Source organism: Xanthomonas sp. DAR33341 (assembly GCF_003992815.1).
Taxonomy (GTDB): domain Bacteria; phylum Pseudomonadota; class Gammaproteobacteria; order Xanthomonadales; family Xanthomonadaceae; genus Xanthomonas; species Xanthomonas cissicola.
The window spans coordinates 113336-171006 of sequence record NZ_QEYV01000016.1 but is presented as its reverse complement, the minus strand read 5'-3'; the positions used below and the strand labels follow the sequence as shown (position 1 = coordinate 171006).

Genomic DNA, 57671 nt, shown 5'->3' with positions numbered 1-57671 from the left:
CAATTCGACGGTGGTGTACTGCGTCATACGATGTCCTGTCCTTTGGTCATGCCGTGGTGGTGGTGCAGCGAATCTCCTGCAGCGACCGGACATACTACAGACTGCCCGTGACCGGCAGAAAGGGCCGAAAGTCAGCTGGTCAGGCGCGCGGCAGGCGAGCAAACCGCCCGTTCAGCTGGCTGGCGTGTCGCCCCATGCCGGGCGGCTGCCTCACGGATACAGCATCCGCTTGCTCCAATGGCTGGCCGCGTCGGCCTCGTAGCGCCAGCGCTCGTGCAGACGGAACTTGGCGCCGTACCAGAACTCGAACGCCTGCGGCACCACCCGGAACCCGCCCCAGCCATCCGGGCGCGGCACCTCGCGCCCTGCGAACGTGGCTTCGACCTTGGCAATGGCCGCATCGAACTCTTCGCGCGAGCCCAGCGCCTGCGACTGCCGCGAGGCCCACGCGCCGATCTGGCTCATGCGCGGGCGCGAGGCGAAGTACGCATCGGATTCGTCCGCGCTCACCAGCTGCACGCCGCCTTCGATGCGCACCTGGATGCCGGCTTCGCGCAGGCTGCGCCACAGGAACAGCAGCGCCGCCTGCGGGTGGGTCTGCAGGTCGCGGCCCTTTGCGCTGTCCAGATGGGTGTAGAACACGAACCCGCGCGCGTCGAAGGCCTTGAGCAACACGGTGCGCGCGCTCGGCCGGCCATCCACGTTGGCGGTGGCCACGGTCATCGCGCTGGCTTCCAGTTCGGCGCTGTTCTGCGCCTCGGCATACAGCGCGGCGAAGGTGGCAAGGGCTTCTGCGTACAGATCGGTCATGACGGTGCGTGGCAGCCAGATGGACGCCTATTGTGGGCGCATCGCCCGCGCTTCGCCTATGCAGCGCGATCGAATCGCCGGACCGGCACGCGGTTGGCGTGGTTGAGGACAGCCATTGCGCCGTGCCATCGGCCCGGCCCGATGGCGTGAATGCTACGATCCCTGCGCATGAACCCCGCACCCAATCTCGTGATGGTCGGCCCGATGGGCGCCGGAAAAAGCTGCATCGGCCGTCGCCTGGCCGAGCGCTTCGGGCTGGAATTCGTCGATGTGGACCAGGCCATCGTCGAACAGGTGGGCAGCAGCATCCCGGCCATCTTCGAGCAGCATGGCGAAGCCAGGTTTCGGCAGCACGAGGCGGAAACCCTGCAGGCGCTGCTGGAACAGGACAACAAACTGATTTCCACCGGTGGCGGCGCAGTGCTGGATCCGCGCAACCGCGAGCGCATCTGCGCGCGTGGGTTCGTGGTGTACCTGCATGTCAGTGTGCCGGCGCAATTGACACGCCTGGCGCGCGACCGCAATCGCCCGCTGCTGCAACGCGCCGACCGCGAGCAGGTGCTGCATGCGATGGCCGCGCACCGCACGCCGCTGTACCACCAGGTCGCAGATCTCAGCCTGGAAACCGATCATCTTTCCCCCGCCGAAGCCACAGCGCAGCTGGTGCTGCGCCTGGCCGCGCAATGGCGCATGTCGAGTAACCCCGCATGACACTTTCCCGTTCTTCGCGCAGCGTCGATGTCGACGGTGCGCAGCCTTACACCATCACCATCGCCCCGGGCCTGCTGGCCGACGGTGCGCGCCTGGCCAGCCATGTGCGCGGCCGCCACGCGCTGCTGCTCAGCGACTCGCAGGTGGCTCCGCATTACGCGGCCGGCGTACGCGCCGCCTTGTCGCGCGCGCGGCCGGATCTGCAGGTCGGCGAATTGGTGATTGCCGCCGGCGAAGCCTCCAAAACCTTGGAGACCTTTGGTTCTGCGATCACCGCACTGGCCGAACTCGGTGCCACCCGCGACGCCTGCGTGTTCGCGCTGGGCGGCGGCGTGGTCGGCGACCTGGCCGGCTTTGCGGCGGCGTGCTGGATGCGCGGCGTGGATTGCGTGCAACTGCCCACCAGCCTGCTGGCAATGGTGGATTCGTCGGTCGGCGGCAAGACCGCGGTGGACATCCCGCAGGGCAAGAACCTGGTCGGCGCCTTCCATCCGCCGCGCGCGGTGATCGCCGACACCGACACCTTGCGCACCCTGCCCGCACGCGAACTGCGCGCCGGCCTGGCCGAGGTGATCAAGTACGGCGCCATCCGCGACCCGCTGTTCTTCCAGTGGCTGCATGCCGAACGCCGCGCCCTGCTCGATGGCGATGCAGCGGCGCTGGCGCAGGCCATCGCCCGCAGCTGCGAGCACAAGGCCGAGATCGTGGCGCGCGACCCGCTGGAAAAAGGCGAGCGCGCCCTGCTCAACCTGGGCCACACCTTCGGCCACGCCATCGAAACCGAGCAAGGCTACGGCGCACCCGGCAACGACAACCTCAACCATGGCGAGGCCGTCGCGGTGGGCATGGTGCTGGCGGCGCGCCTGTCGGCCGCGCTGGGTATGAGCGACGTGCAGGACACCGAGACGCTACGCGCCTTGCTGCACGACTTCGACCTGCCCACCGAGATCCCGCCCGGCCTGACCCCTCAGGCCCTGCTCGCGCGCATGCGCCTGGACAAGAAGAACATCGCCGGCCGCCTGCGCCTGGTGTTGTGGCGCGGCATCGGCAAGGCCGAGGTGGTGCCGGATGTGGAAGAGGCAGCGGTGCTGGAGATCCTGGCGGGATAAGGCCAGCCGACCGATAAGGCACGGCACGCTGGACGCTCGCACCCAGCTGCCGTCGATCGCCACGACGCTCACTATTTGTGGGAGCGCCCCCGGGCGCGATGGCCTTCCCGATCAATCCCTATCGCGCCCAGGTGCGCTCCTACCACTGCCTGCCTGCCACCGTCTGCACCGGCGGTCGGAACCTCGCTCGGGAGCGCACCGGCAAGCGTGGACGCCCAACGACGCTCCCTTCGCGACCAGAACACCCGGACGCGCCACTGCTCTCAACCTTCAGCAGCGCCCGGCTACAATCGGCCGCATGCGCATCCTTCTACAACACGATCCCGGCGGTAACGCGCCGCTCCGCTACGTCCAGCTGACCCTGCAACCGGATCTGTTCGGTGGCTGGGAATTGCTACGCGAAACCGGCGAGATCGGCGGACGCACGCAACTGCGACGCGACCAGTACCTGCAACAGGATGAAGCGGACCGCGCCTTCGACAAGGCGCGCGACACCCAACTCAAACGCGGTTTCCAACTCATCACCGGCGGCGCCGACGACGCGCCGCGCTGAGGACACACTTCCCCATGCTCAAGAATGATCGCCTGCTGCGCGCGCTCAACCGTCAGCCCGTGGACCGCACCCCTGTGTGGTTGATGCGCCAGGCCGGCCGCTATTTGCCGGAGTACCGCGCCACGCGGGCGCGCGCCGGCAGTTTTTTGGGCATGGCCAAGAATCCGGACATCGCCTGCGAAGTCACCCTGCAGCCGCTGCAGCGCTTCCCGCTGGATGCCGCGATCCTGTTCTCCGACATCCTCACCATTCCCGATGCGATGGGCCTGGAGCTGTATTTCGTCGAAGGCGAAGGCCCCAAGTTCCGCCACCCGGTGCGCGATGCCGCCGCGATCCACCACCTGGGCGTGCCGGACATGGAAACCGAGCTGCGCTACGTGATGGACGCGGTGCGCGTGATCCGCCGCGAACTGGACGGCTCGGTGCCGTTGATCGGTTTCTCCGGCAGCCCGTGGACGCTGGCCTGCTACATGATCGAAGGCGGCGGCAGCAAGGAATACGCACGCATCAAGGCCATGGCCTTCAACGCGCCGGAGCTGCTGCATCACCTGCTCGGCACCGTCACCGACGCGGTGATCGCCTACCTGGCCGCCCAACGCGCTGCAGGCGCGCAGGCGCTGCAGGTGTTCGACACCTGGGGCGGCGTGCTCTCGCCGGCGATGTACCGCGAATTCTCGCTGCCCTACCTCACTCGCATCGCGCGTGAGCTGGAACGTGGCACCGGGGCCGAGCGCACCCCGCTGGTGCTGTTCGGCAAGGGCAATGGGGCCTACGTCAGCGAGCTGGCCGCCAGCGGCGCCGAAGCGGTAGGCGTGGACTGGACCATCGCGCTGGCCGACGCCGCCCAGCGCGCCGCTGGCCGCGTCGCGCTGCAGGGCAACCTGGACCCGGCCACCCTGTACGGCTCGCCCGAAGCGATCCGCGCCGAAGTCGGCAAGACCCTGGACAGCTACGCCCAGGGCAATGGCGGCTCGCGCGAAGGCCATGTCTTCAACCTCGGCCACGGCATGTCGCCGGATATGAATCCCGAGCACGTGGGTGTGCTGGTGGAGGCGGTGCAGAGCTTGAGCAGGCGCTAGGTGCGCCATCGCGCGGGCCGGGTTACACGGGCCCAGCCAATGCCCGTGCCCATGCGCACCTTGGCACTGCTGGGTCACCTATTGCGCAACTGAATCGGCCCGCTGGATCTGCATGTTCGCTCCGCCTGCCGGCATATCGGTGGCGGACGCGTCGTGCCATGGAAACGCATCGCGCGATTCACACCTGCACCCAAGGCCACCGATGCGATAACCCGATGTGGCTGCGCGTGTACCGTCGGCGTTGCGCCTGCATCACGGCGCAGGCTGCCGGGGCAGGCATGCCTGGGGTCGCACACAGCGTTCCGCGCCGTGCACAGCAGGGAAGCGATAATGCAGCGTTCCTCCGGCCAAGCCCCCATGTCTCAACCCGTCCCCACCTCGCGCGCCTACGCCACCATCAAGCCGCTGCTGTGGCTGGTATCGCTGGCCATCTTCATGCAGATGCTGGATGCGACCATCGTCAATACGGCGTTGCCGTCGATGGCGCGCAGCCTGCACGAAAGCCCTCTGCAGATGCAGTCGGTGGTCTTCAGCTATGCGTTGGCGGTGGCGATGTTCATCCCCGCCTCGGGCTGGATTGCCGACCGCTTCGGCACGCGGCGCACCTTCCTGGTGGCGATCATCGTGTTCACGCTGGGCTCGCTGCTGTGCGCGGCCGCGCAACAGCTGCCACAACTGGTGGCCGCGCGCGTGGTGCAGGGCATCGGTGGGGCGATGCTGCTGCCGGTGGGCCGGCTGGCAGTGCTCAAGACCGTGGCGCGCGCCGACTTCCTGCGCGCGATGAGTTTCATCGCGATTCCCGCATTGATCGGCCCACTCGTCGGCCCCACGCTGGGCGGCTGGCTGGTGGAAGTCGCCTCGTGGCATTGGGTGTTCCTGATCAACCTGCCGATTGGCGTGATCGGTTTCATCGCTGCGCTGAAGATCATGCCCGACCACTACGGCGATGCGCGCCAGCGCTTCGATCTGATCGGCTATCTGATGCTGGCGTTCGGCATGGTGGCACTGTCGTTGGCGTTGGACGGCATCTCCGAACTCGGCCTGCGCCACGCCTTCGTCATGCTGCTGGCAATCGGCGGGCTGGCCGCGTTGGCCGGTTACTGGTTGCATGCGGCCAGCACGCCGGCGGCGTTGTTTCCGCTGGCCTTGTTTAAGGTAGCCAGCTATCGCATCGGCATTCTGGGCAACCTGTTCGCACGCGTGGGCAGCGGCTCGATGCCGTTCTTGATTCCGTTGCTGTTGCAGGTGGGCCTGGGCATGAGCCCGATGAATGCCGGGCTGATGATGGTGCCAGTGGCGCTGGCCGGCATGGCCGCCAAACGCGCGGCGGTCAAGCTGGTGGGACGCTTCGGCTATCGGCGCGTACTGATGCTCAACACCGTGCTGGTGGGCCTGGCGATGGCGAGCTTCGCGCTGGTCGATGTCGGCCAGCCGCTATGGCTGCGGCTGGTGCAGCTGGCCTGCTTCGGCGCGGTCAATTCACTGCAATTTACGGTCATGAACACCGTGACCCTGCGCGATCTGGACCGGGACCAAGCCAGCCCCGGCAACAGCCTGCTGTCGATGGTGATGATGCTGGCCACCGGGTTCGGCGCGGCGGCAGCGGGCAGTCTGCTGGCCGCCTTCAACACGCATCTGGGCGACAGCCACGGCGCCACTGCCGCATTGCATGCAACCTTCCTGTGCGTCGGTGGCATCACCTTGTCGTCGACGCTGATCTTCTGGCAGTTGGCCGAGACGCGGCCACATCCCAGGCAGGTGGAAGAAGTCGCCGAATGACGCGGCCGCTGCGCCATCGACCAGCGCCGCGCGCCAGCGCAGCGCCGTGTGCGATTTCAACTGCGGTGCACGGCTCTAGATCTGCTCGCGCGGGCGTTCGCGCCGCAATGCTTCGGCGATGGTGTCGGCCAGCATGTCGCCGGTGAGCGGCTTGCGCAGGAAACTGTCGAACCCGGCTTCCTGCGCGTTCGGTTCGGCGGCTTCGTCCGAGCGTGCGGTCACCGCCACCAGCGGCATGTCGTAACCGAACACGCGCAACTGCCGCGCCAACGCAAAGCCATCCAGCCCGGGCAGGTCCAGATCCAGCAATGCCAGATCGAACGTGTTGTCGGCCGCTTCGGTCAACGCCGCCAGTCCGTGCGGCGCATGCACCACCGAATGCCCCTGCGCGCGCAGCAGGCCGATGATGACCTCGGCGATGGTCGGGTCGTCTTCCACCAGCAGGATGCGCTGCGGATCGACGGGGCTGGCGGCATGCGCCACCTCGCCGTCCAGCGTCGCATTCGACGCCACCCAGCGCAGCGGCAGATCCACCACAAAGCGCGTCCCGGCGCCGAGCCGGCTGATCACCTCGATATGCCCGCCCATCGCCATCGCCAGCTCCTGACAGATCGCCAGGCCCAGACCACTGCCGCCATAGCGTGACGTGGTCTGGGCGCCGTCGCCCTGTTCGAAGCGCTGGAACAATCGCGCTTTCTGTTCGGCATTGATGCCCGGGCCCGTGTCGGCAACCTCGAAGCGCAGGCCTTGATAGGAACCGAGCGTGGTCAGCTTCAGCGCGACCACGCCGCGCTCGGTGAATTTGATCGCGTTATTGAGCAGGTTGAGCAGGATCTGCCGGATCCGGGTGGAATCGCCGCTGGCGGTGATGTCGCCGAGCAGCCCGATTTCCAGGCTGAAACGCAGCCCGCGCTCCTGCGCCAACGGCGCCATCAGCGCTTCGACCTCGGCCACGAGTTGACGCACCGAAAATGGCTGGAAATCCAGTTCAAGCCGGCCCGATTCGATGCGCGCCAGATCCAGCGCATCGTTGACCAGCCGCAACAGATGCGCCCCCGCACGACGGATCGACTCGGTGTAGCTGCGCTGCGTGGGGTCCTGCGTGGTCTTGAGCAGCAATTCGCTCATGCCCAACACACCGGTCATCGGCGTACGCACTTCGTGACCCAGCGTCGCCAGAAAACGCGTCTTGGCCAAAGACGCCTGTTCGGCCAGCTCCTGTTTGTGCACGGCCAGCTGCCAGGCATTCAGGCGCCGCAGCCGACGGCGGTACAACAAGATGGCGGCGGCGACCACGCACACCGTCAGCAAGGCCAGCAGGCTTAAACCCCATGGCGACAGCCACCATGGCGGCAACACCTGAAAACGTAATGTCTGGCTGGCCGACCAGATGCCATCTGCAGTACGCCCCTGCACTTCCAGCGTGTAATGCCCGGAGGGCAGGCGCGAAAACAACCGTTCGCCGGTGGAGCCCACGTCGATCCAGTCCGGATCGTAGCCACTGAGGCGGAAGCGGTAACTGGTGGATTCGGGATTGGTAAACGTGGGCATGCGCGCCACGATATGCAGGTCGCGATCGCCGTCCTGCACTTGCAGCGGCGCCTTGCCGGTGACATCCAGTTCGCGCTCGCCGCGTCGCAGGCTGACACGTTCGATCAACAGCTGCGGTCGGCGCAGATTCGGACGCATCGTGGCCGGATCGAACACCACGATGCCGTCGGATGTGCCGCCCAGGATCTGCCCCGTGCTTGCCTGCACCAGCGTGGCCACCTGCAGGGGCGAACTGGGAAGTCCGTCGTGCACGTCGTACACACGCACCAGCTTGCTGCCGGGGTCGACCCGAATCAGCCCACGATGACTGGAGACCCAGGCCACGCCACCGGCATCGATCACCAGGCCGGTCGGCGAGACCATCGGAAATTCCTGGTCCTTTCCCACCGTATCCAGGTGCGTGAGCTGCTTGCCGTCCCAGAGATAGCGCCGCAATTGTCCGGCCAATCCGATCCAGACGATGCCGCCATCTCCCTGGCGAAACACATAGGTCGGCAGGGACGGCGCACCGCGGACCGGAACGAACTGGTCGGCATGCGGATCCCATCGCCACAGCCCGGCATTGTTGCTCAGCCAGATCTGCCCATCCGGCCCGATCCGCATGTCCAGAACAGTCAACGCCTTCAGCCCATGGCTTCCATAGTCGAGCGTCCTGAGCAGCTGGCCCTCGCTGCTCCACAGCTGCACCCCGTGCGTGAGCAGCGCCACCCAGATGCGGCCTTGTGCATCTTCGGCCATCCTGCCAGGCCTGCCGACATCTTCGAGATCGGCTGCGGACTCCTTGTGCCCGAGCAGTGGCCAACGCCTGACCTCGCCTGTCTGCGGGTTGTATCGAACCAGCCTTTCCTGCACGCCAATCCAGACCGTTCCCCGCCTGCTTTCGATGACGGTATCGGGAATGCGTTCTGGATCGACCGAGGCCAGGCGGGACTCGACGCGGCCGGTGACGGGATCGAAATGCTCAAGGGTTCCACGCGTGCCGACCAGCCAGATCCCGCCCGTGATCGAGGGCGCCGTCGCAACGACCGAGGGGTTGGCGAGCGATTGCGGATCGTCTGCGCGATGCGAAAACAGCGCGAAGGTATCCCAGCGTGGAGGCAGGTGCCACAGCCCGCCCTCCAGGCTGGCAAACCACAGACCTCCTTCGCGGTCCTGGTAGGCGGTGATCCAGTTCCGGTTGACCAGACCGTGCGCTGAAAAACTGTAGACCGGCACGCGTTCGACGCCACCATCGCCGGTACTCATACCCAGGCCGGTGGCGGTATCCAGCCAGTAGCGCCCGAGCCGATCACGGAGCAGGACGCCACGGACCTGCGCGGTGTCTGGAGCGCTTTGCCAGGGGCTGGCTGTGGGCCGCCCGACGGTATTGAACCGGACGGGGTTGCCGTCGAAATCGGCAATCCATAGCGCCTTGCCGTCGGGCTCCTTGTACATTCTGTTGACCGACTGGGACGGGCCCGGAAGCGGCACGCGCTCCAGGCGTCGACCATTCCAGTGCACAAGCCCGCCCCAGGTGCCGATCCACAGGCCGCCGTCGGGCGCAACTTCCAGACCAACGATATTGTCGGACGGCAAGCTGCCGGCATCGCCGGCCTTGGCGGAAAAGTGCTGCATGCGACCGTCGGGCCGGTAACGATAGACGCCCTGCTTGGCGGTGCCGATCCAGATATCGCCGTCCGGCGTTTGCGCCAATGACCACAGGGTGGCGTCGCGCAATTCCGGGAACTGCGGATCTTCCAGTCGTTTGAACGTGCGCGTGTTCGCTTCCAGATAGCCGACGCCGCCGTCCTCGAAACCCATCCACACCCGATCGTTGGCATCGACACAGATGGTCCAGACCACGTTGCTGGTCAGGCCATCTTCCATCCGCCAGATCCGGTAGTTGCGGCCATCGAATCTGGCCAGGCCGTCATCGCTGGCAAGCCACAGATATCCCTGTTTGTCCTCGGCCAGCTGATTGATCGTGTCCGACGGCAGCCCGTCGGCGATCGTCAGCTGGATGGGCACCGGTGTTGCGGGCGTCCGCGCCTGCACCGGAAGCACTGCCAGACACAGGCACACCCAGAGCACAGCGAGCAGCCGATGGGGCAAGCAGGATAGAAAGCGCACCGGATCAACTTCACGACAAGTCGGCGCATAGTGCGGGCCACGCGCGGTGCGGGCAAGCACGCCGCGCGCGTTCTGCGCGTACGCTCAGGCCGCAGGACGCATGTGCGGCAGGGTCATTGGTCAGTCCACTGCACGCGACAGGGTTTGCGGGAAGCGGACCCAACAATGCATCCGCCGAAACCTGCATGCGATGCAACCGCCCGCCGCGCTCCGGTTGGCAGGACACCTGCAACGCCCTTTCGCCTGCCGAGACCATCGCGACCCGCATCGCTGTTCGAGCGCCCAACAGCGGGCGAACGCGCTGCATGACACCTGAGCGTTTGCTCCGGCGACAGGCATCCGCACGGCTTGTTAGCGTTTGCGACGTAACGCTTCGGCAATGCTGTCGGCCAGCATGTCGCCAGTGAGCGGCTTGCGCAGGAAGGTGTCGAAGCCCGCTTCCTGCGCACTCGGTTCGGCGACCTCATCGGCGCGTGCGGTCACCGCGATCAACGGCATGTCGTAGCCGAATACCCGCAGTTGCCGTGCCAACGCAAAGCCATCCAGCCCGGGCAGATCCAGATCAAGCAATGCCAGATCGAACGTGTTGTCGGCCGCTTCGGTCAACGCCGCCAGGCCATGCGGGGCATGCACGACCGAATGCCCCTGCGCGTGCAGCAGGCCGACGATGACCTCGGCGATGGTCGGGTCGTCTTCCACCAGCAGGATGCGCTGTGGTTCGACAGCCGTCTCGGCATGCGCGGTCTGGCCACCAAGTGCGACGTTGGAAGCCACCCAGCGCAGCGGCAGATCCACCACAAAGCGCGTTCCCGCGCCGAGCCGGCTGATCACCTCGATCTGCCCGCCCATGGCGATCGCCAGCTCCTGGCAGATCGCCAGACCTAAGCCACTGCCGCCGTAGCGCGAAGTGGTTCTGGCACCATCGCCTTGCTCGAAGCGTTGGAACAGGCGCGCTTTCTGTTCGGCGTTGATGCCGGGCCCGGTGTCGGCCACTTCAAAGCGCAGGCCTTGATAGGAACCGAGCGTGGTCAACTTCAAACCGACCACGCCGCGCTCGGTGAATTTGATCGCGTTATTGAGCAGATTGAGCAGGATCTGCCGGATACGGGTGCAATCGCCACTGGCGGTGATGTCGCCAAGCAACCCGATTTCCAGGCTGAAGCGCAGGCCACGCTCCTGCGCCAGTGGCGCCATCATCGCCTCGACCTCAGCCACGAGCTGACGCACCGAAAACGGCTCCACATCCAGCTCCAGCCGTCCGGATTCGATGCGCGCAAGGTCCAGCGCATCGTTGACCAGCCGCAACAAATGCGCGCCCGCGCGGCGGATGGACTCGGTGTAACTGCGCTGCTTGATATCCAGCGAGGTCTTGAGCAGCAGCTCACTCATGCCCAAGACCCCAGTCATCGGCGTACGCACTTCGTGGCCCAGCGTCGCCAGAAAACGCGTCTTGGCCAGAGACGCCTGCTCGGCCACTTCCTGTTTGTGCACCGCGAGCTGCCAGGCATTCAAGCGACGCAACCGACGGCGGTACAACAAGATGGCTGCAGCAATCACGCACACCGTCAGCAAGGCCAGCAGGCTTAAACCCCACGGCGACAGCCACCATGGCGGCAACACCTGAAAACGTAATGTCTGGCTGGCCGACCAGATACCGTCTGCAGTACGCCCCTGCACTTCCAGCGTGTAATGGCCCGAAGGCAGACGCGAAAACAGGCGCTCGCCACTGGGCCCGACATCGATCCAGTCCGGGTCGTAGCCGCTCAGGCGGAAGCGGTAGCTGTTAGATTCGGAGTCGGCGAAGCTGAGCAGGCGGGCGACGATATGCAAGTCGCGGTCGCCGTCCTGCATGACCAAAGGCGTGACATGACTCAGATCCAGCCCACTCTCGCCGCGACGTAGACCTACACGTTCGATCACCAACGGCACCCGATGATCATTCGGCTTGAGTTCGGCAGGATCGAAGATCACCAGCCCATCCGGCGTCGCGCCGACGATCATGCCCTTGGACGATTGCACCAAAGAACGCGCAACGAATTGCGGATTAGGCAGGCCGTCATGAACCCCGAACACGCGCACGCCCCGCGTGGCCGGGTCCACGCGAATCAGGCCACGCATACTGGACAACCAGGCAACACCGTCGTGGTCGACCACCAGTCCCTGTGGCGCAAGCGCAGGGAAGTTTTGCTCGGGCCCCACTGTATCAAGATGTTGAAGGGCCCCGTTCTTCCACAAATAGCGATGTAGCTTCCCTAGCCCGGCAAACCAGGCGATCTGGTTGTCGCTGAAGCGAAAAGTGAAGACAGGTTCGTCGGGCGCGCCGGCAATGCGCTCGAAGCGCGCAACCGATGCGTTCCAGCGCTGCAGACCACGATTACCGGCCAGCCATAGCGCTCCATCCGGCCCAGCCTGCAGGTCGTAAACCACCAGATCTGCTGCAAGGCCGTGGGTTCCGCGCAACATGGTGCGCAGTAAGCGGCCTTGTTCGTCCCGCTCTTGTAGCCCCAGCGTGGCGTGGACCCAGATGTGACCATCGGCGGTCTGCTGCAGCGCTTCCAAGGAAGCGTCCAGTGTCGCGTCCTGTGCAGCTGCGCCCGAGCCGCTTGCTGCAGCCTTCCAGTGCTGCACCTGGCCAGTGGCGGAATCAAAGCGCACCAGCTCGGCAAACTGCCCGACCCAGACGTTACCCTTGCGATCCTCCAGCACGCTATTGGACCAGCTGGCAGACCCCAGGCTGGGCAATACACGCTCGATTTTGCCGGTGGCAGGATCTACGCGTTCAAGCACGCCCGAGGTGCCCACCAACCACATCCGACCATCGCGCGATCTTGCAGTGCCCTGGATCGCCAGGTTGCCACCTTGGCCACCATCGTCCATGTAGTTGAAAACTACCGCGAAACGATGCCAGTTCGAGGGGAGATGCCAGAGCCCGCCGTTGGGGCTGGCAAACCATACACCGCCCTCGCGATCCTGATATGCCGATTCCCAGTTGGGACGGATCCGCCCGTGCGCAGACAGACTGTACAGGGGGACATTGCGCACTTCCGCACCAGTCGTATGGCCTAGGCCGGCCAGGGTGTCCAGCCAATAGCTGCCGTCCTGGTCGCGCAACAACACGCCCAACACCGGATATTCTGCAGGTGCCTGCCAACGGTGCGGACTGAGATGACCACTTGGATCGCGCCGAAACAGCTTGTCGTCGCTGGTCCCGATCCAGATGCTGCCATCGGCATCGGCAGTTAGCCGGGTGATGATCTGTGCGGTGCCATCCGGAAATGCCTGCCGCTCGAAGTCCTTACCCGTCCAATGCGCAGCGCCATCGGCGGTACCGATCCAAAGTGTGCCACGGGTATCGACATCGAGCCGATAGATTGCATTGTCGGGCAAGCTGCGCGGATCGTCGGCACGATGTGCGAAATGCTCCAGCGAACCATCCGGCCGCAGCCGGTATAGCCCACTCATTTCAGTGCCGAACCATATGCTGCCGTCGTCGGTGGACTTTATGTTCCAGATCGCAGCGCCGCGAAGTTCCGGATAGCGCGCACCATCATAGAAAGTGAACTGATGGCGTGCGGGGTCCAGCATCGCCAGGCCTGCCATGCCGGTCCCGATCCAGACCCGGTTGCGCTTGTCGACGTGAACCGCCCAGATCTGGTTGTCGCGCAAACCGTCTTCGATGCGCCAGATACGGAAGTTTCGCCCGTCGTAACGCGCTAGCCCATCGCTGCTGGCCAGCCACAAATATCCATTGGCATCCTCATCGAAGCCGTACACCACGTTGGATGGCAGCCCGTCGGCCACGGTCAGCTGCCGCGGCTGCGGCAATACCGGCACGCCGGCCAGCGTAGAACTCGGCCAGACTGACACGACGGCCAGGCAAAGCAGTAATAGAGCCCGCGTCATCAAGGCTTTCAGCGGCATGCGACGACTGGGGGGTTGTGGTGATAGCAGCATGCGCTCGCGTGTCCTTTGCACGCATAGTGCGGACCTTGCCTGATGCTGGCAACACACATAAGCGCGCCAACGATGATCGGTTACAGCAGGCAGGCGTCTTAAGACCGTCTTTACGCGATGCGATGCCCGATGAGCACTGACATCGTCAACGCATCGGGCCCGTGCATCCACGCTAGGTCGTCGCCTGCATGCCGGCGCCCGCGCGCGCAGCCGTAATCGCTTCCACCAGCAGATCGGCAGTGACCGGTTGCGCAGGAATCCGTCGAAGCCCGCGGCCTTCGCCTGGGTCTGCGCAGCGCTGTCAGCCTGTGCCATGACTGCCAGCAGCGGGAAGCGATGGCAAGCTGACGCAGCTGCAATGCCAGGGCGAAGCCGTCCCGTCCGGGGAGATTCAGATCCAGCAGCGCGATGTCGGACCCGCCATCCACCGTTTCCGACAATGCAGCCAGCCCATGCACGGCATGCACCACGCGGTGACCTCGGTTGGTCAACAAGCCGCTGATCGCCTCGGCCACGGTGGGATCGTCTTCCACCAGCAGGATGCGCAGCGGCTCACCTGCAAGCAGCTGAACGTGACCGGCCGCGATGTGCGTGCCGGAGCGGTCGATCGGCAAGGGCAGATCCACGGTGAACCGGGTGCCGACGCCAAGCCGGCTGCGCACGCGGATTTAGCCTTTCATCGCCACGGTGAGTTCCTGACAGATCGCCAGCCCGAGCCCGCTGCCGCCGTCGCGCGAACCGGTGCGCGCACCCTCGCCTTGTTCGAAGCGCTGGAACAATCGCTTCTGCTGTTCCGGCCCGATGCCAGGCCCCCATCGCGCACCGTCAAGCGCAGGGCATCGCCATGCTGGCTGACGGTGAGCGATACCTCGCCGCGGTCGGCAAACTTGATCGCATTGCCAAGCAGGTGGATCAGGATCTGACGCACCCGCGTCGCATCGCCCACGACCACCGCATGCGTGGGGAGCTGATTGCGGCACTCCAAGCGCAGGCCGCGCGCGTCAGCGATGGAGTGCATGAAATCAACCAGCTCCTGAGGGAGCTGTGCGGGATCGAAGGGGCTGCCTGCTCGGCAAGCCGTTGCCGTTGCCGTGCCAGCCCCACTCCTGCTGACGCCGCAGGCGCTTTCGCCAGGCCCAAATACCCAGGTTCTGTCGCGTACTGGTCTGGCTTGCACCTCGACCTACGCGTCGACCGCCACGTTATCGCGCTGGCCATCATCGACATCGGCAAGTACCCGCGCCAATGCCTGTGCCAGCAGTTCGCCCGTGACCGGTTTGCGCAGAAAGCCATTGCAGCCCGCGGCCATCGCCTGCGGTTCGGCATCAGTGTCGGCACGTGCGGTCACGGCCACGATCGGGAAGCGCACCCCGCGCGCGCGCAACTGCGCCACCAGCGCCGCGCCATCGAGGCCGGGCAGATCCAGATCGCACAATCCTGCATCGAAACTGCGCGTACTTACCTCTGCCAGCGCGGCAAGACCATGCAACGCATGCGTGACGTGATGCCCACGCGCCTGCAGCAGGCCCACGATCACCTGCGCCACGGTCGCATCGTCCTCGACCAGCAGCAATTGCAACGGCGCTTGCTCACGCAGCGACGGAGCGCGCACTGCAGGCGGCGTGACCGCAGGCAACGTGGACACCCAGTGCAACGGCAGCTCGACCACAAAACATGCGCCCTGCCCCAATTCACTGGCGACCGTCACCGCGCCGCCCATCGCCGCCGCAAGTTCGCGGCAGATCGCCAGCCCCAGCCCGCTACCGCCATGCCGTGCCAGCGTGAGCGCGCCTTCGGCCTGTTCGAACCGCTGGAATAGTCGTCCGCGCTGCTCGGCGCTCATGCCCGGCCCGGTGTCGCGTACCTCCACGCGCAGCCCCTGCCGGGTGTGCTGCGGCAACGTGGTGACGCGCAGGTGCACGCTACCGCGCTCGGTGAACTTGACCGCATTGAACAGCAGATTCAGCAGGATCTGCTGCACGCGGCTGGCATCGCCATGCAATGCCGGCGGCAGTGCATCGTCGAGCTCGCAGTGGAAGGCCAGCTGCTTCTGCTCGGCACTCGGGCGTACCAGTTCCACCACCTGGCCGACCAACTGGCGCAGGTCGAAATCGCGGTAATCCAGCGGCAATTTGCCCGCTTCGATCCGGGCCAGATCCAGTGCATCGTTGACCAGACGCAGCAGGTGCTTGCCGGCCAGCTGGATCGCGCTTGCATAGCCTTGCTGACGGCCATCCAGTGGGGTCTGCAGCAGCAACTCGCTCATGCCCAGCACCCCGGTCATCGGCGTGCGCACCTCATGACCCAACGTTGCCAGAAAGCGCGTCTTGGCCAGCGACGCCTGCTCGGCCAACTCGCGCTTGTGCTGCGCCAGCTGCCACTGCGCGCGCATGCGGATACGTCGGCGATAGGCGGCGGCCAGCAAGGCGCTCAACAGCAATCCGGAAAAACAGATCAATGCAATCCCGATCTCGCTACGCCACCAGGGCGGCCTGACCGAAAATTGCAGCGAACGCACCTGCGAGCGATTACCCAGCGGGTCGATGCCCTGCAGCGCGAGCTCATAGTTGCCGGCAGGCAGGCTGGCGAATTCGCGGATGCCCGTGTTGCCGATGGTCTGCCAGTCCGTATCGAAGCCTTTCAGGAAGCTGCGATACCGATTGGAAAGCGGGTCGCTGTACGACAGCAAGCGGGTCACGATCTGCAACTGGCGGTCCTCAGGACCCAGCTGGAACGGGCGGTCCATGGGCAGGGCGATGCGTGCGCCATTGCGCAGCACGCTGACATGTTCCAACTGCAGTGCCGGCACGAACGGTGCAACATCCGGCATTGCGGTATCCAGCAGCACGGTAGAGCCATCGCTGGTCGCGCCGATCAAGGTGTCGCCCGACATCAACAGGCAATGCTGGATGAACTCCTGACTGGTGAGGCCATCGCGCGTGCCGATATTGCGGACCCGCGCCGGATGCACCGAGGGATCGATCCGCCAAAGCCCGCGCAGACTGGAAATCCAGACACGGCCACGCGGGTCGATCTGCATGGCAGAGGCATCGAACCCGTTCAGTCCATCCGCTTCGCCGACCTGACGGACGCGCTTCCAGCCGGCCGCAAGCTTTTGCCACTGCTCTGCGCCGGAGGCGCGATACACCCAAAGCGTGTCCGCAGACTGGCTGGCGAATGCCTGGATCGGCGTCCCTTCAAGCCCTGCCACCGGCACGAAGCGGCCTGTCGCGTCGTCCCATGCGAACATGCCGCCCTCGCCGGCCACCCAGACGCGTCCGTCGGGGCCCTGGTCCAGCTGTTGGATGTCGATCGCGCGTAGGCCATGCAGGTCTTGTTGGGTCATCCGCTGCAGGACCTTGCCGGTGCGTAGGTCGCGCTGCTGCACCATGTCGATGAAGGCCATCCAGACGGTGTCGCCATGCTCCATGATCCATTCCGGCGCCGACAACGAAGACGACGGCTCGGGCCCATCGGACGGCCAGTGCACGAAGTCCCCGGTACGCAGATCCATCCGCGAAAGGCCAAAGGTCAGATTCCCCAGCCACACCCGTTGCAGGCGATCCTCCAACGCCGACACCAATTCCATCCCTTTGAGCTGCGGCGACTGCAGGCCTGTCTGGAACGAGTCGCCGGTGCTCGGATCCACGCGCAACAGACGCCCTTGCGCATCGACCTGCCATAAGCCCCCTGAACGCCTGGCGGGCGCCAGGTTGCAATAAATCGCATCGCCCATCGGCACCGCGGGCTTGAGCACGGCACTGCGTTTCCAGTCGGCTGGCAGATACCCCAGCCCGGTGCCATGCATGGGCACCCACAGCCCGCCATCGGCCGCCCCCATCAAGCCGATCACGTTACGACGCGACAACGGCCCCTCGCCGCTCAGGGCGGGCACCGGTGGACGCTCTCCGCGCGTGCGCCACAGGCCACGTCCGCTGCCCAGCCAGAATTCGCCATCCGGCGTCGCGACTGCGCCCCAGAATTCATTGCCGTTGCCGAACATCGTCGACCAGACAAGCGGCTGCCAGTGACCGTCGGCGCGCAGCACGTGCAATCCCGATTCGCTTCCCAGCCATAAACGGTCCCCGGTCCACTGCAGACCGAAAATGGACGATTGCCGGTTTGGCTCGTCCGCGATGTATTGGCGATGCAGTTGCTTGCCGTCGTAATAGGCCAGGCCATTGCTGGTACCGATCCACAGGCGGTGCTGGTTGTCCACCGCCAGGTTCATGACCATGGCTCGATCCAGCGCGCCTTCGATCCCGCCCAGATCCACCGACGACATCCCTCCGCTGGCATCGATGCGCACCAGCGCACCGGTGGTGGTACCGGCCCAGATGCCGCCATCGAATGCGGCGATGCTGAAGATCTCGCCATCCTTCAACAATGGATAGTCTGCAGCGCGATAGTGACGAAAGTGCCCGCGGCCGGCATCCAGGACGCTCAACGTCTTGCCGCAGCCTACCCAGACCCGGTCCAGCGCATCGATATGCAATGCCTGCACCGCGTTGCAGGGCAACGATCCAGGGTCGGCCGGATCGTGGCGCCAGGTCCTGAATCCCGCGCCGTCGTAACGCACCAGACCGTCGAGCGTTCCAAGCCATAAATAGCCGGCGCGATCCTGGCCGATGGCAACCACCATCGTCGAAGGCAATCCTTCGCTGGGTCCCACGATCCGAAAGCGTGGCACTTCCGGAATCTTTGCCGCGCACGGCCAGATCGCCAACAGCACGGCCAGCACCACGATGAGTACACGCATGGGGGAATCCTTTCCTCGTCCAGCCGGCATGCTCGCAACGGATCGTTGCGAGCGCAAGCCAAGCGCGCGTTGCCGGGATATGTCTAGAATCCGCCCATGACAATCCTCGCCCGCCTGCTGGTGTCCTCTGCCCTGGTCGCAACCAGCCTCGCCGCCTCCGCTGCGCCAGCGCGGTACGCGCTGGATCCGGTGCATACCCGGGTACTGTTCGCGGTGGAACATGCCGGCTTTTCCAAGGCATTGGGCACCGTTTCCGGAAGTAGCGGCACCCTGGTCTTCGACCCGGACGACTGGGCCGCCGCCCGGCTGGATGTCACCGTGCCGCTGCACCGCGCAGACCTGGGCGATGCCAAGTGGAATCAGGCCACCCTGGCACGCAACCTACTCGACGCCGAGCGCTTTCCCGACGCGCATTTCGTCTCCACGCACGTCGAGGCCAGCGGCGAAAACCACGCCAAGGTCACCGGCAACCTGACCCTGCACGGGATCACCCGCCCGGTCACCCTGGACGTCACCCTCAACGCGCTCAAACGCCATCCGCTCCCGCCGTTCCGCCGCACCGCCGGTTTCTCCGCCACCGCCACGCTGAGCCGTTCCGAGTTCGGGATTGATGCTTGGAAATCGATGATCGGCGACAGCGTGGAGTTGCGCATCGAAGCCGAAGCCGTGCGCGAGGGCCGCGCCGACGACGAGCCCCCCGAGCCGCAAGCCGCACCCACGCCTGCGGACTCCGCCGCCACCCAGGAATCGGGCACATGAGCATGAAGAACCTCGAACGCTGGGGCGGTGTGAGCCAGACCCTGCACTGGTTGATCGCACTGCTCATTCTGGTATTGGGTATCGTCGGCCTGACCATGGGCGAACTGCCCAGGACGCCGAAGTACTTCTGGGTGTACACCGCGCACAAGTCGGTGGGACTGACCGTCCTGGCCTTGGTGATCGTGCGGCTTGGCTGGCGCATCTATGCCGGCGCACCGCCACCGGTGGCCGGTACGCCGCGCTGGCAGGAGCGCATCGCCGGGTTCACCCACTGGCTGCTGTACGCCATGATCTTCGCCATGCCGCTGTCGGGCTGGTTGTACGACTCTACCAGCGGCCTGCGGCCGTTCCGCTGGTTCGGCCTGTTCGATGTGCCCAAGCTCAGCCCCCCGGACGAACAACTGCGCGCCATTGCGCACTTCATCCACGAATGGGGTTTCTGGTTGCTGATTGCCGTGGTACTGGCGCATGCCGGCGCTGCGTTTTACCACCACCTATTCCAGCGCGACGCCACCCTGGCGCGGATGTTGCCGCGTGGCTGGCTGGCTCCCAAACCATAAGGATTTCCCATGTCGTCCAAGTTGTTTGTCTCTCCGATGCTGGTCGCGGCCTCGCTGGTTGCCACGTTCGCCGCCGCACCGGTGCTGGCCGCCGATTACGTGCAGGCGCCGGGCTCTAGCCTGGTATTCGCCAGCAAGTACGACGGCGAAGTGTTCACCGGCAAGTTCCCCGGCTTCGACACCACGCTGAGTTTCGATCCGGCCAACCTTGCCGGGGCCAAGCTCGACGTGCGCATCCCGCTGGCCAGCGCGGTCAGCGGCAACAACGACCGCGATTCCACCCTGCAGGGTCCGGATTTCTTCAACGTCGCCAAGTTCGCCACTGCCCGCTACCGCGCCGACAAGTTCCGCGCCCTGGGCGGCAACCAATACGCCGCCGATGGCACCTTGGAACTGCGCGGTGTCAGCAAGCCGGTGACGCTGACCTTTACCTGGACGCCCGGCGCGCAGCCGGTGCTGGCCGGCAAGGCTGTCGTCAAGCGACTGGACTTTGGCGTGGGCGGCGGCGACTGGGCCGACACCAAGACCATTCCCAACGAAACCGCGATCAGCACCAAGGTCGTGTTGAAGGCGAAGTAACGCCACAGGCTGCAACCGGACGCAGCCACTGAGCGGCGGACTACTCGTCGGGTCCGCCGCTTTTTTATGCCCACATGGCGTGGGATAGCGAGCGTTCATGGGCACCTTCAGGGCGTGGCCGGTGTGCGCACCCCGTCCCTTGATCGGCTGCACTACAGATCGCGGCGTCGGCGCGTTGTCGTGCCGCCCCTACCGCTCGGCGACGTCGTCGTCCAGCCACGCGCGCAAGCGCACGCGATCGAATGGCCACTCCAGCTCGCGCCCACGCGCATCGCGTAGCACCGGCACACGCGCGCCGTAAACGGCCTCAAGCGCCGCGTCGTCGTCGATAAACACGCTGTCGAAATCGCCCGCACGCGCCTGCGCCAGCACTTCCACGGCTTGGTCGCACAGGTGGCAATCGTCGCGCTGGTACAGGGTCAAGGGCATCCGCCGGGCTCTCATGCTGCGCTGCAGCCGTGCCGCAACCGCCGAACGACTAGAATAGCCGCCTTTACGCTCACCTCTTCGGCACGCATGGCTGTCAGCACGTTCGACCTGTTCAAGATCGGTATCGGCCCGAGTTCCTCCCACACCGTGGGGCCGATGCGCGCCGCCGAGCGCTTCGTGCACCGCTGGCTGCTCGATGCCGGGCGCCTGCAGGATGTGGTGCGCATCCGCGCCGAAGTGTTCGGTTCGCTCGCCCTGACCGGCCGCGGCCATGGCACCGACAAAGCCGTGCTGCTGGGGCTGGAGGGCCATCGCCCCAACGTGATCGACCCGGACATCATCCCTGCCACGCTGGAGCGCATTCGCGCCAGCAAGCGCATCGCCTTGATGGGCCAGCACGCCATCGTCTTCGACGAAAAGCGCGACTTGCCGATGAACAAGCGGCAGAAGCTGCCGTACCACACCAACGGCATGCGCTTTACGGCCTATGACGCCGATGAAGCGGTCATCGCCACACGCGATTACTATTCGGTCGGTGGCGGCTTTGTCGTCAACCAGGACGACGCGGCCGACGATCGCATCGTGGCCGACGAAACGCCGCTGCCCTACCCGTTCCTCAGCGGCGACGAACTGCTGGCGCAGTGCGCGCGCAGCGGCCTGAGCATTGCCGCACTCATGTTCGAAAACGAGAAAAGCTGGCGCAGCGAAGACGAGATCCGTGCTGGTCTGCGCGAACTGTGGAATGCGATGCAGTCCTGCGTGACGCGCGGCATCCGCGAAGAAGGCACGCTACCGGGCGGCCTGAATGTCTCCCGCCGCGCACCTGCGCTGTATCGCGAACTCTCCTCCAAGCCCGAAGCGGCCATGCGCGACCCGTTGACCACGCTGGATTGGGTCAACCTGTACGCCCTGGCAGTGAACGAAGAAAACGCCGCCGGCGGCCGGGTGGTCACCGCGCCGACCAATGGCGCGGCCGGCATCATTCCCGCGGTGCTGCATTATTTCGACCGTTTCTGCGCGGGCGCCTCCGAGCAACGCATCTTCGACTTCCTGCTCACTGCTGCCGCCATCGGCATCCTCTACAAGGAGAACGCCTCGATTTCCGGCGCCGAAGTCGGCTGCCAGGGCGAAGTGGGCGTGGCCTGTTCGATGGCCGCAGGCGGCCTGGTTGCCGCGCTTGGCGGCAACCCGGGGCAGATCGAAAACGCCGCGGAGATCGGCATGGAGCACAACCTCGGCCTGACCTGCGACCCGATCGGCGGGCTGGTACAGATTCCGTGCATCGAACGCAACGCCATGGGCGCAGTGAAAGCCATCAACGCCAGCCGCATGGCCATGCGCGGCGACGGCAAGCACAAGGTCTCGCTGGACAAGGTCATCAAGACCATGCGCGACACTGGTCGCGACATGCAGGACAAGTACAAGGAAACCAGCCGCGGCGGCCTGGCGGTGAACGTCATCGAATGCTGAGCCACTCGTAGGCGGGGTGCTGATCAACCCAGCGCGCGCAGCGACGAAGAACCCGCTCCACAGATGCATGCCCTTGCACTGCCGTTCTCGTGCACGCGGGAGAAGAGGGGCGAATGCCGATGAGGGAACGCACCAGCCGCGGGGAACGCTCTGCCCTTCTTCCGCACGCGGGAGAAGGTGCGCCAAGCGCGGACGAGGGCAACAGACGTCGGCGCACGCATTTGAGCCTGGTCGCCAGCCATCGTCAGCAACGCGCCTGCAGCGCCCGCTAACCGTCGCCCGGCTGTACGTTCCCACCACATCTGCCGTTGTACCGTCAGCGCCTGGATTTGGATGGAGATCACCATGCGAAAGCGCGTTTGCACCCTCATGCTCGCCCTGGCCAGTAGTCCGCTACTGGCGCAGGAAGCCAGTTATGGCCCGCGCCTGGAAGGCTTCGACTACCCACATCCAGTCAAGACTTATGCGTTCACCTCGCAACAGCAGCCGCTGGAAATGGCCTACCTGGATGTTGCGCCAACCGGCACGCCCAATGGCCACACTGCGGTGCTGTTGCATGGCAAGAATTTCTGCGCCGCCACCTGGGAAGACAGCATCGCAGCGCTAAGCAAGGCCGGCTACCGCGTCATCGCGCCAGACCAGATCGGTTTCTGCAAATCCAGCAAGCCGGCCGCCTATCAGTTTTCGTTCGCGCAACTGGCAGACAATACGCATGCGTTGTTGAAGACGCTCGGCATCGAACGTGCGGTGGTGGTCGGCCATTCGATGGGCGGCATGCTAGCCATTCGCTACGCGCTGATGTACCCGCAAGCCACCGAGCATCTGGCGCTGGTGGACCCCATCGGGCTGGAAGACTGGAAGGCCGAAGGCATCCCCTGGCGCAGCGTGGATGCGTGGTACGACAACGAGCTGAACATCAGCTTCGAACGAATCAAGAAGTACCAGATGGACGTGTACTACGCCGGCCAATGGAAGCCGGAATTCGAACGCTGGGCGCGCATGCAGGCCGGCATGTCGCTGGGCAAGGGCAAGCAGGCCGTGGCGTGGAATCAGGCGCTGACCTACGACATGGTCTTCAACCAGCCGGTGGTCTACGAGCTACCCAGACTTGCGGTGCCGACCACGCTGTTCATCGGCCTCAAGGACCGCACCGCCATCGGCAAGGACACCGCATCGCCGCAGGTCAAGGCACGCGTGGGCGATTACACCAAGCTGGGCAAGCGCGCGGCGGCCGCGATTCCGAATGCTAAACTGATCGAGTTTGCCGACCTGGGCCATTCGCCGCAGGTGCAGGACCCGGCGCGTTTCAATGCTGCGCTGTTGAAGGCCATTGCGCAGTAATGCTGTGGGTGGATGAGAGGGCAAGGATTGGACGCCCTCTCATCTTCACTGCGGCCGGTCGAAGCCGGCTGCAGCCAGCACCGATGGACAGACGGCGCCGGCACGGCAGTCAACGTGCCGGCAGCCGGAAACCCGCGCGCGCCAGCTTTCATCCATCACGCACCCATCCGGCATCCGATCATCTTGCGACCACGCCTGGATCCAACGATCGGCCGCCTGGAGCCCGCACATCCGAGGTTCCAGCGCGTCTGCACGCGCAGCGTCGATCGCGCACGGCAACGCACCGGAGTCAGCTCGGTCGCGTCATCAGCCGGCCACAATCCGCAGCACATCATCCAGCAGCGCCGCTGCAGTCACTTCGGCTCCGGCGCCTGGTCCCTGGATCAGCAGCGGCTGCGCGCGATAGCGGTCGCTGCTGATCGCCACCCGATTATCGGTCCCGGCACCGCCTGCCAACGGGTGATCCAGCGCCAGTTCGCGCAAGCCCACGCTCGCTCCATGCGCGTCCACACGGCCGACAAAGCGCAGGCAACGCCCTGCCGCACGCGCCTGTTGCCAACGCGTCCCCACCACCGCATCCAGCGCGCCCAACTGCGCATCCAGCTCAGCAAGCGGCAGCCTGGCAACAGTGGCAGGCACCAGCGATTCCACATGCACCTGCTCGGCCTCCAGCTGCCACCCCGCGGCACGCGCCAGGATCAGCAGCTTGCGCCGCACATCCTCTCCAGAGAGATCGATGCGTGGATCCGGCTCGGTATAACCAGCCGCCATCGCTTCCCGCACGCAGGCGGAAAACGCGCCACTGCCGTCGTAACGATGAAACAGCCACGCCAACGATCCGGACAACACGCCTTCGATCGAATGAATGCGGTCCCCACCGGCGACCAAGGCGCGCACGCTGCTCAGCACCGGCAGTCCCGCGCCCACAGTGGCGCTATCGCCATAATACGCGCCGCTGGCATGGCGGGCCGCGTGCAGCGCCTGTGCACGCGACAACGCGGTGCCCTGGCCCAGTTTGTTGGCGGTCACCACATGCACGCCGCGCTGCAACCATTCGACATGCCAATCGGCAACGACATCGCTGGCAGTCGCATCCACCAGCACATCGCCGGCACGCAGCGCGGTGGTTTCTACCCACGGCTGCAAGACCGTCTGCCCGCGCGGCGCCGCATTGGCGTGCTGCAGGGCCTGCTCGGCGCTGACGCCACAATCCTGCGCAACACGTGAATTGGCCAGCCAATCGAAGCGCGGCAAGCGTAGTTGGCGCTGCTGCAGCGCGGTGTAGCGCGTCACGAAAGCGCGCCCCACGGTGCCGGTCCCCAGCAAGGCCAGCCGCGGCGTCGGCGTCACTGCAGCGACCGGAGCGCGGCGCGAAACGGGCAGGACATTGCTCACGCGTCGACCTGTTTGCGGCTGGCGTTAGTCAGGGTCGCTTCGGCACGGGCCAGACCGGCGCGCAGATCGGCCAGCAGATCTTCGGCCGATTCGATCCCGATCGACAAGCGCAGCAAGCCATCGGAAATGCCGGCTGCCGCACGCGCTTCGGCGGTCATTGCCGCGTGCGTCATCGAGGCCGGATGCGCGATCAGGCTTTCCACGCCGCCCAACGATTCGGCCAGGGTGAAGTAACGCAAGCCATCGACGAACGCACGCACGGCCGCTTCGCCGCCTTCCAGTTCGAAACTCATCATCGCCCCGAAGCCCTTCTGCTGGCGCGCGGCCAGTGCGTGGCCCGGATGCGAGGCCAGACCCGGGAAATACACCTGATTCACCGCCGCATGTCCATCCAGCAGCGCGGCGATCGCATCGGCGTTTTCCTGATGCACGCGCAGCCGGGCATCAAGCGTGCGCAGACCGCGCAAGGTGAGGAAGGCATCGAACGGCGAGCCGGTCAGGCCCAACGCATTGGCCCACCACACCAGTTGCTGATGCAGCTGGGCATCGCGTGCCACCACCGCACCGCCCACCACATCGCTATGGCCGTTGATGTATTTGGTGGTGGAATGCAGGACCAGATCGGCACCGAAATCCAGCGGCTTCTGCAATGCCGGCGACAAGAAGGTGTTGTCCACCACCGTCAGTGCGCCGACCTTCTTTGCAGCTTCGATGACGAAGCGCAGATCGGTGATGCGCAGCAGCGGGTTGGACGGTGTTTCGATCAGCACCAGTTTGGGCGACTGCGCCAATGCATCGGCCAGCGAGCGCGGATCGGTCAAGTCAGCGGTGACCAGCGCGAAGTGGCCCTTCTTGGCCAACGCATTGAACAGGCGCCAGCTGCCGCCGTACGCATCGTGCGGCACCACCAGCGTATCGCCGGGCTGCAGCACTGCGTTGAGCACCAGATTGATCGCACCCATGCCGGTGGAGGTGATCACGCCGCCCGCGCCGCCTTCCAGTTCGGCCAGCGCTTCGCCTAACAGGTCGCGGGTCGGATTACCGCTGCGGGTGTAGTCGTACTGGCGCTTGTTGCCGAAACCATCGAACGAGAAATTCGACGACAGCACGATCGGCGGGGTCACCGCACCGTAGGCGGTGTCGCGATCGATACCGGCACGCACGGCGGCAGTGGCAGCAGTACAGGGGGTGTCGGCGGGGTCACGAAAGCTCATGGGGTTTCTCCGGTGCTGCGAAGGGCGGTAGTGAGGATTGCGTCGATGCGATCGATTTCTTTCAGGAAGGCGTCGTGCCCGTACGGCGAGCGCAACACGCGCAGGCTGCCGCGCGGGCCAAGACCTTCGACCAGGCTGACCATGTCGGCCAGCGGCACCAGGCGGTCGCCCTCCACCGCCACCACGACGGTAGGCACGCGCACTTGCGCGGGGTCGATGCGATGCAGGTCGATGGATTCGGACAGGCGCAGATATGCGTTCACCGGCGTGCGCGCCACATACTGCGCGCCAGCGGCGTCCAGATAGTCTTCAGCGGCCACACGCACCCGGCCATTGATCACTTCCGGGGGCGCATCGAAGCGCTCGCTGAATTCTTCCGGCGTGCGGTAGCTGAGCATGGCGAACTGACGCGCCAGCGCCAGGCCATGCTGCTCCGCGCACTGCAGCTGGCCCAGCGCCACCGCGCGACGTTGCAGGGCACGCCAGGCCGCGGCGTACGGGTGCGCGCGGTGTGCGCCGCTCACCGCGACCAGGGTGCCGACACGGGCCTCGTGGCGAATTGCGAATTGCAAGCCCACCAACGCACCGTAGGAATAGCCGACAAAACCGTGCAAGCGCCCGATGCCCAGCGCATCCAGCAAGGCGGCAATCGCATCGGCCTGATCGGCGGTATCGATCGGCGCGTCCAGGATGCCGTCGGCACCGAGAAAATCGAATGCCAGCAGGCGGCGCGATGCCGGATCCAGCGCGCGGCCACTGCCCACCAGCCCATCCACCCAGCCCTTCTCGGGGAACAGGTTGCTGGCGGCCAGATGGCGGTGTGCGGAAATCCCGCCGGCCACGAACACCACCGGCGCATTGGCGGCGCCGATCAGTTCATAGCGCAGCCGCAGCTCGCGCATGCCGGCATGGCGCATCGGCAGGGCGATGACAAGTTCGCCGCGCACGGCAGTGATGCCGTCGTCGCTGCTGGCGGGGGTGTCAACGAAATCGTTGGTAGACGGCGATGCAGTATTCACGAGGCTCATGGCGGTATCCAGGGTGGATCGGCCATCGAGCTTCGCGGAGCTCGCGTTCGACGTGCGCAAGGCACGATTCGAACCATCTTTCGGCGGACGCGGAGGTCCCCGCAGGATTTGGCACCAAACGCGGACGCTTGCGCGCTCCGCTGGCTGCCCCGGCATCAAAGGGCCTGTCCCTCCGCCGGTCTCGATGGTGAGACTAAGATGCCACCGGATTTTTGCGATGTCAATCTCTTCATGCGGATGGAAAGATATATTTTCATCCGATACCACTGCGGTCGATGCGGGGCCGCATACTTGCGCCCCCTTGCTCGAGTCGATGGCGTGCCCTACCAAGTGTCTCGCACGGCCCTGCCCACCCTGATCGCGGCATGCGTTTTGCTGCCGGCCTGGGTCCCTGCGGTACACGCGCAGCAGCGTTGGCAGTGGCCTGCCGCCGCAACGCCTTCGTCCCAGACACCTGGCGCACCGTCGGCGATGGCAGCCTCAGGCAGTGGCGCCTCGCTGCAACTGGAGTGGCAGGCACCGGTGTACCTGGCCTGGGTCACCAATCCGCTGGCCGGGCCTGCGCAACTGCGCCTGAGCGCGCCGCCCAGCGAGGATTACCGCGCCGTGCCGCAGTTACCGCTGACGCTTGAGTTGGCCGCACATGAGCGCCGCCTTGTGACCCGGCTGTATCCGGCCAGCAACCAGCGCACCCTGGGCGGTTTCGGGCTCACGCTCGAGGTGGTGCCGGGCAATCCGGGGGCCGCCCCGCAGCCGGTGCGTTATCAATTGCCATTCCACAACGTGCCGGTGCAGGTGGCGCAGGGCTTTGGCGGGCAGTTCAGCCATGCCGACCCGCCCAACTGGTATGCGGTGGACTTCGCCATGCCGCAGGGCACGCCGGTGCTCGCAGCGCGCGAGGGCGTGGTCATGCAAGTGCAGCGCGATGTCCTCGGCAGCACCCCGAACGACCCCACCGCTGGCGGCGGCAACCTGGTGCGCGTCCTGCATGCCGACGGCAGCATGGCCCTGTACGCCCACTTGGCGCCCAATGGCGTGGCCGTGCGACCGGGCCAGGCGGTGCGCACCGGCGAGCGGCTTGGCACCTCAGGCAATACCGGCTTCAGCACCGCGCCGCACCTGCATTTCGCGATCCAGCGCAATGCCGGCATGCAGTTGCTCTCGCTGCCGTTCCGCATGCTCGGCCCGCAGGGCGAACTGCATTTTCCTTCGCCGGCGCCTTGACCGTCGCCGGGCCGACAGACGTGCGCCGCCCGAATCGCACGGCGCCCGCGCCTTCCACAAAAGCGTGCCGCAGCGAAGCCGCTATAATCGTCGGCTTCCTCAGTTTCCGCAGGCGTCCGACCGGGCGCGCCCCGCCCATGTCCGAAGTCTCCAACGAAGCCGCGCGCCGCCGCACCTTCGCCATCATTTCCCACCCCGATGCCGGCAAGACCACGCTGACCGAAAAACTGTTGCTGTTCGGCGGCGCGATCCAGATGGCCGGCTCGGTGAAGGGCCGCAAGGCCGCACGCCATGCCACATCGGACTGGATGGCGCTGGAAAAAGAGCGCGGCATCTCGGTGACCTCCTCGGTCATGCAGTTTCCGTACGAGGGCAAGATCGTCAACCTGCTCGACACGCCCGGCCACGCCGACTTCGGCGAGGACACCTATCGCGTGCTCACCGCGGTGGACTCGGCGCTGATGGTCATCGACGTGGCCAAGGGCGTGGAAGAACGCACCATCAAACTGATGGAAGTCTGCCGGCTGCGCGACACCCCCATCATGACCTTCATCAACAAGCTCGATCGCGAAGGCAAGAACCCGATCGATCTGTTGGATGAAGTGGAAACCGTGCTCGGCATCCAGTGCGCGCCGGTCACCTGGCCGATCGGCATGGGCCAGCGCCTCAAGGGCGTGGTGCACCTGATCTCCGGCGAAGTGCATCTGTACGAACAGGGGCGCAATTTCACCCGTCAGGATTCCACCATCTTCCCCTCGCTGGATGCGCCCGGCCTGGTCGAAAAGATCGGCGAGCAGATGCTGGCCGAGCTGCGCGAGGAGCTGGAACTGGTGCAAGGTGCCAGCAACCCGTTCGATCTTGACGCGTACCGCGCGGGCCAACAGACCCCGGTGTTCTTCGGTTCGGGTGTCAACAATTTCGGCGTGCAACCGTTGCTGGATTTCTTCGTCGAACACGCACCGCCGCCGCAGACGCGTGAGACCACCGGCCGCCGCGTGGAGCCGACCGAAGCCAAACTGAGCGGCTTCGTTTTCAAGATCCAGGCCAACATGGATCCGCAGCATCGCGACCGCGTGGCCTTCATGCGCGTTTGCTCTGGCAAGTTCACTGCCGGCATGAAGACGCTGCATGTGCGCAGCGGCAAGGACGTCAAATTGGCCAACGCACTGACCTTCATGGCGTCCGATCGCGAGATCGCCGCAGAAGCGTGGCCGGGCGATGTCATCGGCATCCACAACCACGGCACCATTTCCATCGGCGACACCTTCACCGAAGGCGAATCGCTGTCGTTCACCGGCATTCCCAACTTCGCGCCGGAACTGTTCCGCCGCGCGCGCCTGCGCGATCCGCTCAAACTCAAGCAATTGCAGAAGGGTCTTGCGCAGCTGTCCGAAGAAGGCGCCACGCAATTCTTCCGCCCGTTGATGAGCAACGACCTGATCCTGGGCGCGGTCGGTGTACTGCAGTTCGACGTGGTCGCGTATCGGCTCAAGGACGAATACGGCGTGGATGCGATCTTCGAGCCGGTGAGCGTCACCACTGCACGCTGGGTGCACTGCGACAACCCCAAGAAGCTGGAAGAATTCCGCGAGAAAAATGCCGGCAACCTGGGCATCGACGCGGCCGGCGAGCTGGTGTACCTGGCACCGACCCGCGTGAATCTGCAGCTGGCGCAGGAACGCGCGCCGGATGTGCGCTTCTCGGCCACCCGCGAACATGCGCATGTCAAGGCGGTCGATTGACCTGCGCGTGACCTGCAGCAAGCGTGCGGGACCGCTGGCGATGCGAATTGCTCGCAATTGCGGTACCTTTTTGGCATGAACGCAGACGCCTCCCCCTCGACCGACCTGCGCGACGAAATCGCCAGCGCCGTCACGCACGGCCTGGGGGCGATTGCCGCACTGGCCGGTGGTTCGGTGCTGATCACGCTGGCCGCCATCTATGGCGATGGCTGGCAACTGGCCACCGCCATCGTGTTCAGTGCCACGCTGGTATTGCTCTACGTCGCCTCCACGCTGTTCCATGCCATTCCGCATCCGGGCGCCAAGGCGCGCCTGCAGGTGCTCGATCATTGCGCGATCTATCTGCTGATCGCCGGCACCTACACACCGTTTACGTTGATCAATCTACGCGGCCCGTGGGGCTGGGGATTGTTCGCCGCCATCTGGACGATCGCCGCCGCCGGGGTGATCTTCAAACTGTTTTTTACAGGTCGCTTTCGATTGCTCTCGACGGTGCTGTATCTGGCGATGGGCTGGCTGATCATCGTGGCCATCGAGCCGCTGCTGCGCTCTGTCGACACCTGGTCGCTGTGCTGGCTGCTGGCTGGCGGGCTCTTCTACACCTTGGGCACGTATTTCTATCAACGCGATACCCAGCGTTACTTCCACGCCATCTGGCATCTGTTCGTGCTCGCCGGTAGCGCTTGCCACTTCGTTGCGGTGATTGCGCAGGTGATGTGATCTGTGACCGACAGCGCGTTCGCGCGCCGTGCACGAGCCATCGCCAACCATTGCGCACGTGAATAACGTGCCCTCCTCTCCCGCTGCTTCGCCCGCCCGCGTATCGCGCCGTCGCCGCTGGTGGATCGGGCTCGGCATCGTTGCTGCGCTCGTGGCGATCTTCGTCCTGCTGTTCGACTGGAACTGGTTACGCGGGCCGGTCGAACGCGCAGTCAGTGCGAAGACCGGGCGCGAATTTCATCTCGGTCATCTGGATGTCGATCTGGGCCGCATCACCACGGTGCGTGGCGAGCGATTGAGCCTGGGCAATGCATCATGGTCCAAGCGCGGCGCAATGGCAGAACTGAATGCGGCAGAGATCGATGTCGAATTCTGGCCACTGCTGGGCGGCAAGCTGCGGTTGCCGGAGATCCGGCTGGAGCACCCCACGCTGTTGCTGGAAGCCGGCAACGACAGCCATCCCGGTAACTGGGTCTTCGACCAGAGCGATGGCGACGGCAGCATGCCGCGCCTGGGCCGCCTGTTGGTTACCAACGGGCGGCTGCAATATATCGACGATGCCACCCGCTCGGATGTGGATGTGGCCATCAACAGCCTGGCACCGCCCAGCAGCGACCAGCGCGCCGCACCGATCGGCATCGACGGTGAGGGCCGCTGGAAAGGCTATCCATTCTCGCTCAAGGGCAACACCGCCTCGCCGCTGGAATTGAGCCAAAGCGAACATCCTTTCCGCATCGATCTGCGCGGCAGCGCGGGCGCCACGCGGACGCATGTGCGCGGCACGTTGACCAATCCATTTCAGTTCCGGGTGTTCGACCTGCAGATGGCGCTCAGCGGCCAGGATATGGAAGACCTCTATCCGCTGATCGGCGTTGCGATGCCATCTACGCCCCCTTACAAGCTGGACGGCCGCTTGCGCCGCGATGGCGATGTCTGGCGCTATGAAAAGTTCACCGGCACTGCCGGCGACAGCGATCTTTCCGGCACTGCAGAAATCGACCTGCGCAACAAGCGCCCGTTCCTGCGCGCAGACCTGGCTTCCAAACGACTGGATTTCGACGACCTGGGCGGTTTCGTTGGCGCGCCGCCCAAGACCGGAAACAACGAATCGGCAAACGCCGAGCAGAAAAAGCAGGCAGCGCAGCTTGCCGCCAGTGCGCGCATTCTGCCGACAACGCCGTACGACCTGTCCAAATTGCGCGCAATGGACGCGCAGGTGCGTTGGCGCGCGCAGCGCATCAACGCACCGTCCTGGCCACTGGACGACATGGACGCCTCGTTGACGTTGAAGGAGGGCCTGCTGCGGCTGGATCCATTGAACTTCGGCGTCGCCGGCGGCGACATTCGCTCCACCATCGGCATGGACGCGCGCAAAGCAGTCATCACCACCCAACTGAAGGCGAGCATTCGCGGCATTCGTCTGGATCAGCTGTTTCCCGATGCCACGCTCGCCAAGCAGGCCTCGGGGGCGATCGGCGGCGAGCTGGATCTGCGTGGCCGCGGCAACTCCATCGCCGCGATGCTCGGCAGCGCCGATGGCAGCATCGGCGTCGGCATGGGCCGCGGCCATGTCGGCAACCTGATCATGGAGCTGGCCGGCCTGGACATCGCCGAATCGCTGAAATACCTGCTCACCAAGGACCGCCAGATTCCCGTGCGCTGCATCTTCGGCGACTTCGGCGTACAGGACGGGCTGATGCAGTCGCGAGCACTGGCTTTCGATAGCACCGACACGATCATCGTCGGCGAAGGCAACATCAGCCTCAAGAACGAAACACTCGATCTGCTGCTGCGCCCGCGCCCGAAAGATCGCAGCATCCTCAGCCTGCGCTCGCCGTTGCGGATCGGCGGCACTTTTAAGGACCCAAGCTTCCGCCCCGACTTCAAGGCGCTAGGCGTGCGCGGCGCGATCGCGGTCGCACTCGGCAGCATCGCACCACCGGCTGCCCTGCTGGCGACCTTCGAACCGGGCCCGGGCAAAGACAGCGATTGCGGCGGCAAATACGCGCAGTAATGCAGCGCAGCGTCAGCTGGCGATGTAGCGCTGCAGCTGGTCGATATCTTGTTGCTGCGCTTCGATCACTGCCTTGACCAGGTCGCCAATCGAAATCACGCCTTGCACGCGGCCGTTCTCGACCACCGGCAGATGGCGAAAGCGTCCGTCGGTCATCAGTTGCATGCAGCGCTCCACCGTCTCCGACGGCGACACTGTCACCACCTCGGCGCTCATGATCTGCGCGACGCTGGTCGTGGAAGACGAGCGATCGCGCAGTACCACCTTGCGCGCGTAATCGCGCTCGGAGACGATGCCGACCAAGCGCGGCCCTTCCATCACCAAGACCGCGCCGATGGCCTTCTCGGCCATCAGGCGAATCGCCTCGATCACCGCGGCATCGGCGGCAACGGCAAATACCTCAACCTGCTTGGTCCCCAACAGCTGTCGTACGGTCTGCATGGCCCGCTCCGCGCTTGCTCTGGTGATCGCAGCCTACTCCTACCGCGCCGCGGTGGGTATCGACCAGATACAACGGGCGCTGCTTGGCCTCGTCGTACAAGCGGCCCAGGTATTCGCCAATCAGGCCCAGAGCAATCAGCTGAACGCCGCCCAGAAACAGGATCACCGACATCAGCGTCGGCCAACCGGCCACGGGGTCGCCCACCAGCGCAGCCTTGATGACGACCCAGGCACCGAACAGGAATGCCAGCAGCGCGGTAAGCAGGCCCAGATACGTGGCCGCGCGCAGCGGCACCGTGGAAAAACTGGTAATGCCATCGAGTGCGAAATTCCACAGCCGCCAGACCGTGAACTTGCTGTGTCCGGACAGACGCGGCTCACGCCGATACGGCAGCGCCACCTGGCGAAACCCGACCCAACCGAAGAGCCCCTTCATGAAACGGTGGCGTTCGCGCAGCTGCTGCAAGGCTTGCACGACACGTGGCGACAGCAAGCGGAAATCACCGGTATCGGCAGGAATCGGGGTGCGCGACAAGCGCCTTATCACACGATAAAACGCATGCGCAGCGCTACGTTTGAGCCAACTCTCGCCCTCGCGAATGACCCGCGTACCGAAGATGTTGTCGTAGCCGCCACGCCACAACGCAACGAATTCCGGGATCAGTTCCGGTGGATCCTGGCCATCGGCATCGAGCAACACCACAGCCCCCGGCAGCACATGGTCCAGTCCGGCAGAAATCGCCACTTCCTTGCCGAAATTACGCGACAGCCGCACCGCACTCACCTGCGCATCCGCCTCGGTCAGCGCATGCAACACCTCCCAGGTGCCATCGGTGCTGCCGTCGTCGACATACAGCACGTGCGTCTGCAGTGCAGGCAGCTGCGCCAACACCGCGCACAGGCGCGGATGCAGCAGGGGGATGCTGGTTTCTTCATTGAAGGCCGCGATGAGCACCGTCAGGCGTTCGGACGCAACCGGCACCTGGGCAGTGTCGATGGCGCTCACCGTCAGGGCGCCTGCAGATAGGCAGGGCCGCCCAACTGGCGCGCCTGCCGCTGGATCCACCCCGCACGTCGCTGCACGAATGCGCCCGGACGACGCGCGTCATAGCGCCGTGGAGATGGCAACACCGCCGCCAGGCGTGCCGATTCGTTCGGCGACAAGCCTGCCGCATCCTTGCTCCAGAACTGCTGCGCAGCCGCTTGCGCGCCATACACCCCGTCGCCGAATTCGGCCACGTTGAGATACATCTCCAGGATGCGTTGCTTCGGCCAGAACAGCTCGATCAACACCGTGTACCAGGCTTCCAGGCCCTTGCGCACCCAGCTGCGCCCCTGCCACAGGAACACATTCTTGGCGACCTGCTGGCTGATGGTGCTGGCGCCGCGCACGCGTCCACCGCGGGCATTGTGATCGCGCGCCTTCTCGATCGCCTGTAGATCGAAACCATGGTGCATCGGAAACTGCTGATCCTCCGCGGCCACCACCGAAATCGGCAGGCTTGCGGCGATCTTGTCGTAATCACGCCACTGCCGATGCAGCGAAAAGCTCCAGTCGCCCTCGCCCCAGGCTTCCAGGTAACGCCCCGCCATCATGCTGCTGATCGGCGGATCGACCACCCGCAAGATCAGCACCTGCAGCACGCTCGCCGCTGCAAACAGCAGCGGTGCCGCCATCAGCCAGCGCAACCAGCGCCGCGCGCGCCGCGGTGGCGCCGCCTGCTTGCCATCCCATGCATCCGTCCCCATTGTTCGCTACGACCTTCAATCCCGATGCCTGCCGCATTATCCGGCAACCAGCGTCCCTTACGCCCGATGTTTCCATGACCGATCACGATCAGCTTTCCCGTTTCCTGCTGCCCGCCGCTGGCGTGCGCGGCGTCCATGTGCGCCTGACCAGGGCCTGGCACGACATCCAGGGTGCCGCCGAGTATCCGCCCGCCGCGCGCCAACTGCTCGGCGAAGCTGCGGTGGCCGCTGCACTGTTCACCGGCCACACCAAGGTCGACGGGCGCCTGTCGGTGCAACTGCGCGGCAACGACATCCTGCGCACCCTGTTTGCCGAATGCACCGCGGCCGGCACCTTGCGCGGCATCGTGCAGTTGGCCGAGGGCGCGGATGCGCCGACCGACCTGCGCGAACTGGGCGAGGCCGCGCTGCTGGCGATCACCATCGAGAACCCCGGCCTGGATCCGCGCGAGCCGCAGCGCTACCAGAGTCTGGTCGGCATGCAGGCACCAGACCTGGCCGAAGCGTTCGAAACCTATTTCCAGCAGTCCGAACAGTTGCCGACGCGCTTGCTGCTGGCCGCTGGCCCGGATCAGGCCGCCGGCCTGCTGTTGCAGAAGCTCCCCGGCGACGAAGGCGACACCGATGGCTGGACCCGGATTGGCGCCCTGTTCGACACCCTGGGCGCACCGGAGCTGCTCTCGGTCGCCGGCCAGGACCTGCTGCACCGTCTGTTCCACGAGGAAGAGCCGCAGTTGCTCGGCAGCAAACCGCTCAGCTTCGGCTGCTCCTGTTCGCGCGAGCGGGTCGCCTCGATGCTGCAATCGCTAGGCGAGGAAGAGGCGCGCGCGGCCGCCGAGGCAACGGGCGAAGTCGAGGTGCGTTGCGAATTCTGCGGCCGTGAGTATCACTTTCCGTTGACCGCGCTGGACGTACTTTTCAACGCGGCGCAGCCCTCGCAGGAAGCGCCAGAAAGGTTGCAATAGATAGGATGACGGTTGCGTTCTTGGGGGGACGCGACCACTTGTTAAATAATCATAAACACCCTAGCATCCTACTTGCCCGCTCTCGGGAACTTAACAACTGCCCCTGGGTCTGACCTCTGGTATGCGATATCTACTGCGCCTCCCGCTAGCTTTGATGGTTGCCCTTGCGGCGGCCACAGGCGTGCACGCGCAGTCGGCGCAGCAGTTGCGCGAAAGCACCATCCTGCCGGTGTGGAACAAGGGCAGCGGCAAGGTGGAAGCCTTTCTGTACCTGGAGCCGACCGGCGAGCAGAAAGCCGGTGCGCGCTGGCATTTCGGTCGCAACTCGCTCGATGCCGCGTTCGGCCTGAGCTCCGGCGACTCGCTTGGCCTGCTCTGCAACAGCAGCCGCGGCACCAATATCAGCGGTCTTGCCAGCCATTGCCTGCTTGCAGGCATCGGCGATGACGAAGAAGACAGCGCGGCTGCCTCGCGCCGCGTGTCCGGCACGCTGGGCTTCAATCGCGGCGGTGGCCGGGTTGGCGTCACCGCCGGCACCGGCCGCGACACCCTGCCCGCCTGGCTGATCGGTGCCGGCAAGGCCCCGTTGACGCGTGTCGAGCAAAACGATCTCACCGTCTTTGGGCAGAAGAACATCGGTCGCGAAGGCTTTGTCTCGATTGGCGGCACGTATGCGCGCGCACGCCTGGTGCCGCTGGCCGACGTGTCCCCGGCCATTGCCGATCAGTGGGACAGCAAGACCTTGAGCGTTGGCGGCGGCTATGGCGCTTTCAGCGCAAATGTCATCGGCCGTGTTGTCGACGTCCCCGGCCAGCCCGAAAAATGGGAAGGCCTGGGCCTGGGCCTGACCTGGCGCACTCCCTGGAGCGGCCAGCTCACCGTTGGCGCCGAGAACGTCATTTCCCGCGGCAAGAACCCGTTCGCGCCAAGCAACGAGAGCAACAGCGACGGTACGGTTCCGTACGTTCGATACGAGCAAGACCTGTAACCAACTGATTCCAAAGCATTTATCTAGACGCCACCGGCCCACAGTCGGTGGCGTTTTTCGTTGTGGATAGAGCGCCAGGCTGCCACTTTCACAACCTTCTTCTTTTTCGTTAACGGGACTTTAATTTCTCTCGCAACGCATATACCATCGGTTCACCCTGACGTTTTGGATCCGCTTTTTTCGGAACCCCCGGCAGGCAAAACAACCCTTGGCAGTACCCAAGATCACTTGGAGAGAGAGCTAATGAATTGCAAGTCCAACAAGCTGCGCGATGCAGTTGTCCTCGCGCTCGTCGTGGGTGTGGGCGGTACCGGCACCGCCATCGCCCAGGAAGCCGGCACTACGAATCTCGACAAGATCGAGGTGACGGGTTCGCGTATTAAGCGCGCCGACGTCGAAACATCGCAGCCGGTTTTCAGCATGAGCCGTCAGCAGATCGAGTCGCAGGGCTTGACCTCGATCGGCGATGTGATCCAGAACATCAGCTCCGGCGGTTCAGCACTCAATAGCAACGTCAACAACGGCGGCAACGGCGAAACCCGCGTCAACCTGCGTAACCTCGGCTCCAACCGCACCCTGGTGCTGGTCAATGGTCGCCGCTGGGTTGGGGGCACGGGCCTAGGCGGCGCAGTCGACCTCAACACGATTCCGACTGCTGCTGTAGAGCGCATCGAAGTCCTGAAGGACGGCGCCTCGACCATCTATGGTTCGGACGCGATTGCGGGCGTTGTCAACATCATCCTGCGCCAGAACTTCGACGGCGCCGAAGCGAACGCTTACTACGGTCAATACGACAAGGGCGACGGTAGCCGCGAGTCGTATGACTTCACCATCGGCTCCACCGGTGAGCGCTGGCACGCCACATTAGGCGTGGGTTATGTGAAGGAAGAGCCGGTTTGGGCTGGCGATCGCGAAATTTCGGCTGTACCAGTGTTCGGTGCCGTCGCCGGCACCGGTAACAGCACAACGATTCCTGGCGGTCGTTTCGGCATCTTCGGGCAGACCGGCACGAGTGCCAACGGCACCCCGACCTTCGGTGCAACGCGCTTCAACGGCACGCCGGGCTTCTCGATCACCAATAACGGCGGTACCACCTCGCGCAACTACACCGCTGCCGACAGCTACAACTTTGCGCCAGCCAATTATCTGGTGACTCCGCAGGAGCGTAAGTCGGTCTTCGCCGACGCCGGCCTGTCCATCACCGACAACGTGCGCTTCAAGACCACAGTGACCTACAACGAGCGTGAGTCGAGCCAGATCCTGGCGCCGATGCCGATCGTGTTGGGTCGTTCCGCACCTGGTACAAACGGCGCGGACATCGTCATTTCGGCCAACAACATCTACAACAATACTGGCCGTAACATCGACTACATCCAGTACCGCGCCGAAGAGACCGGCGGCCGCATCTTTACCCAGAACGTCAAAACGTTCGGTTTCAGCGGCGCGTTCGAAGGCGACTTCGAGGTTGGTCAGCGCTTCTTCAACTGGGAAGCCGGTATGTTCTACGGCAAGAACGACCAGACCGATCGCACCACTGGTCTGTTCAACATCTCCGCACTGCGCAATGCACTTGGCCCGTCGTTTGTCGATGCTGGTGGCGTCGCGCGCTGCGGCACTGCAGCCAATACGATCGACGGCTGCGTGCCCATGGATATGCTCCATGGACCCGGGTCGCTCACCCCGGAAATGCTGAACTATGCCGGCTTCAATGCGCATGACCTTTACGGATATGAGCAGAAGACTTATTTCGGCAATATCGGCGGCGAATTGTTCGATCTGCAAGGCGGCGCGCTCGCCTTCTCGCTAGGCGCCGAACACCGTGAAGAATCCGGTTTCGACGATCCGGACGCACTAATCAACTCGGGCGACACCACCGGCAATGCGCGTACCGCGACCAATGGCGGATACAAGCTGGATGAAGCGTACATCGAGTTCGCGGTACCCCTGTTGGCAGATCTGCCGGGCGCTCAGCTGCTCGACTTCAGCCTGGCAACGCGTTATTCGGACTACAGCAACTTTGGCGATACCACCAACAGCAAGTTCGGTTTCCGCTGGAAGCCGATCACCGACTTGATGATCCGTGGTAACTGGTCGCAAGGCTTCCGCGCTCCATCGATCAGCGAGCTGTTCCAGGGCGTGAGCGATACCTTCGAAGACGTGCGCGATCCTTGCGCAGGCTCGTTCAGCGATGGCTCCGTCAACGCCACCCGCCCGGGTTCGTGCGGCGCAGTGCCCGCTTACGCTCAGGCCAATCCGCAGGTGCGTACCGCCACCGGCGGCAATCCGAATCTGCAGCCGGAAACCTCGACGTCCAAGACGTTAGGCTTCGTCTACAGCCCGGGCTGGGTAACCGGCCTGGATATCTCGCTGGACTGGTGGAACATCGAGATCGAAGACGCGATCGATACGCAGACAGTGCAGGAAACCCTGGATAGCTGCTACCTAGCAGGTATCGCCAATGCATGCTCGCTGATCCAGCGCGAGCCAACTGGCGAGGTCTCGAATCTGCTGGCAGTGCCGAACAACATTGCCAAGATTGAAGCAGAAGGTTACGACCTGACTGTGGGCTATCGCCTGCCGGACACCGCATGGGGTAGCTTCAGCGTGGTTTGGGATTCGACCTACATGAGCAAGTTCGTGGTCGAAAAGCCGCTGCAGGATCCGGAAACCCGTGTTGGCCTGTATCGCGGTGGTTCGGCGCGTGACAATAACTGGCGCATCCGTTCCAACCTGATGCTCAACTGGGAACTGGGCGATGTCGGCGGTTCGGCATCCATGCGCTATTACAGCTCACAGGTCGAAAACTGCACCGGCGCCAACGTCTCGACTCCGGCAAACGTTGCACTGCTGTGCTCGGATCCGAATCGTGTAACCAGTGCTGGCGCCGCTCCGCGCAACCACGTTCCCAGCGTCACCTACACTGATCTGGCTGCGTACTGGAAGGCTCCGTGGAATGCACGCGTGACGATTGGCGTGAACAATGCCTTCGATCGCGATCCGCCGCAGTCAGCTACGGCATTTGCCAATAGCTTTGATTCGCAGTACGAAATCCCGGGTCGCTTCTATTACATGCGCTATACCCAGAAGTTCTGATAATTGGTTTAGAAAAGTCAGTAATCAAAAGGCCGCGATTCGAAAGAATCGCGGCCTTTTCGTGCCCTCACTTTCAGATATTCGCCGGCGCTGCCACGCACGCCCAATGGCTCACCCCGGAATCAACGTCTGGATCACATGCTCGACGTAGGCTTCGAAATCTTCCCGGGCCGGCTTGGGCTGTTGCAATTGCAGTGAGAGTTGCAGGAAGCCGACATAGGCGGCGTAGGCCAGGCGGGCACGGTGCTGGGCATCGGTACGGGTAAGGCCGGCCTGGCGGAACGAGGCGATGAGGTAATCGAGGCGACGTTGCGAAACGCGGTCGATGACCGGGCGTACGGCCGGGTGATCGAGTGCCTTGAGTAGTTCGCTGTAGATGACGTGCGGTTTGACTTCGTGGGCAACCAGCTGGAACAAGGCGCGCAAGCGGGCGCTGGGGTCGGGCACGTCTTCCAGGCTGCCGAACACTTCCTTTTGCTCGAAGATTTCCCAGCGCTCGAGGGCGGCCTGCAGCAGGGCATCGCGCGAGGGGAAGTGCCAGTAAAAGCTGCCTTTGGTGACGCCGAGCCGGCGCGCCAGTGGCTCGACTGCAACCGCGCCCACACCTTGTTCGGCGATCAGGTCGAGCGCGGCCTGTGCCCAATCGTCCGCGCTGAGGCGATTGCCGCGACCGGAACTGGCGCGGGGCGTGGTGAGGCTGGAGTCGATGGTGTCGTTCATGCCGCGATTTAACCATACGCTTGTGTCAGTTGCAGTATGCATCACGAAATTGACATATCAGCGCCATGATTCCGTGGCCTAACCGTCCATACGATTGAGTATTGACAGCAGTCATCGTGCATCCATACCATTAAGTATGGTCATCTCGCCCGCTAGCCTTGCCTCCGCTGCGTCCGTGTCCAGCGTCAACGCTGGCGATGCAGTGCTTGCGGTGTCGATGCGGGGTAGCGAACACGCGCCGTCGGTAGTATTCGCGCATGGTTTTGGACAGACCCGACATGCCTGGGAAGCGACCGCCACGACGCTGGCTGACAGGGGCTACCGCACCTTGTCGTACGACGCGCGCGGGCATGGCGATTCCAGCGCCAATGCGGTGGGCCTTCCCTACTCGGCAACGCAGTTCACCGACGATCTGATCGTGCTGGCCGGCGAGCAGCCCGAGCCGCCAGTGCTGGTTGCTGCGTCGATGGGGGGCTTGTTCGGGCTACTGGCCGAAGCGCGGTGGCCGGGCCTGTTTCGTGCCATCGTGCTGGTCGACATCACACCACGCTGGGATACCACGGGTGTGGAGCGCATCCTGCGCTTCATGACCGCGCATCCGGACGGTTTTGTATCGCTGGATGCGGCTGCCGATGCGATTGCCGTCTACCTGCCGCATCGGCCGCGCAAGACGCCGGGCCAACTGCAGGCATTGCTGCGGCAGCGTGCCGATGGGCGTTGGCGCTGGCACTGGGATCCACGCCTGGTCGACGAACTGGCCGGCCAGGATGCCCAACTCCAGCAGCATGCATTGCTGGAGGCGGCAGCACAGGTGCGTTGCCCGATGCTGCTCATCAGCGGCGGACGCAGCGATCTGGTGACGCCAGCCAACATCGCCGAATTCCTCTCCATCGCGCCGCATGCGCAGCATGTGCATCTGCCCCATGCCACGCACATGCTGGCAGGCGACGACAACACCACGTTTACCGCCACCGTGTTGCATTATCTGGACGCACTGCCGGCGGCTTGCACCATCGCAGCGTCCAACACTACCGAGCATGTCACTGGAGCAAGACCATGAGCATCATTGCACCGTTCCTCCTCGTCATCCTGGCGGCGGGTATCGCTGCCTATCACCGGATGCGCCTTGCCACGTGGGTTGCGATCAGCGCCTGTGTGCTGGTGGCGTGCTGGCTGCTGGGTGCCAATCTCACCGCCACCATCGTGGCCGCCGCGCTGGTGGTGCTGATCTCCGCACCAGTGCTGCTGCCGTTCCTGCGCAAGCCGCTGCTGACCACGCCACTGATGGGCTTCTTCCGCAAGGTGCTGCCGCCGCTGTCGCAGACCGAGCGCATCGCACTGGAAACCGGCTCGGTCGGTTTCGAAGGCGAGCTGTTCACCGGCGATCCGGATTGGCAGAAGCTGTTGAACTATCCCAAGCCGCAACTCACCGCCGAAGAGCAGGCCTTCCTGGATGGCCCGGTGGAAGAGCTATGCAAGATGATCAACGACTGGGAAATCACCCACGTCCACGCCGACCTGCCGCCGGAGCTGTGGGACTTCATCAAGAAGAACAAGTTCTTCGGCATGATCATTCCCAAGCAGTATGGCGGCCTGGGTTTCAGCGCGCTGGCGCACCACAAGGTGATCCAGAAGCTGTCCTCGATCTCCAGCGTGGTCAGCTCCACCGTCGGCGTGCCCAACTCGCTCGGCCCCGGTGAGCTGCTGCTGCATTACGGCACCCCCGAACAGAAGGACTACTACCTGCCGCGGCTGGCGGTCGGTGCGGAAGTGCCGTGCTTCGGCCTGACCGGTCCGTTCGCCGGCTCCGATGCCACCTCGATTCCGGATTACGGCATCGTTTGCAAGGGCGAGTGGAATGGCGCCAACGTGCTGGGCGTCAAGCTCACCTTCGACAAGCGCTACATCACCCTGGCACCGGTCGCCTCGCTGATCGGCCTGGCGTTCCGCGCCTACGATCCGGATGGTCTGATTGGCGACAAGAAGGACATCGGCATCACCCTGGCGCTGCTGCCGCGCGAAACCCCGGGCGTGGAAATCGGCCGCCGCCATTTCCCGTTGAATTCGCCGTTCCAGAACGGCCCGATCCATGGCGAAGAGGTGTTCATCCCGCTGAGCCAGCTGATCGGTGGCGTGGAGATGGTCGGCAAGGGCTGGAACATGCTCAACGAGTGTCTGGCTGTTGGCCGTTCGATCACCCTGCCCTCCACTGCTAGCGGCGGCAGCAAGGCCGCGGCGGTGGTCACCGGTGCGTATGCGCGTATCCGCAAGCAATTCGGCCTGTCGGTCGGCCGTTTCGAGGGCGTGGAAGAAGCGCTGGCCCGTATCGGCGGCAAGGCCTATGCGATCAGTGCGCTGTCGCAGGCCACGGCCGCAGCGGTGGATCGCGGCGATGTACCGTCGGTGCCGTCGGCGATTGCCAAGTACCACTGCACCACCATGGGCCGCGAAGTGGTCAGCGACATGATGGACGTGATCGGCGGCAAGGGCATCATCCTGGGGCCCCGCAACTTCGCCGGCCGCGCCTGGCAGGCCGCGCCGATCGGCGTGACCGTGGAAGGCGCCAACATCATGACCCGCAGCCTGCTGATCTTCGGCCAGGGCGCCATCCTGTGCCATCCGTGGGTGTTGAAGGAAATGCAGGCCGCGCAGGATCCCGATACCCGTCGTGGTCTGGAGCAGTTCGACCAGAGCCTGTTCGGTCATATCCGCTTCGGCATTTCCAACGCGGTGCGCTCGTTCTGGTTCGGCCTGACCGGTGCGCGTCTCGGTGCGGCGCCGGGCGATGCGTATACCCGTCGGTTCTTCCGCAAGCTGGATCGCTATTCGGCCAACCTGGCCTTGATGGCCGACGTCTCGATGCTGATGCTGGGCGGCAAGTTGAAGTTCAAGGAGTCGCTGTCCGGTCGCTTGGGCGATGTGCTGAGCCATATCTACATGACCAGCGCGATCCTCAAGCGTTATCACGACGAGGGCGCACCGGCGAGCGACCAGCCGCTGCTGGCCTGGGCCTTCCACGACAGCGTGCACAAGATCGAAACCGCGCTGTCGGCGGCGCTGCGCAACTTCCCGATCCGCCCGGTGGGCTGGTTGATGTGGGTGCTGATCTTCCCGTTGGGCCGTCGCGCCGAAGCGCCTGGCGACCGCCTCGGCCATCGTGTGGCTTCGCTGTTGATGACGCCCAACGAGGCGCGCGACCGTCTGGCCAAGGGCGTGTTCCTCACGCCGTGCGCCAACAATCCGGGCGGCCGTATCGCCAGCTACCTGACCAAGGCGGTGATGGCCGAACCGGTGGAGCGCAAGTTCCTGAAGGCGCTCAAGACCAAGGGCATCGAAGCGCTGGATTTCCCGGCGCAGCTGGACGAAGCCGTGGCCGAAGGCGTGATCAGCATGGAAGAGCGCAAACTGCTGGAGGAGCTGCGCGAGATCATGATGGACACCATCACCGTGGACGACTTCGATCCGCATGAATTGCGTGCGGCCAGCTTCTACGACAAGCCGCAGGTGCAACAGCCACGCGAAGCCGCGTAAGGCATAAGCTGGGGCGAGAATAGACCACGGCGGGCTTCGGCCCGCCGTGGTTGTTTGTGGAGATGGGGTCTTGTCACCAGCATGCTGCCCGCAGCTTCATCGGCTGCGGTCTTCGCGGCAGAACGCATGCACCGGCGGCGCAATCTGTTGGCCGGCTATCGAATGAGCACGTGCCAGGGGCGAACGCGTGGCAGAGTCGCGCACGTCACACGCTGGCAATAGCCAGGCGCTGAGGCTACAGAACAAGAGCGCATCGCAGCCATGCCCCACTCCTGCGTGCGGCGAACCTGCGTGCAGCGAACAGCTGCCGCAGCTGGATCAGAACGGCAACCACACCAGCGCCAAGGCGATCAGCGCCGGCAGCGCCTGCACGAAGAAGATGCGGCGATTGACGCTGTAGGCGCCGTAGCAACCTGCCACAACCACGCAGACCAGGAAGAAGCTCAGCACGTCGGGTCGAGCGGCCAGTGCGCCCCAGAGCAGGCCCGCGGCAAGGAAGCCGTTGTAGAGCCCCTGGTTGGCCGCCAGCACGCGGGTGGCCTGCGCCCTCTCAAGGCTATTGCGGAAGGTCTTCAAGCCCAGCGGATGCGTCCACAGCACCATTTCCAATACCAGGATGTAGGCGTGCAGCAGTGCGATGCACACGCCGGCAACGATGGCGAACAGGGACATGGCAGACCGCCTCGACAAATGGTGCCGCCAGCATAGCCGCGATTGCGGTCGCTCTGTTCGGCACACCTGCACTACCGAGCTGGTGAGTGCGCTTCTGGCGCTGCCAGAGTGAGAAGCAGTCCGTCTGCGTGGTCGATGCCAAGCGCCAAGCTGCATCTGCCACGTGTGCTGTGGCGGTGCTTACTCGGAAACGCGCTTGTCCGTCTCCACGTCGCGCTCGGCGGGTAGCTTGCGCGCTTGGCGCAACAGGCCGAACGCGCCGACCGTCATGCCGGTCGCCACGAGCAGGCCGACGCCGAACACCGCGCTGGAGCCGAACGCGGAGACCAGCTTGTGCACCCAAACGAAGGTGAGATCGCCACCGCGATAGACCACCGTGTCGATGGCGGCGCCAGCCTTGTAGCGCCACTCGCGATTTACCCGCGTGTACAGCGTTTCGCGCGCAGGCTTGGCCAGTGCGAATTCGCTGGAGCGGGTAATCACCTGCACGATCGCAATCATCATCGGCAACGGCGACGCCGCCAAAGCCGCGTAGCCCAGCACGATTGCAACGCCCGGGATCAACAACGCCGGCGCGATGCCAAAGCGCGACAGCAACGCGCGCGTCACCAGCAGCTGCAGCACCAGCGCCAGCGCATTGATCGCCAGGTCGATGCTGGAGTAATAGGCGGTGGCCGCCGCTGCATCGGTGTAAAGCCGCCGCACCAGCGCCGCCTGCTCGTTGTAGAGCAAGGTCCCCACGCCCACGCCGAACAACACCATGAAGGCCAGCCAGCGCAACAGCGGTTCACGCACGATCAGCTTGAGGCCGCCGAGTACATCGCCGCCCATTGGCACTTCGCCAGAACTGAGCTGGCCCTCCTGTTCGCGCGCAACGGCCCACAGCCGCAGGCGCAGCACGCAAACCACGCAGACCGCCAAAAACCCGGCCGACACCAACATCAGATGCGCGATGCCGATACGTTCGACCAGTACGCGCGTCAGGACCGGGCCCAGAAACGCGCCCAGCGTGCCTGCCGCGCCGATATAGCCGTAGTAACTACGCGCTTGGGCATTGCTGAAGACATCGGCCATGAAACTCCAGAACACCGCCACCGCAAACAGGTTGAAGACGGTCACCCACAAAAAGAACGCCATGCCACGGCCCGGCACGCCGCTGTCGAACAGCACATAGAACAGCAGCAGGGTCGCGATGAAGAAGCCGTACACCCCCGGCAGGAACACCCGCCGCGGATAACGGCTGACCAGAGCGCCGTAGACCGGTTGCAGCAGCACCATGATCAGGAAGGTGCAGGTAAACAGCACCTGCAGCGTGAAGTCCTTCAGCGGCACACCGTGCGCGGCGAAGAACGCGATCATGCCAGTGGGAAAGAGTGCCTCTACATCGGCCGAGGCACCCATCGCTTCGCGCACCGGACGCAACACGTAGTAACCGCTGAGCAGACAAAAGAAGTAAAGAAACGACCACGCCAGTGGCGGCGAGCTACGCATTGCCGCGCGCAAACGGCCAGCCGCAGATCGCGGCGCAGAGGGGCTGGTCATGAGGTAACGGCCGCTCGCACAAGCGGGCCCGACAGAAAAAACATGGCAACGGCAGCACCTGTGAAAGAAGCGCGCAAGTTAGCCGATGCGAGGCAGCGCCACCAGCGACCAGTCGCAGGACACTGCGGCCCGGTGCCCTCCACGCCGGCACGCTGCTTGCAACTCGTATTGCACCAAAGCGTGGCAACGCGTCGGCGGCACCGGAATACTCGAATGCTGACTCTAAAATCATCAATAGGATCAATGCGATGCCCATTCATCTTCCGGCAGTTTGTGCTATTGCAAAGCGCGGCGCTAGAATCGCCGGAGGCAGCGGAACAGGCGGGACAACCATGACAGAAATGCGCACGCGCCGACGGTTCCGACCGTTGGCTATCGGGCTGTTCGGGGCGTTATTGCCCCTGGCCCTCTCATCCACCGCGCAGACACCCGCGCCCACCGCCGCTGCGTTGCAGGCGGCCACTGTGGCGCAGTCGCCCACCGCACCGCTGCCCTATCGCACCTCGCTGCCGGCCAACCAGGTGTTGGCACCTGCTGCCGGTTTCGATGTGGCGGCATTCGAATCGATGGCCGACCAGCTGACCTACGGCAACCGGGTGCCCGGGATGGCGATGGCCATCGTGCAGGGCGGCAAGGTGCTCAGCGCGCGCGGCTATGGCGTCACCGACGTCAATCATCCGCAGCCGGTCGATGGCCACACGGTGTTTCGCCTGGCCTCGCTGTCCAAAGCCTTCGCCGGCACCATGGCCGGCCTGCTGGTCAACGATGGCGTGCTGCGCTGGGACAGCAAAGTGGTCGACTATGTGCCGGGCTTCCAGCTCAGCGACAACGCGGCCACCCGGCAACTCACCGTGGCCGAAGTGCTCAGCCATCGCGTCGGCCTGACCCGCAACGCCTACGACCGCGATATCGAATCCAACGCCGACTACTACTCGCTCAGCCATAAGCTGGCGGCTGCGCCGCTGCGTTGCGCACCGGGCGATTGCTACGCATATCAAAACGTCGCCTTCAGCCTGGTTGGCGATGTGGTGTTCGCCGCATCGGGCAGCTTCTACGAGCAATCGGTAGAGCGCCGCATCTTCAAGCCGCTGGGCATGAACGACGCCAGCATGGGGCTGGCCGGTATCCAGGCAAGCCCGCACTGGGCACGTCCGCATGTGCGCAGCCGCAATGGCTGGGTCTCGCTGACGCCCAAGCCCACCTACTACCGTCTGGCGCCCGCTGCGGGCGTCAACGCCAGCGCCAGCGACATGGCGCAGTGGCTGCTCGCGCACACCGGCCATCGCACCGATGTGCTGCCTGCGCCGCTGTTGGCGACGCTGCACGCGCCGTTGATCTCCACGCCGGGCGAAATGCGTTCGGGCTGGCGCCACGAGCGCGTGGACGCGGCCAGCTATGCGCTGGGCTGGCGCGTGTTCGATTACGCCGGCCATCAAGTGGTGTTCCATGCCGGCGCGGTGCAAGGTTATCGCGGTTTGGTCGCACTGCTGCCGGAGCGCGACCTGGGCGTTGCGATCCTGTGGAACGGCGAAAGCGGCCTGCCCTCGGGCATGCTGCCGACCATCCTGGATCGCGCGCTCGGCCTGCCGGCCAAGCGCTGGCTGGACATCGACGTGGACGGCGACTTCGGCAGCGAGAACATGCTGGCAGAAAAACCCGACCCGGCTGGCAAGGGTGCGTCTTCCGGCAAGTCGGTGGCCTCGCCGCGCTGAGTGGACGTCGTGCACTGACCTCGGGTCGGTGACGTGGGCAAAGGCGGCTTCGGCCGCCTTCGTTGTTTCTGTGTCTCCGACGCGCGTTGCTCGGCTAGCGAAGGCATGCCTGCCTGGCGCGCAAAGAGCAAGGCCGTGGATGCGCAATACGCCGGCATTGTCTGGCTGCCGTAAACACCCCTTGCCACCAACGTTGCGGCTGAGCCGATCTGTTCGGCGTACCGAAGTGGAAGCACCAGCGGCCGGCTCTGGAGTCTCGCGGCTTGGGTCTCCCAAAGGTCTCTGCCTTCCGATCTGCTGCATTTCCGGCACGCCATCAGGTCAGGCAGCGGCGGCGTGCTGTCGTGCTGTCTGCCCTCGAGCCATCGTGCGAAGGCATCGACAACTGTCCAAGTTGGCGGGCAAAGTCAGAATGATCCCACGGCGACATCTGCACTGCCGACCGGCATGCGCGCCTGGCGGCACAATGCCGCAAACTTGAAATGAGCGACGTTGCTCGGCCGGCAACACCTACGCCGTTTGCGGACTGGCAACGCGCAGCCTCGCACCGACCGCGCCAGCCCGGCACATAAAAAAGCTCCCTCCCCGCTGGGCGTCGGAGAGAGAGCTCGATGTTTACGGCGATCGGGTATTACAAGATCAGATCAGCGGTGCCGGGGTTGCGGGCAGCGCGACCGGAGCGGCCTTCTTCTTGCGAACGGCCGGCTTCTTCTTGGCGACCTTCTTCACGGCAGGCTTCTTGGTAGCGGTCTTCTTGGTGGCGGATTTCTTGGTCGCCTTCTTCGCTACTGCCTTTTTGGCGGTCTTCTTGACGGCTTTCTTGGCGGTCTTCTTGGCGGCAGTCTTCTTGGTCGCCTTCTTTGCAGTCTTCTTCACTGCCTTCTTGGCGGCCGTCTTCTTGGTTGCCTTCTTCGCAGTCTTCTTTACTGCCTTCTTGGCGGTTGCCTTCTTTGCCGTCTTCTTGACGGCCTTCTTGGCAGCAGTCTTCTTTACTGCCTTCTTGGCGGTCGCCTTTTTGGCGACCTTCTTGACTGCCTTCTTGGCGGCAGTCTTCTTCACTGCCTTTTTGGCAGTGGGTTTCTTTTTCGCAGCTTTTGCAGTGGCCATGTAATTGGCTCCTCGTCAGTGAACTATGGAGGTGAAACGCCCAGTTGAACCAAACCCCGCGACGGCATGCCGTCGTCGGGGACCGTCCGCAGATGATGCGCGACGGAACGGATACAGAAACACCCGCATCGAACGGCGACACGGGTGCGTAGTCGGAACGACAACTGCTTTCTTGGAGAGAAGCGGACCCGACTCCACCGTGGTTAGCGCTTCGGTGGACATCCGGAACAAGCTTGTCGGCGTGATGTCGATTCTGCTCACTCTCTTCCGCAGCAATGTCTGCTGGGCGAAACCTAATCACGCTTTTTTTTACTGTCAACACTCTTTTGCAATTTTTTTTCTACCCACCGTCGCTGCGCGCCATGTCCGCGCCAGCGAATCGCCCCGCGCGCGGGCGTACCCGTCCAACCGAGAAGCGCGCTCGCCCAACAGCGTTTTCGAAAAAGCACTTCTTTTCCGCTGTTTTTTTTAAGTCGTGCGCTTGCACGCCTGCCCGAACACTTCGTCCGCACGGCAGCGAAGCCGATGCGACGGCATGGCTTGCCGCCTGTCCGCCAGCTGAAAATTTTTTATCCAACGGCTGCACTTCCGACGTCGCATGAGCAGAAATGCGCAAACTTATCGAGCGTCTGGAGCGTCATGCATGCAGCCGCGCGCACCGACTGCGGCATCCATCGCGTGCACTGACGGATGATCGAGCAAGGCGACATGCACAAAATTTTTTCACCGGGCGCACGCCAAACCCTCACGAACGACTCACGTCAGAAATCCGGCGCAGTGCAGGTGGGCGAGCAGTGGACGCGCGTCGGACCGTTGCTGTCGACGTACCGCATCGACATGCACCAGCGGCATCGCGATCCCCGACCGACGTTCCCCTTTCTCCGATTTCGCTGGCGGCTTGCGCGGCATCGCTGCACCAAGATACGCGTCACCGACAGAAGGCGTGCTCAAAAAAATGGCCGCTCTATGAGCGGCCATCGGATGCCGGCGTCAACGACACCTGATCAGTGATCGTCGTCTTCGAGCAGCTCGGCATAGTCGTCCGGGTCCAACAGGTCGTTGAGCTGTTCCTTGTCGTCGATCTCGACGACGAAGATCCAGCCTTCGCCGTAGGCGTCTTCGTTGATGGTTTCCGGCTTGTCGCTCAACGCGCTGTTGACCTCGACGACGGTGCCGCTGACCGGGCTGTAGACGTCGGAGGCGGCCTTGACCGATTCCACCACCGCAGCGCCGTTTCCGACCTGCACGGTGTCGCCGACACCTGGCAATTCGACGTAAACCAGGTCACCCAGCAAGCCCTGCGCGTGGTCGGAAATGCCGACGGTCACGCGACCGTTGCTCTCGACGCGGGCCCACTCGTGGGATTTGAGGAACTTGAGGTCGCCAGGGATCTCGCTCATGGGTGTGCTCCGGGAAAGATGATGGTTGGGGACAGGTGGCTAGTTTAGACCGCGCGACAAGACAGGTGCACGCACGGCGGTGTGGCGATGGCGATCCGGACGCGGGCGCAGCGCCGCGCGCGGCATACATGGCGCTACACGATTCAGTCGCCGAGCACGCCGGGCTGTGCCTGGCCATCGCGCACGAACGGAAACTTCACCGCTCTCAACGGCACCTGTTTGCCGCGGATGTCCACGCGCAGCTGCTCGATGCTGCCGGCCGGCACGCGCGCGAAGGCGATCGCCTTGCCCAGCGTCGGCGAGAACGTGCCGGACAGGATCTCGCCTTCGCCGTTGGCGGTGAGCACGGTCTGGCCATGCCGTAACACGCCCTTCTCGTCCATCACCACACCGATCAGCTGACGCGGTGCGCCCTGCGCCTTTTGCGATTCGAGCACGCTGCGACCGATGAAGTCGCGTCCTTCGTCCAGGGCGATCGTCCAGGCCAGCCCTGCCTCGTAAGGGGTGACGCCATCGTCCATGTCCTGCCCGTAAAGATTCATGCCCGCTTCCAGACGCAGGGTGTCGCGTGCGCCCAGGCCGGCCGGTTTGACGCCCTGCGCGAGCAACGCATTCCAGAATGCGACGGCGGCCTGCTGCGGCAACACGATTTCGAAACCGTCTTCGCCGGTGTAGCCGGTGCGCGCAAGAAACAACTCGATGCCATCGCGCGAACGCGTCTGCAGCGCGGCGAACCGGCCGAGCTTGCTCGCCGCTGCGGTGTCGGCAGGGTCGAGCAGGTCGATGACCTTGGTACGCGCGCTGGGACCTTGCACGGCAATCATGGCGAAGTCGCTGCGCTCTTCGACGCGCACGTCGAAGCGCGCGGCCTGCTCGCCGATCCACTGCAGGTCCTTTTCGCGGGTGGCGGCGTTGACCACCAGACGGAAGAAGTCTTCTGTCATGTAATAGACGATGAGGTCGTCGATCACCCCACCCTGCGGATTGAGCATGCAGGTGTACAGCGCCTTGCCGGAGACCTTGAGCTTGTCCACCGAGTTGGCGAGCAGGTAGCGCAGAAACTCGCGCACCCGCGCGCCGTGCAGGTCGACCACCGTCATGTGGCTGACGTCGAACATGCCGGCGTCGCGACGCACCTGGTGGTGCTCGTCCAGTTGCGAGCCGTAGTGGATCGGCATGTCCCAGCCGCCGAAGTCGACCATCTTGGCGCCAAGCGCACGATGGGTGTCGTTGAGGATGGTCTTCTGGGTCATGTGCGCCGTTCCGAGGAAAGACGGCCATTATCGCCATCCTGTCACGCTTGGGGGAACGGCAGACACGCCGTTGTGTGGTTGCGCTGCCTGCGGGCAGTAACGCAGCGCGACGCTACGCCGCGCTGCAACAATGCTCAGGCGGGCACCGCACTGCATGCCCTGCCCGCGTACATCAAGCGGCCGGCTGCACCAGCAAGGTCATGCCATCGACGCCGACGATGCGCACCGGCGTGTCGAAGTGCCAGCCGGCAGGTCCGGGCCGGCCACCACCCAGAACGCATCATCGACCTTGGCGCGGACGCGACCATCGTGGATGGCCTGATCGAGCGGCACGCAACGGCCGATCAACTGCTCGGCACGCCGATCAAGTAGCGGGCCATCGCTCTGGGAGCCCTTGCCGCGAAATCAGGTGCGATACACCTGCACCAAGACGAAGCTGAGCAGCACAAGCGCCACGATCTGCCACAGCAACGCGATGTCCGGCAACACCGGCACCAATAAGCACACCGCTGCGGCAGCGATCCCCATCCACAGCAGGAACGCACACGCACCAGGGTCTGGGCCGCAATCAGCAGCAGCGCCAGCGCTGCCCCAGACCGCCACGTCCCAGCGCATGGCTCAGTCTCCCGCGCGCGGCGGCATCGGCGGGACGCGCATGGGCGCGTCGGGTTTGCCGGCCGCCTGCTTGGCCAGCTCGGCAATGCCGGCGATCGAACCGATGATGCCGCTGGATTCCATCGGCATCAGCACGAATTTCTGGTTGGGCGCGGTGGCCAGCGCCTTGAATGCTTCCACATGCTTCCGTGCGACGAAACAGTTGATCGCCTGCACGCTGCCGTTGGCGATGGCGTCGGACACCATCTGCATCGCGCGTGCCTCGGCCTCGGCCAGACGTTGGCGCGCTCGGCATCGCGGAAGGCGGCTTCCTTGCGGCCTTCGGCCTCGAGCACGGCGGCCTGCGTCTCGCCATCGGCGCGCAAGATTGCCGATTGACGCGAGCCTTCGGCTTCGAGGATCTGCGCACGCTCTGCGCTCGGCCTTCATCTGCCGCGCCATCGAATCGATCAGGTCGCGCGGCGGCTGGACGTCGCGGATATAGAGCGTGTTATGGGCGTCGAGATGAGATGCGTTGGCCGTCAGCGGTACCAAGCGGGTGCTGCGCGGCGCCGGCTTGGCTGGCGCCAAGGCAAGCCGCGCGGCGCACGCTGCGTGCCGCTGACGGCCAACCCTCCGGGAAGCGCCCTGTGGCGCGCCGAGACCGCGTTGCGCGCTTTGCCCAGGCCACCAGCCTGGGCAAAGTGCACGCCCCACGCCGTCGACCACCGGCACCAGGAAGTGCAGCCCCGGACTCATGGTGTGGCGGCACCATGCGCACGGTTTTGAACAGGACAACGACGCCGGCAACCAGCACGGCGATGGCGAGACATGAAGCCGGAAACAGGTGCGGCCCCTTGCAGGTAGTGGATCTATCCCTGCGTGAGTATGCCTCGGCGCTCCCGGCGGCTTACGCCGGCCACGCGCGGAGCGGGCCCGGGCGCAGCCGCACCCGGCGGCTGTCGTAAGACAGCCAACAAGCGCGCTCCTGCAAACGCGGTCAGGCGCTACGCGGCGAGAACATGATGACCGCCATGCCGAGCAGGCAACAGGCGGCGCCGAGCAGATCCCAGCGCGTCGGCGTCACGCCGTCCACCCACCACAGCCACAACAGCGCGCTGGCGATGTAGACGCCGCCATAGGCCGCGTACACGCGACCGCTCGCTTCCGGATGCAAGCTCAACAGCCAGACGAAGACGGCGAGGCTCAGCGCAGTGGGCAGCAGCAACCACACGCTGCCACCTTTGCGCAGCCAGAGATAAGGAAGGTAGCAACCCACCAACTCGGCGAGCGCCGTCGCGGCGAACAACAGCAGCGTGGTCGGCGCGATCGTCATGCGGGGCGCGGCGTTTCGGAATCGGGGCCATCGACGCCGGTTTGATACCCCATTGCGCTGCGGAAAACCTCACCGCCAACGGACGGGTGACTGCTGACAGGGCTGTCCACGGGCGGCGCGTGGGACACCGGGGCGTGCAAGGCCGATGCATCGCCCGCGGAACCGTCGATGGCCGGACTGTCGACGACCGGCACATCGCCGCTGCGCTCCTCACGCTTGGCCTGTTGCCACAACGCTTCCTGCTCGCCCAGCGACAACGCGTTCAACGAGGTGCCGGCAGTACGCGCCTGCGCTTCCATCGCACGAAAGCGACGTTCGAATTTCAGGTTGGCGTGCCGCAACGCGGCGCCGACATCCACCTTGGCATGGCGCGCCAGATTGGCGCAGACGAACAACACATCGCCCAGTTCGTCTTCCAGCCGGGCCTGATTGTCGGCCACCGGGCCGCGTGCGAATTCCACGCGCAACTCTTCGATTTCTTCCTGCAGTTTTTCCAGCACCGGCGCCGGGCCGGGCCAATCGAAACCCACGCGCGCCGCACGCGACTGCAGTTTGGTGGAGCGCTGCCATTCGGGCAGCCCGCGCGCGATGCCGGCAAGTGCGGAGTCGTCTTGGTTGCCGGCAGCACGACGTTCTTCGCGCTTGATCTGCTCCCAGTTGGCGCTCACCGCCTGCGCATCGGCCGCCGGTTGCGCGGCGAACACATGCGGGTGGCGGCGTATGAGCTTGTCGCGAAGCGTGGCGACCACGTCGGCGAATGTAAACGCCCCCTGCTCGGCCGCCATTTGCGAATGGAAGACCACCTGCAGCAACAGGTCGCCCAACTCGTCGCGCAGGCCAGCCAGGTCGTTGCGATCGATCGCATCGGCCACCTCGTAGGCTTCTTCGATGGTGTATGGCGCGATGCTGGCGAAGGTCTGCTGCACATCCCAGGGACAGCCGTGTTCGCGATCGCGCAGACGCGCCATCACGTGCAACAGCTGCTGGATATCGCCGATGGATGGGGTCTGAGGCATCGTGTATTCCTGGAACCTGTGAGTGGGTGCGCCGCCAGCGCATTCCCACGCGACGTAAGCGACGTAAGCGACGTAAGCGACGTAAGCGGCCGTTGCACCCCGCAATAGACGCGGCACGCAAGCGCGTGCTGAGATACCGGAGTGTACCTTTCAGAGCGTCAGGACCTTGCGCAGCCATGCCGCCGTCAGGACGGCGCGCATGCCGCTCAGGCCAGCCAATCGCGCCAGGGCAGATTGGGGTCGCCCAGTGCGATGAAGTCGCCGTTGAGCAAGGTGTCGCGGCGGTTGTAGCGGAACGGTTTGCCGCTGGCGCCGGCCAGCAACACGCCACCGGCCGCATGCAGCACGCACTGGCCGGCGGCGGTGTCCCACTCGGAGGTGGGGCCGAAGCGCGGATACACGTCCAGATCGCCTTCGGCGATGCGGCAGAACTTCAACGACGAGCCTTGCGCGACCACGTCGATCTCGCCCATCCGCTCCAGCGCGGCGGCAGTCCGCGCGTCGCGATGCGAACGGCTGGCTGCCACCCGCAACGGCATGGCGGCCGGGGTGCGCGTGTGCAGCATCTCATCGCGGTCGCCATCGCGGCGGAAGGCGTTCTCGCCACGCGCGGCATACCAGACCCGTCCGTCGACCGGCGCCTGCACCACCCCGAGCACCGGTGCGCCCATATGGATGAGTGCGATGTTGACGCTGAACTCGCCATTGCGCTTGACGAATTCGCGGGTGCCATCGAGCGGATCGACCAGCCAGTAACTGGTCCAGTACTGGCGTTGCTCCCAGGCCACATGCGCAGACTCTTCCGACAGCACCGGCACATCCGGGGTGACACGGCGCAGGCCTTCGACGATGACGCGGTTGGCCGCCAGGTCGGCCTGGGTCAGCGGGCTGGCGTCGTCCTTGATCTCCACCGAAAAGTCCTGGGCGTAGACCTCCATGATTGCGTCGCCGGCGTCGCGCGCGATGGCGATCACGGTTTCGCGCAGCTCCATCGGGATGCGGATCATGGATTGCGCTCCAGCCACTCGCGCGCAATGAACAAGGCGGCCAGCGAACGGCCTTCGGAAAAATCTTCGCGCAGCATCAATTCGTCCAGACGTGCGATTGGCCACGGCACCACGTCCATCTCTTCCGGCTCGTCGCCGACCAGGCGCTCGGGATAGAGGTCGCGTGCCAGCACCAACCAGGATTGGTGACTCATATAAGTAGGAGCGAGCGTCATCGCGCGCAGCACCTGTACCTGGCGTGCGCCATAGCCGGCTTCTTCCTTGAGCTCGCGGTCGGCGGCCTGCTCGGGTGTTTCGCCGGCGTCGATGCGGCCCTTGACCAGACCGAGTTCGTAGCGATGCACGCCGGCGGCGTATTCGCGCACCAGCAGCACGGTTTGCGCATCGAGCATCGGTACCACCACCACGGCGCCATGGCCCTGGCTGAGTTGGCGTTCGTAGATGCGACGCTGCCCGTTGGAAAACTCCAGCTCCAGCTGCTGCCGACGGAACGGCCCGTCGCCCAGATCGGTGATCTTGTGGATGATCGGCAGGCGCGAGCTCATGCGTCGCACGCAGCCGCAAAGCGGGCCGATAGAATAGGCGGATGCATCGACATGTCCATGAACCCGAAATCCTAGCAGACCCTGCAGCCGCACAAACTGCCGAACATTGGCGGCAACGCGATCTTGCCGTGGTGTGGCACCCCTGCACGCAGATGCGTGAGCACCCGCACACGCTGCCGCTGGTGCCGATCGCGCGTGGCGAAGGCGCATGGCTGGTCGGCCATGACGGCCGCCGCTATCTGGACGCGGTAAGCAGCTGGTGGACCAACCTGTTCGGTCATACCGAACCGCGCATCGGCGCGGCCATCGCGCGCCAGGCCGGCGAACTGGAGCAGGTGATGCTGGCCGGCTTCACGCATATGCCGGCCGTGCAACTGGCCGAGCAGTTGCTGGCGATCGCGCCACGCCAGGCCGGGCGCGCGCCGTTGTCCAAGGTGTTCTATGCCGACAACGGATCGGCCGGCGTGGAGGTGGCGCTGAAGATGGCCTTTCATTACTTCCACAATCGCGGCGACCACCGGCGGACGCGGTTCATCGCACTGGAGAATGGTTACCACGGCGAAACCATCGGCGCGCTATCGGTTGGCGATATTCCGCTGTACCGGCGCGTGTATGCGCCGCTGTTGCTGGAGGCGATGTTCACGCCCTCGCCCGATGCCTACCTGGCCGAACCGGGGCAAAGCGCCGAAGACCATGCGCTGCACGCAGCCGATGCGTTGCAGGCACTGTTCGAACGCTCGCCCGGCGAAATCTGTGCACTGATCCTGGAGCCGCGCGTGCAATGCGCGGGCGGGATGCGCATGTACCACCCGGCGTATCTGCGCCGCGCGCGCGAATTATGCGATGCCCATGGTGCATTCTTGATCGCCGACGAGATCGCCACCGGCTTCGGCCGTACCGGCACCCTGTTTGCCTGCGAACAGGCCGGCGTGATGCCCGACCTGTTGTGCCTGTCGAAGGGACTGACCGGCGGCTTCCTGCCGCTGTCGGCGGTGTTGGCCACGCAGCAGTTGTACGACGCGTTCCTGGACGATTCGCGCGAGCGTGCGTTTCTGCATTCGCACAGTTACACCGGCAACCCGCTGGCATGTGCCGCGGCGCTGGCGACCTT

Annotated in this window: 44 protein-coding genes, 4 pseudogenes and 1 riboswitch (2 of these 49 running past the window's edge); of the genes and pseudogenes, 23 read left to right on the top strand and 25 right to left on the bottom strand. The window is 64.7% G+C overall.

All coding sequences use genetic code 11. From position 1 onward, the window contains the following. Both EO156_RS04970 and pdxH read right to left on the bottom strand, forming a co-directional pair. Positions 1-27 carry the start of a YjfI family protein gene (locus EO156_RS04970; RefSeq protein ID WP_003489526.1) on the bottom strand. The gene continues 390 nt to the left of window position 1, outside the view, so 27 of the gene's 417 nt are visible here — the first part of the coding sequence; it begins with the start codon at positions 25-27; its stop codon lies off the left edge, out of view. Between the two features lie 183 nt (positions 28-210). Further along, positions 211-810: a pyridoxamine 5'-phosphate oxidase gene (pdxH, locus tag EO156_RS04965; protein ID WP_011051972.1), complete on the bottom strand. Its 600-nt coding sequence runs from the start codon at positions 808-810 to the stop codon at positions 211-213. 168 nt (positions 811-978) lie between these two features. On the opposite strand from pdxH, the gene EO156_RS04960 reads away from it, so the two are divergent. The 5 genes from EO156_RS04960 to mdtD all read left to right on the top strand — a co-directional run bounded on the left by EO156_RS04960 (position 979) and on the right by mdtD (position 6041). Further along, positions 979-1521 carry a shikimate kinase gene (locus EO156_RS04960; protein ID WP_005917545.1) on the top strand — a complete coding sequence of 181 codons (543 nt, stop codon included), beginning with the start codon at positions 979-981 and terminating at the stop codon, positions 1519-1521. After that, positions 1518-2630 carry a 3-dehydroquinate synthase gene (gene aroB, locus EO156_RS04955; RefSeq protein WP_011051973.1) on the top strand — a complete coding sequence of 371 codons (1113 nt, stop codon included), beginning with the start codon at positions 1518-1520 and terminating at the stop codon, positions 2628-2630. Before EO156_RS04960 ends, aroB begins: the two co-directional genes overlap by 4 nt. 298 nt (positions 2631-2928) lie before the next feature. Further along, positions 2929-3183: a WGR domain-containing protein gene (locus EO156_RS04950; protein ID WP_005928169.1), complete on the top strand. Its 255-nt coding sequence runs from the start codon at positions 2929-2931 to the stop codon at positions 3181-3183. Positions 3184-3197: 14 nt separating this feature from the next. Beyond that, entirely contained in the window at positions 3198-4262 is a 1065-nt protein-coding gene (hemE, locus tag EO156_RS04945) for a uroporphyrinogen decarboxylase (protein ID WP_029829281.1), read from the top strand. Positions 4263-4619: 357 nt separating this feature from the next. Then, positions 4620-6041: a multidrug transporter subunit MdtD gene (gene mdtD / locus EO156_RS04940; RefSeq protein WP_016849255.1), complete on the top strand. Its 1422-nt coding sequence runs from the start codon at positions 4620-4622 to the stop codon at positions 6039-6041. A gap of 75 nt (positions 6042-6116) precedes the next feature. On the opposite strand, the gene EO156_RS04935 is transcribed toward mdtD, so the two are convergent. The 4 genes and pseudogenes from EO156_RS04935 to EO156_RS04920 form a co-directional block, all read right to left on the bottom strand. Continuing rightward, positions 6117-9662, bottom strand: a complete 3546-nt coding sequence (locus tag EO156_RS04935) for an ATP-binding protein (RefSeq protein WP_016849254.1) — start codon at positions 9660-9662, stop codon at positions 6117-6119. Positions 9663-10052: 390 nt separating this feature from the next. After that, positions 10053-13622, bottom strand: a complete 3570-nt coding sequence (locus EO156_RS04930; protein WP_016849253.1) for a two-component regulator propeller domain-containing protein — start codon at positions 13620-13622, stop codon at positions 10053-10055. Between the two features lie 205 nt (positions 13623-13827). Beyond that, positions 13828-14715 (bottom strand): annotated as a pseudogene (locus EO156_RS04925) (ATP-binding protein); the annotation flags it as partial. A 123-nt stretch (positions 14716-14838) separates the two neighbouring features. Continuing rightward, the gene (locus tag EO156_RS04920; protein ID WP_016849252.1) at positions 14839-18414 is read right to left on the bottom strand and encodes a hybrid sensor histidine kinase/response regulator; all 3576 of its coding nucleotides are present in this window, start codon (positions 18412-18414) and stop codon (positions 14839-14841) included. A gap of 96 nt (positions 18415-18510) precedes the next feature. Here EO156_RS04920 and EO156_RS04915 point away from each other — a divergent pair, with 96 nt between their 5' ends. The 3 genes from EO156_RS04915 to EO156_RS04905 are packed head-to-tail and all read left to right on the top strand — an operon-like array spanning position 18511 to position 20312. Continuing rightward, positions 18511-19173, top strand: a complete 663-nt coding sequence (locus EO156_RS04915) for a YceI family protein (RefSeq protein WP_016849251.1) — start codon at positions 18511-18513, stop codon at positions 19171-19173. Continuing rightward, a complete protein-coding gene (locus EO156_RS04910; RefSeq protein WP_016849250.1) occupies positions 19170-19733 on the top strand; it encodes a cytochrome b in 564 nt (187 codons plus the stop codon). Before EO156_RS04915 ends, EO156_RS04910 begins: the two co-directional genes overlap by 4 nt. A gap of 9 nt (positions 19734-19742) precedes the next feature. Continuing rightward, complete coding sequence (locus tag EO156_RS04905) at positions 19743-20312, top strand: YceI family protein (protein WP_003490276.1); 570 nt, start codon at positions 19743-19745, stop codon at positions 20310-20312. 189 nt (positions 20313-20501) lie between these two features. On the opposite strand, the gene EO156_RS04900 is transcribed toward EO156_RS04905, so the two are convergent. Continuing rightward, positions 20502-20741 (bottom strand): glutaredoxin family protein, encoded by a 240-nt coding sequence (locus EO156_RS04900; RefSeq protein ID WP_005916976.1) that lies wholly within the window; start codon positions 20739-20741, stop codon positions 20502-20504. Between the two features lie 87 nt (positions 20742-20828). Here EO156_RS04900 and EO156_RS04895 point away from each other — a divergent pair, with 87 nt between their 5' ends. Both EO156_RS04895 and EO156_RS04890 read left to right on the top strand, forming a co-directional pair. Further along, the gene (locus EO156_RS04895) at positions 20829-22211 is read left to right on the top strand and encodes an L-serine ammonia-lyase (RefSeq protein WP_005916973.1); all 1383 of its coding nucleotides are present in this window, start codon (positions 20829-20831) and stop codon (positions 22209-22211) included. Between the two features lie 333 nt (positions 22212-22544). Then, positions 22545-23552, top strand: a complete 1008-nt coding sequence (locus EO156_RS04890) for an alpha/beta hydrolase (protein ID WP_029829289.1) — start codon at positions 22545-22547, stop codon at positions 23550-23552. Positions 23553-23858: 306 nt separating this feature from the next. On the opposite strand, the gene EO156_RS04880 is transcribed toward EO156_RS04890, so the two are convergent. Genes EO156_RS04880 through EO156_RS04870 form a run of 3 tightly spaced genes read right to left on the bottom strand, consistent with a single transcriptional unit; the run spans position 23859 to position 27189 of the window. Then, complete coding sequence (locus tag EO156_RS04880; protein WP_016849247.1) at positions 23859-24947, bottom strand: homoserine dehydrogenase; 1089 nt, start codon at positions 24945-24947, stop codon at positions 23859-23861. Further along, positions 24944-26161: an O-succinylhomoserine (thiol)-lyase gene (locus EO156_RS04875; RefSeq protein WP_016849246.1), complete on the bottom strand. Its 1218-nt coding sequence runs from the start codon at positions 26159-26161 to the stop codon at positions 24944-24946. The genes EO156_RS04880 and EO156_RS04875 overlap by 4 nt, the downstream gene beginning before the upstream one ends. Next, positions 26158-27189, bottom strand: coding sequence for a homoserine O-succinyltransferase (locus tag EO156_RS04870; protein ID WP_011051997.1), 1032 nt, complete (start codon positions 27187-27189; stop codon positions 26158-26160). The genes EO156_RS04875 and EO156_RS04870 overlap by 4 nt, the downstream gene beginning before the upstream one ends. 70 nt (positions 27190-27259) lie before the next feature. Next, a riboswitch (SAM riboswitch) is annotated at positions 27260-27380 on the bottom strand. 127 nt (positions 27381-27507) lie between these two features. On the opposite strand from EO156_RS04870, the gene EO156_RS04865 reads away from it, so the two are divergent. The 4 genes from EO156_RS04865 (at position 27508) to EO156_RS04850 (ending at position 32889) form a co-directional block, all read left to right on the top strand. Further along, the gene (locus EO156_RS04865; protein WP_016849244.1) at positions 27508-28413 is read left to right on the top strand and encodes a M23 family metallopeptidase; all 906 of its coding nucleotides are present in this window, start codon (positions 27508-27510) and stop codon (positions 28411-28413) included. Between the two features lie 137 nt (positions 28414-28550). Then, a complete protein-coding gene (locus tag EO156_RS04860) occupies positions 28551-30155 on the top strand; it encodes a peptide chain release factor 3 (protein WP_003482377.1) in 1605 nt (534 codons plus the stop codon). Between the two features lie 75 nt (positions 30156-30230). Continuing rightward, positions 30231-30875 carry a hemolysin III family protein gene (locus EO156_RS04855; protein WP_003482378.1) on the top strand — a complete coding sequence of 215 codons (645 nt, stop codon included), beginning with the start codon at positions 30231-30233 and terminating at the stop codon, positions 30873-30875. Positions 30876-30933: 58 nt separating this feature from the next. Further along, positions 30934-32889: an AsmA family protein gene (locus EO156_RS04850; RefSeq protein WP_016849243.1), complete on the top strand. Its 1956-nt coding sequence runs from the start codon at positions 30934-30936 to the stop codon at positions 32887-32889. Between the two features lie 12 nt (positions 32890-32901). On the opposite strand, the gene EO156_RS04845 is transcribed toward EO156_RS04850, so the two are convergent. Genes EO156_RS04845 through mtgA form a run of 3 tightly spaced genes read right to left on the bottom strand, consistent with a single transcriptional unit; the run spans position 32902 to position 35079 of the window. Then, complete coding sequence (locus EO156_RS04845; protein ID WP_003482381.1) at positions 32902-33330, bottom strand: CBS domain-containing protein; 429 nt, start codon at positions 33328-33330, stop codon at positions 32902-32904. Beyond that, positions 33290-34336, bottom strand: a complete 1047-nt coding sequence (locus EO156_RS04840; protein WP_005916950.1) for a glycosyltransferase family 2 protein — start codon at positions 34334-34336, stop codon at positions 33290-33292. The genes EO156_RS04845 and EO156_RS04840 overlap by 41 nt, the downstream gene beginning before the upstream one ends. 2 nt (positions 34337-34338) lie before the next feature. Then, on the bottom strand, positions 34339-35079 hold the full coding sequence (mtgA, locus tag EO156_RS04835; protein ID WP_016849242.1) for a monofunctional biosynthetic peptidoglycan transglycosylase: 741 nt from the start codon (positions 35077-35079) through the stop codon (positions 34339-34341). A 74-nt stretch (positions 35080-35153) separates the two neighbouring features. Here mtgA and EO156_RS04830 point away from each other — a divergent pair, with 74 nt between their 5' ends. The 3 genes from EO156_RS04830 to EO156_RS04820 all read left to right on the top strand — a co-directional run bounded on the left by EO156_RS04830 (position 35154) and on the right by EO156_RS04820 (position 40125). Beyond that, positions 35154-36044, top strand: a complete 891-nt coding sequence (locus EO156_RS04830) for an Hsp33 family molecular chaperone HslO (RefSeq protein ID WP_005916944.1) — start codon at positions 35154-35156, stop codon at positions 36042-36044. Positions 36045-36198: 154 nt separating this feature from the next. Beyond that, a complete protein-coding gene (locus EO156_RS04825; protein WP_003482392.1) occupies positions 36199-37032 on the top strand; it encodes a hypothetical protein in 834 nt (277 codons plus the stop codon). Between the two features lie 243 nt (positions 37033-37275). Continuing rightward, entirely contained in the window at positions 37276-40125 is a 2850-nt protein-coding gene (locus EO156_RS04820; RefSeq protein WP_016849241.1) for a TonB-dependent receptor, read from the top strand. Between the two features lie 111 nt (positions 40126-40236). Here EO156_RS04820 and EO156_RS04815 read toward each other — a convergent pair whose 3' ends face one another. Beyond that, positions 40237-40845, bottom strand: coding sequence for a TetR/AcrR family transcriptional regulator (locus EO156_RS04815; protein WP_003482399.1), 609 nt, complete (start codon positions 40843-40845; stop codon positions 40237-40239). A 136-nt stretch (positions 40846-40981) separates the two neighbouring features. Between EO156_RS04815 and EO156_RS04810 the strand changes: the two genes are divergently transcribed. Beyond that, positions 40982-41905: an alpha/beta hydrolase gene (locus tag EO156_RS04810; RefSeq protein WP_016849240.1), complete on the top strand. Its 924-nt coding sequence runs from the start codon at positions 40982-40984 to the stop codon at positions 41903-41905. Beyond that, positions 41902-44376 (top strand): acyl-CoA dehydrogenase, encoded by a 2475-nt coding sequence (locus tag EO156_RS04805; protein ID WP_005919044.1) that lies wholly within the window; start codon positions 41902-41904, stop codon positions 44374-44376. Before EO156_RS04810 ends, EO156_RS04805 begins: the two co-directional genes overlap by 4 nt. Before the next feature lie 318 nt (positions 44377-44694). On the opposite strand, the gene EO156_RS04800 is transcribed toward EO156_RS04805, so the two are convergent. After that, on the bottom strand, positions 44695-45048 hold the full coding sequence (locus EO156_RS04800) for a DUF1304 domain-containing protein (RefSeq protein WP_016849239.1): 354 nt from the start codon (positions 45046-45048) through the stop codon (positions 44695-44697). 180 nt (positions 45049-45228) lie between these two features. Next, the gene (locus EO156_RS04795) at positions 45229-46590 is read right to left on the bottom strand and encodes an MFS transporter (protein ID WP_016849238.1); all 1362 of its coding nucleotides are present in this window, start codon (positions 46588-46590) and stop codon (positions 45229-45231) included. A gap of 368 nt (positions 46591-46958) precedes the next feature. Here EO156_RS04795 and EO156_RS04790 point away from each other — a divergent pair, with 368 nt between their 5' ends. From EO156_RS04790 to EO156_RS04780, 3 genes are all read left to right on the top strand, one after another. Then, entirely contained in the window at positions 46959-48302 is a 1344-nt protein-coding gene (locus EO156_RS04790; protein WP_016849237.1) for a serine hydrolase domain-containing protein, read from the top strand. A gap of 691 nt (positions 48303-48993) precedes the next feature. Beyond that, entirely contained in the window at positions 48994-49413 is a 420-nt protein-coding gene (locus tag EO156_RS24600) for a hypothetical protein (protein ID WP_016849236.1), read from the top strand. Between the two features lie 686 nt (positions 49414-50099). Beyond that, positions 50100-50420 (top strand): hypothetical protein, encoded by a 321-nt coding sequence (locus EO156_RS04780; protein WP_124632088.1) that lies wholly within the window; start codon positions 50100-50102, stop codon positions 50418-50420. Here the strand turns inward: EO156_RS04780 and gcvH are convergent. The 9 genes and pseudogenes from gcvH to nudE all read right to left on the bottom strand — a co-directional run bounded on the left by gcvH (position 50414) and on the right by nudE (position 56560). Further along, positions 50414-50809 (bottom strand): glycine cleavage system protein GcvH, encoded by a 396-nt coding sequence (gene gcvH, locus EO156_RS04775; protein ID WP_003482419.1) that lies wholly within the window; start codon positions 50807-50809, stop codon positions 50414-50416. The two genes, EO156_RS04780 and gcvH, sit on opposite strands and share 7 nt — an antisense overlap. Before the next feature lie 143 nt (positions 50810-50952). After that, positions 50953-52062 carry a glycine cleavage system aminomethyltransferase GcvT gene (gene gcvT, locus EO156_RS04770; RefSeq protein ID WP_003482420.1) on the bottom strand — a complete coding sequence of 370 codons (1110 nt, stop codon included), beginning with the start codon at positions 52060-52062 and terminating at the stop codon, positions 50953-50955. A gap of 172 nt (positions 52063-52234) precedes the next feature. Continuing rightward, a pseudogene (locus tag EO156_RS04765) lies at positions 52235-52677 on the bottom strand (NfeD family protein). A gap of 3 nt (positions 52678-52680) precedes the next feature. After that, a pseudogene (locus EO156_RS04760) lies at positions 52681-53157 on the bottom strand (SPFH domain-containing protein); the annotation flags it as partial. A gap of 201 nt (positions 53158-53358) precedes the next feature. Further along, a pseudogene (locus tag EO156_RS24305) lies at positions 53359-53503 on the bottom strand (SPFH/Band 7/PHB domain protein); the annotation flags it as partial. Positions 53504-53656: 153 nt separating this feature from the next. Beyond that, positions 53657-53992 (bottom strand): YnfA family protein, encoded by a 336-nt coding sequence (locus EO156_RS04745; RefSeq protein WP_008572067.1) that lies wholly within the window; start codon positions 53990-53992, stop codon positions 53657-53659. Further along, positions 53989-55008, bottom strand: coding sequence for a nucleoside triphosphate pyrophosphohydrolase (gene mazG, locus EO156_RS04740; RefSeq protein ID WP_016851467.1), 1020 nt, complete (start codon positions 55006-55008; stop codon positions 53989-53991). Before mazG ends, EO156_RS04745 begins: the two co-directional genes overlap by 4 nt. A 206-nt stretch (positions 55009-55214) precedes the next feature. Continuing rightward, positions 55215-56015: a 3'(2'),5'-bisphosphate nucleotidase CysQ gene (cysQ, locus tag EO156_RS04735; protein ID WP_003482426.1), complete on the bottom strand. Its 801-nt coding sequence runs from the start codon at positions 56013-56015 to the stop codon at positions 55215-55217. After that, positions 56012-56560 carry an ADP compounds hydrolase NudE gene (gene nudE, locus EO156_RS04730; RefSeq protein ID WP_016851466.1) on the bottom strand — a complete coding sequence of 183 codons (549 nt, stop codon included), beginning with the start codon at positions 56558-56560 and terminating at the stop codon, positions 56012-56014. The genes cysQ and nudE overlap by 4 nt, the downstream gene beginning before the upstream one ends. Positions 56561-56601: 41 nt before the next feature. On the opposite strand from nudE, the gene bioA reads away from it, so the two are divergent. Continuing rightward, positions 56602-57671: the 5' portion of an adenosylmethionine--8-amino-7-oxononanoate transaminase gene (bioA, locus tag EO156_RS04725; RefSeq protein WP_016851465.1), read on the top strand. 349 nt of this gene lie beyond the right edge of the window; 1070 of the gene's 1419 nt are visible here — the first part of the coding sequence; its start codon is at positions 56602-56604; its stop codon lies beyond the right edge, outside the window.

What these genes read in the sequence shown, in the direction of transcription:
- pdxH (WP_011051972.1), bottom strand. Translation starts at nt 810, where the DNA reads ATGACCGATCTGTACGCAGAAGCCCTTGCCACCTTCGCCGCGCTGTAT.
- EO156_RS04960 (WP_005917545.1), top strand. Translation starts at nt 979, where the DNA reads ATGAACCCCGCACCCAATCTCGTGATGGTCGGCCCGATGGGCGCCGGA.
- aroB (WP_011051973.1), top strand. Translation starts at nt 1,518, where the DNA reads ATGACACTTTCCCGTTCTTCGCGCAGCGTCGATGTCGACGGTGCGCAG.
- EO156_RS04950 (WP_005928169.1), top strand. Translation starts at nt 2,929, where the DNA reads ATGCGCATCCTTCTACAACACGATCCCGGCGGTAACGCGCCGCTCCGC.
- hemE (WP_029829281.1), top strand. Translation starts at nt 3,198, where the DNA reads ATGCTCAAGAATGATCGCCTGCTGCGCGCGCTCAACCGTCAGCCCGTG.
- mdtD (WP_016849255.1), top strand. Translation starts at nt 4,620, where the DNA reads ATGTCTCAACCCGTCCCCACCTCGCGCGCCTACGCCACCATCAAGCCG.
- EO156_RS04930 (WP_016849253.1), bottom strand. Translation starts at nt 13,622, where the DNA reads ATGCCGCTGAAAGCCTTGATGACGCGGGCTCTATTACTGCTTTGCCTG.
- EO156_RS04920 (WP_016849252.1), bottom strand. Translation starts at nt 18,414, where the DNA reads ATGCGTGTACTCATCGTGGTGCTGGCCGTGCTGTTGGCGATCTGGCCG.
- EO156_RS04915 (WP_016849251.1), top strand. Translation starts at nt 18,511, where the DNA reads ATGACAATCCTCGCCCGCCTGCTGGTGTCCTCTGCCCTGGTCGCAACC.
- EO156_RS04910 (WP_016849250.1), top strand. Translation starts at nt 19,170, where the DNA reads ATGAGCATGAAGAACCTCGAACGCTGGGGCGGTGTGAGCCAGACCCTG.
- EO156_RS04905 (WP_003490276.1), top strand. Translation starts at nt 19,743, where the DNA reads ATGTCGTCCAAGTTGTTTGTCTCTCCGATGCTGGTCGCGGCCTCGCTG.
- EO156_RS04900 (WP_005916976.1), bottom strand. Translation starts at nt 20,741, where the DNA reads ATGCCCTTGACCCTGTACCAGCGCGACGATTGCCACCTGTGCGACCAA.
- EO156_RS04895 (WP_005916973.1), top strand. Translation starts at nt 20,829, where the DNA reads ATGGCTGTCAGCACGTTCGACCTGTTCAAGATCGGTATCGGCCCGAGT.
- EO156_RS04890 (WP_029829289.1), top strand. Translation starts at nt 22,545, where the DNA reads ATGGAGATCACCATGCGAAAGCGCGTTTGCACCCTCATGCTCGCCCTG.
- EO156_RS04875 (WP_016849246.1), bottom strand. Translation starts at nt 26,161, where the DNA reads ATGAGCTTTCGTGACCCCGCCGACACCCCCTGTACTGCTGCCACTGCC.
- EO156_RS04870 (WP_011051997.1), bottom strand. Translation starts at nt 27,189, where the DNA reads ATGAGCCTCGTGAATACTGCATCGCCGTCTACCAACGATTTCGTTGAC.
- EO156_RS04860 (WP_003482377.1), top strand. Translation starts at nt 28,551, where the DNA reads ATGTCCGAAGTCTCCAACGAAGCCGCGCGCCGCCGCACCTTCGCCATC.
- EO156_RS04855 (WP_003482378.1), top strand. Translation starts at nt 30,231, where the DNA reads ATGAACGCAGACGCCTCCCCCTCGACCGACCTGCGCGACGAAATCGCC.
- EO156_RS04845 (WP_003482381.1), bottom strand. Translation starts at nt 33,330, where the DNA reads ATGCAGACCGTACGACAGCTGTTGGGGACCAAGCAGGTTGAGGTATTT.
- mtgA (WP_016849242.1), bottom strand. Translation starts at nt 35,079, where the DNA reads ATGGGGACGGATGCATGGGATGGCAAGCAGGCGGCGCCACCGCGGCGC.
- EO156_RS04830 (WP_005916944.1), top strand. Translation starts at nt 35,154, where the DNA reads ATGACCGATCACGATCAGCTTTCCCGTTTCCTGCTGCCCGCCGCTGGC.
- EO156_RS04825 (WP_003482392.1), top strand. Translation starts at nt 36,199, where the DNA reads ATGGTTGCCCTTGCGGCGGCCACAGGCGTGCACGCGCAGTCGGCGCAG.
- EO156_RS04820 (WP_016849241.1), top strand. Translation starts at nt 37,276, where the DNA reads ATGAATTGCAAGTCCAACAAGCTGCGCGATGCAGTTGTCCTCGCGCTC.
- EO156_RS04815 (WP_003482399.1), bottom strand. Translation starts at nt 40,845, where the DNA reads ATGAACGACACCATCGACTCCAGCCTCACCACGCCCCGCGCCAGTTCC.
- EO156_RS04810 (WP_016849240.1), top strand. Translation starts at nt 40,982, where the DNA reads ATGGTCATCTCGCCCGCTAGCCTTGCCTCCGCTGCGTCCGTGTCCAGC.
- EO156_RS04805 (WP_005919044.1), top strand. Translation starts at nt 41,902, where the DNA reads ATGAGCATCATTGCACCGTTCCTCCTCGTCATCCTGGCGGCGGGTATC.
- EO156_RS04800 (WP_016849239.1), bottom strand. Translation starts at nt 45,048, where the DNA reads ATGTCCCTGTTCGCCATCGTTGCCGGCGTGTGCATCGCACTGCTGCAC.
- EO156_RS04795 (WP_016849238.1), bottom strand. Translation starts at nt 46,590, where the DNA reads ATGACCAGCCCCTCTGCGCCGCGATCTGCGGCTGGCCGTTTGCGCGCG.
- EO156_RS04780 (WP_124632088.1), top strand. Translation starts at nt 50,100, where the DNA reads ATGATCGAGCAAGGCGACATGCACAAAATTTTTTCACCGGGCGCACGC.
- gcvH (WP_003482419.1), bottom strand. Translation starts at nt 50,809, where the DNA reads ATGAGCGAGATCCCTGGCGACCTCAAGTTCCTCAAATCCCACGAGTGG.
- gcvT (WP_003482420.1), bottom strand. Translation starts at nt 52,062, where the DNA reads ATGACCCAGAAGACCATCCTCAACGACACCCATCGTGCGCTTGGCGCC.
- EO156_RS04745 (WP_008572067.1), bottom strand. Translation starts at nt 53,992, where the DNA reads ATGACGATCGCGCCGACCACGCTGCTGTTGTTCGCCGCGACGGCGCTC.
- mazG (WP_016851467.1), bottom strand. Translation starts at nt 55,008, where the DNA reads ATGCCTCAGACCCCATCCATCGGCGATATCCAGCAGCTGTTGCACGTG.
- cysQ (WP_003482426.1), bottom strand. Translation starts at nt 56,015, where the DNA reads ATGATCCGCATCCCGATGGAGCTGCGCGAAACCGTGATCGCCATCGCG.
- nudE (WP_016851466.1), bottom strand. Translation starts at nt 56,560, where the DNA reads ATGAGCTCGCGCCTGCCGATCATCCACAAGATCACCGATCTGGGCGAC.